41 protein-coding genes and 8 pseudogenes are annotated in these 56,872 nt (G+C 62.7%); 14 read left to right on the top strand and 35 right to left on the bottom strand.

All coding sequences use genetic code 11. From position 1 onward, the window contains the following. Positions 1-60: 60 nt before the first annotated feature. The 3 genes and pseudogenes from M1B34_RS20550 to M1B34_RS20540 all read right to left on the bottom strand — a co-directional run. Positions 61-2,274 (bottom strand): annotated as a pseudogene (locus M1B34_RS20550) (membrane-bound PQQ-dependent dehydrogenase, glucose/quinate/shikimate family); the annotation flags it as partial. A 176-nt stretch (positions 2,275-2,450) separates the two neighbouring features. Further along, a pseudogene (locus tag M1B34_RS20545) lies at positions 2,451-3,823 on the bottom strand (carbohydrate porin). A 213-nt stretch (positions 3,824-4,036) separates the two neighbouring features. Further along, the gene (locus tag M1B34_RS20540) at positions 4,037-5,239 is read right to left on the bottom strand and encodes a benzoate/H(+) symporter BenE family transporter (RefSeq protein WP_268261775.1); all 1,203 of its coding nucleotides are present in this window, start codon (positions 5,237-5,239) and stop codon (positions 4,037-4,039) included. A gap of 311 nt (positions 5,240-5,550) precedes the next feature. Here M1B34_RS20540 and M1B34_RS20535 point away from each other — a divergent pair, with 311 nt between their 5' ends. Beyond that, positions 5,551-6,939 carry an aminotransferase-like domain-containing protein gene (locus tag M1B34_RS20535; RefSeq protein ID WP_268266091.1) on the top strand — a complete coding sequence of 463 codons (1,389 nt, stop codon included), beginning with the start codon at positions 5,551-5,553 and terminating at the stop codon, positions 6,937-6,939. Between the two features lie 170 nt (positions 6,940-7,109). On the opposite strand, the pseudogene M1B34_RS20530 reads toward M1B34_RS20535, so the two are convergent. Further along, a pseudogene (locus tag M1B34_RS20530) lies at positions 7,110-9,148 on the bottom strand (TonB-dependent receptor). A gap of 296 nt (positions 9,149-9,444) precedes the next feature. On the opposite strand from M1B34_RS20530, the gene M1B34_RS20525 reads away from it, so the two are divergent. Next, positions 9,445-9,675, top strand: a complete 231-nt coding sequence (locus M1B34_RS20525; protein WP_268266090.1) for a VF530 family protein — start codon at positions 9,445-9,447, stop codon at positions 9,673-9,675. A 10-nt stretch (positions 9,676-9,685) separates the two neighbouring features. Continuing rightward, on the top strand, positions 9,686-10,351 hold the full coding sequence (locus M1B34_RS20520) for a Pr6Pr family membrane protein (RefSeq protein ID WP_268266089.1): 666 nt from the start codon (positions 9,686-9,688) through the stop codon (positions 10,349-10,351). Between the two features lie 51 nt (positions 10,352-10,402). Here the strand turns inward: M1B34_RS20520 and M1B34_RS20515 are convergent, their stop codons facing one another. The 3 genes and pseudogenes from M1B34_RS20515 to M1B34_RS20505 all read right to left on the bottom strand — a co-directional run bounded on the left by M1B34_RS20515 (position 10,403) and on the right by M1B34_RS20505 (position 15,040). Further along, entirely contained in the window at positions 10,403-11,188 is a 786-nt protein-coding gene (locus M1B34_RS20515) for a siderophore-interacting protein (protein ID WP_268266088.1), read from the bottom strand. After that, positions 11,185-11,769 (bottom strand): PadR family transcriptional regulator, encoded by a 585-nt coding sequence (locus tag M1B34_RS20510; RefSeq protein WP_123328717.1) that lies wholly within the window; start codon positions 11,767-11,769, stop codon positions 11,185-11,187. Before M1B34_RS20510 ends, M1B34_RS20515 begins: the two co-directional genes overlap by 4 nt. A gap of 164 nt (positions 11,770-11,933) precedes the next feature. Further along, positions 11,934-15,040 (bottom strand): annotated as a pseudogene (locus M1B34_RS20505) (transglycosylase domain-containing protein). Between the two features lie 457 nt (positions 15,041-15,497). On the opposite strand from M1B34_RS20505, the pseudogene M1B34_RS20500 reads away from it, so the two are divergent. Further along, positions 15,498-16,918, top strand: a pseudogene (locus tag M1B34_RS20500) (amino acid permease). Positions 16,919-17,022: 104 nt separating this feature from the next. On the opposite strand, the gene M1B34_RS20495 reads toward M1B34_RS20500, so the two are convergent. The 3 genes and pseudogenes from M1B34_RS20495 to M1B34_RS20485 form a co-directional block, all read right to left on the bottom strand. Continuing rightward, positions 17,023-17,319 carry a cupin domain-containing protein gene (locus tag M1B34_RS20495; protein ID WP_268266087.1) on the bottom strand — a complete coding sequence of 99 codons (297 nt, stop codon included), beginning with the start codon at positions 17,317-17,319 and terminating at the stop codon, positions 17,023-17,025. A gap of 65 nt (positions 17,320-17,384) precedes the next feature. Next, on the bottom strand, positions 17,385-17,669 hold the full coding sequence (locus tag M1B34_RS20490; protein ID WP_268266086.1) for a putative quinol monooxygenase: 285 nt from the start codon (positions 17,667-17,669) through the stop codon (positions 17,385-17,387). 55 nt (positions 17,670-17,724) lie between these two features. After that, positions 17,725-19,343: pseudogene (locus M1B34_RS20485) on the bottom strand (FMN-binding glutamate synthase family protein). A 314-nt stretch (positions 19,344-19,657) separates the two neighbouring features. Here M1B34_RS20485 and M1B34_RS20480 point away from each other — a divergent pair. The 3 genes and pseudogenes from M1B34_RS20480 (at position 19,658) to M1B34_RS20470 (ending at position 21,096) form a co-directional block, all read left to right on the top strand. Next, positions 19,658-19,929, top strand: a pseudogene (locus M1B34_RS20480) (type B 50S ribosomal protein L31). Positions 19,930-20,124: 195 nt separating this feature from the next. Continuing rightward, positions 20,125-20,561, top strand: a pseudogene (locus M1B34_RS20475) (NUDIX hydrolase). A 148-nt stretch (positions 20,562-20,709) separates the two neighbouring features. Then, positions 20,710-21,096, top strand: a complete 387-nt coding sequence (locus M1B34_RS20470) for a nuclear transport factor 2 family protein (protein ID WP_268266085.1) — start codon at positions 20,710-20,712, stop codon at positions 21,094-21,096. Positions 21,097-21,117: 21 nt separating this feature from the next. Here M1B34_RS20470 and metR read toward each other — a convergent pair whose 3' ends face one another. Then, a complete protein-coding gene (metR, locus tag M1B34_RS20465; RefSeq protein WP_123328819.1) occupies positions 21,118-22,035 on the bottom strand; it encodes a transcriptional regulator MetR in 918 nt (305 codons plus the stop codon). A 107-nt stretch (positions 22,036-22,142) separates the two neighbouring features. Here metR and metE point away from each other — a divergent pair, with 107 nt between their 5' ends. Then, positions 22,143-24,452: a 5-methyltetrahydropteroyltriglutamate--homocysteine S-methyltransferase gene (gene metE / locus M1B34_RS20460; RefSeq protein ID WP_268266084.1), complete on the top strand. Its 2,310-nt coding sequence runs from the start codon at positions 22,143-22,145 to the stop codon at positions 24,450-24,452. A gap of 152 nt (positions 24,453-24,604) precedes the next feature. Next, positions 24,605-25,639: an alpha/beta fold hydrolase gene (locus M1B34_RS20455; RefSeq protein WP_268266083.1), complete on the top strand. Its 1,035-nt coding sequence runs from the start codon at positions 24,605-24,607 to the stop codon at positions 25,637-25,639. A 34-nt stretch (positions 25,640-25,673) separates the two neighbouring features. Here the strand turns inward: M1B34_RS20455 and M1B34_RS20450 are convergent, their stop codons facing one another. The 6 genes from M1B34_RS20450 to M1B34_RS20425 are packed head-to-tail and all read right to left on the bottom strand — an operon-like array spanning position 25,674 to position 32,935. Then, positions 25,674-27,074, bottom strand: a complete 1,401-nt coding sequence (locus M1B34_RS20450) for a sigma-54-dependent transcriptional regulator (protein WP_268266082.1) — start codon at positions 27,072-27,074, stop codon at positions 25,674-25,676. Next, on the bottom strand, positions 27,064-28,836 hold the full coding sequence (locus tag M1B34_RS20445) for a sensor histidine kinase (protein WP_268266081.1): 1,773 nt from the start codon (positions 28,834-28,836) through the stop codon (positions 27,064-27,066). Before M1B34_RS20445 ends, M1B34_RS20450 begins: the two co-directional genes overlap by 11 nt. Continuing rightward, on the bottom strand, positions 28,833-29,960 hold the full coding sequence (locus tag M1B34_RS20440) for a GNAT family N-acetyltransferase (protein WP_268266080.1): 1,128 nt from the start codon (positions 29,958-29,960) through the stop codon (positions 28,833-28,835). The genes M1B34_RS20445 and M1B34_RS20440 overlap by 4 nt, the downstream gene beginning before the upstream one ends. 29 nt (positions 29,961-29,989) lie before the next feature. Next, positions 29,990-30,856, bottom strand: coding sequence for an alpha/beta hydrolase (locus M1B34_RS20435; protein WP_268266079.1), 867 nt, complete (start codon positions 30,854-30,856; stop codon positions 29,990-29,992). Further along, positions 30,853-32,247 (bottom strand): aspartate aminotransferase family protein, encoded by a 1,395-nt coding sequence (locus tag M1B34_RS20430; RefSeq protein ID WP_123328703.1) that lies wholly within the window; start codon positions 32,245-32,247, stop codon positions 30,853-30,855. Before M1B34_RS20430 ends, M1B34_RS20435 begins: the two co-directional genes overlap by 4 nt. Further along, positions 32,240-32,935 carry an MtnX-like HAD-IB family phosphatase gene (locus M1B34_RS20425; RefSeq protein WP_123328702.1) on the bottom strand — a complete coding sequence of 232 codons (696 nt, stop codon included), beginning with the start codon at positions 32,933-32,935 and terminating at the stop codon, positions 32,240-32,242. The genes M1B34_RS20430 and M1B34_RS20425 overlap by 8 nt, the downstream gene beginning before the upstream one ends. Positions 32,936-33,180: 245 nt before the next feature. Between M1B34_RS20425 and M1B34_RS20420 the strand changes: the two genes are divergently transcribed. Next, complete coding sequence (locus tag M1B34_RS20420; protein ID WP_268266078.1) at positions 33,181-33,951, top strand: MipA/OmpV family protein; 771 nt, start codon at positions 33,181-33,183, stop codon at positions 33,949-33,951. A gap of 18 nt (positions 33,952-33,969) precedes the next feature. Here M1B34_RS20420 and M1B34_RS20415 read toward each other — a convergent pair whose 3' ends face one another. The 12 genes from M1B34_RS20415 to M1B34_RS20360 form a co-directional block, all read right to left on the bottom strand. Then, positions 33,970-34,371, bottom strand: coding sequence for an EamA family transporter (locus M1B34_RS20415; RefSeq protein ID WP_268266077.1), 402 nt, complete (start codon positions 34,369-34,371; stop codon positions 33,970-33,972). 30 nt (positions 34,372-34,401) lie between these two features. Then, on the bottom strand, positions 34,402-34,776 hold the full coding sequence (locus M1B34_RS20410) for a DMT family transporter (RefSeq protein ID WP_268266076.1): 375 nt from the start codon (positions 34,774-34,776) through the stop codon (positions 34,402-34,404). Then, positions 34,773-35,693: an arginase family protein gene (locus tag M1B34_RS20405; protein WP_268266075.1), complete on the bottom strand. Its 921-nt coding sequence runs from the start codon at positions 35,691-35,693 to the stop codon at positions 34,773-34,775. Before M1B34_RS20405 ends, M1B34_RS20410 begins: the two co-directional genes overlap by 4 nt. Positions 35,694-35,907: 214 nt before the next feature. Beyond that, on the bottom strand, positions 35,908-36,237 hold the full coding sequence (locus M1B34_RS20400; RefSeq protein ID WP_185039104.1) for a GlpM family protein: 330 nt from the start codon (positions 36,235-36,237) through the stop codon (positions 35,908-35,910). Between the two features lie 26 nt (positions 36,238-36,263). Then, complete coding sequence (gene aauR, locus M1B34_RS20395; RefSeq protein ID WP_123328696.1) at positions 36,264-37,589, bottom strand: two-component response regulator AauR; 1,326 nt, start codon at positions 37,587-37,589, stop codon at positions 36,264-36,266. Beyond that, complete coding sequence (aauS, locus tag M1B34_RS20390; RefSeq protein WP_123328695.1) at positions 37,586-39,487, bottom strand: two-component sensor histidine kinase AauS; 1,902 nt, start codon at positions 39,485-39,487, stop codon at positions 37,586-37,588. The genes aauR and aauS overlap by 4 nt, the downstream gene beginning before the upstream one ends. 134 nt (positions 39,488-39,621) lie before the next feature. Further along, the gene (locus M1B34_RS20385) at positions 39,622-40,356 is read right to left on the bottom strand and encodes an amino acid ABC transporter ATP-binding protein (RefSeq protein ID WP_060753935.1); all 735 of its coding nucleotides are present in this window, start codon (positions 40,354-40,356) and stop codon (positions 39,622-39,624) included. Continuing rightward, positions 40,353-41,024 (bottom strand): amino acid ABC transporter permease, encoded by a 672-nt coding sequence (locus M1B34_RS20380; RefSeq protein WP_123328694.1) that lies wholly within the window; start codon positions 41,022-41,024, stop codon positions 40,353-40,355. The genes M1B34_RS20385 and M1B34_RS20380 overlap by 4 nt, the downstream gene beginning before the upstream one ends. Then, complete coding sequence (locus M1B34_RS20375; RefSeq protein WP_123328693.1) at positions 41,024-41,770, bottom strand: amino acid ABC transporter permease; 747 nt, start codon at positions 41,768-41,770, stop codon at positions 41,024-41,026. Before M1B34_RS20375 ends, M1B34_RS20380 begins: the two co-directional genes overlap by 1 nt. A gap of 192 nt (positions 41,771-41,962) precedes the next feature. Beyond that, the gene (locus M1B34_RS20370; RefSeq protein ID WP_123328692.1) at positions 41,963-42,877 is read right to left on the bottom strand and encodes a glutamate/aspartate ABC transporter substrate-binding protein; all 915 of its coding nucleotides are present in this window, start codon (positions 42,875-42,877) and stop codon (positions 41,963-41,965) included. Positions 42,878-43,145: 268 nt separating this feature from the next. Beyond that, entirely contained in the window at positions 43,146-43,562 is a 417-nt protein-coding gene (locus M1B34_RS20365) for a DUF4440 domain-containing protein (protein ID WP_268266074.1), read from the bottom strand. Next, on the bottom strand, positions 43,543-44,910 hold the full coding sequence (locus M1B34_RS20360; RefSeq protein WP_268266073.1) for an MFS transporter: 1,368 nt from the start codon (positions 44,908-44,910) through the stop codon (positions 43,543-43,545). The genes M1B34_RS20365 and M1B34_RS20360 overlap by 20 nt, the downstream gene beginning before the upstream one ends. A 105-nt stretch (positions 44,911-45,015) precedes the next feature. Here M1B34_RS20360 and M1B34_RS20355 point away from each other — a divergent pair, with 105 nt between their 5' ends. Beyond that, positions 45,016-45,903: a LysR family transcriptional regulator gene (locus M1B34_RS20355; RefSeq protein ID WP_268266092.1), complete on the top strand. Its 888-nt coding sequence runs from the start codon at positions 45,016-45,018 to the stop codon at positions 45,901-45,903. 96 nt (positions 45,904-45,999) lie between these two features. Here the strand turns inward: M1B34_RS20355 and glpD are convergent, their stop codons facing one another. The 4 genes from glpD to M1B34_RS20335 form a co-directional block, all read right to left on the bottom strand. Next, positions 46,000-47,535, bottom strand: coding sequence for a glycerol-3-phosphate dehydrogenase (glpD, locus tag M1B34_RS20350; protein WP_268266072.1), 1,536 nt, complete (start codon positions 47,533-47,535; stop codon positions 46,000-46,002). Positions 47,536-47,805: 270 nt separating this feature from the next. Continuing rightward, positions 47,806-48,561, bottom strand: coding sequence for a DeoR/GlpR family transcriptional regulator (locus M1B34_RS20345; protein WP_123328687.1), 756 nt, complete (start codon positions 48,559-48,561; stop codon positions 47,806-47,808). 84 nt (positions 48,562-48,645) lie between these two features. Next, complete coding sequence (gene glpK / locus M1B34_RS20340; RefSeq protein ID WP_268266071.1) at positions 48,646-50,151, bottom strand: glycerol kinase GlpK; 1,506 nt, start codon at positions 50,149-50,151, stop codon at positions 48,646-48,648. Positions 50,152-50,226: 75 nt separating this feature from the next. Beyond that, a complete protein-coding gene (locus tag M1B34_RS20335; protein WP_268266070.1) occupies positions 50,227-51,078 on the bottom strand; it encodes an MIP/aquaporin family protein in 852 nt (283 codons plus the stop codon). Between the two features lie 381 nt (positions 51,079-51,459). On the opposite strand from M1B34_RS20335, the gene ybaK reads away from it, so the two are divergent. Together ybaK and M1B34_RS20325 are read left to right on the top strand one after the other, a co-directional pair. Next, positions 51,460-51,930 (top strand): Cys-tRNA(Pro) deacylase, encoded by a 471-nt coding sequence (ybaK, locus tag M1B34_RS20330; RefSeq protein ID WP_268262605.1) that lies wholly within the window; start codon positions 51,460-51,462, stop codon positions 51,928-51,930. A gap of 102 nt (positions 51,931-52,032) precedes the next feature. Continuing rightward, a complete protein-coding gene (locus tag M1B34_RS20325; RefSeq protein WP_268266069.1) occupies positions 52,033-52,815 on the top strand; it encodes a PhzF family phenazine biosynthesis protein in 783 nt (260 codons plus the stop codon). Positions 52,816-52,853: 38 nt separating this feature from the next. Here the strand turns inward: M1B34_RS20325 and M1B34_RS20320 are convergent, their stop codons facing one another. Next, positions 52,854-53,963, bottom strand: coding sequence for an ABC transporter ATP-binding protein (locus M1B34_RS20320; protein ID WP_268266068.1), 1,110 nt, complete (start codon positions 53,961-53,963; stop codon positions 52,854-52,856). Beyond that, a complete protein-coding gene (argF, locus tag M1B34_RS20315) occupies positions 53,960-54,880 on the bottom strand; it encodes an ornithine carbamoyltransferase (protein ID WP_123328818.1) in 921 nt (306 codons plus the stop codon). The genes M1B34_RS20320 and argF overlap by 4 nt, the downstream gene beginning before the upstream one ends. Before the next feature lie 507 nt (positions 54,881-55,387). Here argF and M1B34_RS20310 point away from each other — a divergent pair. Beyond that, positions 55,388-56,872 (top strand): molybdopterin-dependent oxidoreductase (locus M1B34_RS20310; RefSeq protein ID WP_268266067.1); only part of this gene is annotated, 1,485 nt, incomplete at its 3' end.

The raw sequence follows: 56,872 nt of genomic DNA, 5'->3' as shown, positions 1-56,872 counted from the left end.
CACGTACTGCTGGCCATCCTTGCCGGTGTAGCTCATCGGCGTGGCTTGGCCGCCGGCTGGCAGGCGGGACTTCCACAGTTCCTTTGCCGTTCTTCACGTCATAGGCACGGATGTACTGGTCCAGGGTGCCGCTGAGGAAGCCGAGCCCCCGGCGGTGACCATGGAGCCGCCCATGCTCGGTACGCCGATAGGCAGGCCGATCGGCACTGGCGAGCTGTCGCGGCTGGTGCCGTTCTTGTGTTTCCACACCACCTTGGCGGTGGTCAGGTCGACACCGGCCACATAGCCCCAGGCCGGAGCCTGGCAGGGCACGCCGAACGGCGACATGAACGGGTGCATGATCACTGCGTAAGGTGCGCCGGCGTTAGGTTGCACGCCCGAGGTTTCGCTTTCGCGCTTGCTGTCGGCGGCCACTTCGGCACGCGGCACCAGCTTGGACACGAAGGCCATGTAGTTCGGGCTGGTGAACAGCAGTTGGCGGACCGGGTCCACCGAGACGCTGCCCCAGTTGAACACGCCGACGTTACCCGGATAGACCAGGCTGCCCTGGATCGATGGCGGGGTGTACTGGCCTTCGTAACGCAGTTCCTTGAACTGGATGCGGCACAGCATCTGGTCGAATGGCGTGGCGCCCCACATGCCTTTCTCTTCCAGCGGCGGTGGCAGCAGGTTCAGGTCGGAACGAGCCTGGGTCGGCGCGGTGTGGTCGCCTTCTACGGCGCCGGTAGGGGCCGGTACTTCCTGGATGGGTACGATCGGCTTGCCGTCGCGACGGTCCAGCACATACAGGCTGCCTTGCTTGGTCGGTTGGATCAGCGCTGGCTTGACGCCGTCCGCGGTCTTCATGTCCAGCAGGGTCGGTTGGCTGCCCACGTCCATGTCCCACAAGTCGTGGTGGGTGAACTGGTAGTTCCAGCGCAGCTTGCCGGTGTCGAGGTCCAGGGCCACGGTGCCGGCGCTGAACTTCTCGGCGCCCGGGCTGCGGTTGCCGCCCCATTGGTCCGGCATCTGGTTGCCCAGGGGCAGGTAGATCATGCCCAGCTTCTCGTCGACGCTGGCCAGGGACCACATGTTCGGCGAGTTGCGGGTGTAGGTGCGGCCTGCCTGCAGCGGGGTGGTTTCGTCGGGGTTGCCGGCGTCCCAGTTCCACACCAGGTGCCCGTCATGCACGTCGAACGCGCGGATCACGCCGGAAGGCTCGTTGGTCGACTCGTTGTCGGTCACGTGGCCGCCGATGATCACCAGGTTGCGAGTGATGGCGGTAGGCGAGGTGGAGTAGTAGCCGCCCGGGGTGAATGGGCCGATGCCGGCCTTGAGGTCCACGGCGCCTTTGTTGCCGAAGTCTTCACAGACCTTGCCGGTGTCGGCATTGATGGCGATCAGGCGCGCATCGGCGGTCGGCAGGAACAGGCGACGCGGGCAACTGGTGGCAATCGCCTTGCCAGCGTCCGACAGGGTGGCCGGGGTGCTGATGGCGTCGGCCTTGGTGAAGTTGGCTTCGTCGTAGTACGACACGCCACGGCAGGTCATGTGCGCCCAGCCACGGAAGTCATCACCGTTGGGGCCTTGGATCTGCGGGTCGAAGCGCCAGATTTCCTTGCCGGTGTCCGGGTCCAGTGCCAGCACCTTGCTGTGGGCGGTGCAGGCATAGAGCATGCCGTTGACCTTCAGCGGGGTGTTCTGGTTGGTGATCTCCACCGGGTCCTTGGCGGTCGGCATGTCGCCGGTGCGGATGCGCCAGGCTTCCTGCAACTGGCCAGCATTGGCCGGGGTAATCTGCTTCAGCGGCGAGTAACGGTCACCGAACTCGGTGCGGCCGTACGCCTGCCAGTCGCCTTCGGGCATGGCCGGTGCGGTGCTGGCCAGGTCACTGGTGTCGCGGCCCAGTTCGCCAGAGATTTCCCCCGGGTGGGTGAACTGGCTGCCGATGGCCGAGCCGCCGGCGAGGATCACGGCCACACTCAGTACCGCAGTGCCCAGGGGTGCCGGGCCGTTGCGCAGCAGCGGACGGCGGAACCAGGGCAGCAGCAGGACCACGCCCAGGACGAAGAACAGCGACAGGCGCGGCACCAGTTGCCACCAATCCAGGCCGACTTCCCACAGCGCCCAGACCGAGCTGGCGAACAGCACCACCCCGTACAGGCCCAGCGCGGCACTGCGCCCCGCCAGCAGCAATATGCCGGTGACGATCAGGCCGAGGCCGGCCAGCAGGTAGTACAGCGAGCCGCCGAGCATGCTCAGCTTGATCCCCCCGGCCAGCAAGGCCAGGCCCATTAGCAGCAGCAGGATGCCGAGCAGATTCGGCAGCAGGCGGCTAGGACTTGAAGCACCCTCAGTGCTCATAGTGTGGTTCTCCGTGACGTTAAGAGTGTTTCCGCGCTTGTTCACTGTAGATGACGTTCAGGCGCGGGCATGGTTCAGCAAAAAAGTGTTCGGCGCAGCGAGGTGGATCAGAACGAACTCTGGATCTTGATCCCGCCGATCAGTGCGTCATCGACCCGGTCGACACCGCCCGGATGGCGGATGTACTGCAGGTTGGGGCGCACGGTCAGCCAGTTGCTCAGGTGCACGCCGTAGTTCAGCTCGGCGCTGTATTCGGTGTCTTGCACAGGCAGGTAGGCCGGGTTGTCGTAGTCGAAGACCACGTTGGCCTGGTTCGTCGCCTCGGCGTTCTTGTGGTACGCCGGGTTGACGTGGACCCGGGCCACGGCAAAGCCGATATCGTCTTTTGTCCGGGCGTCGAACGGCCCCTTGTAGACCAGGCCGGCCTGGACGTAGTTGTCGATGGCGTTGGTCTTCTTGTCGTGCATCGTCACGTTGGCGAACACACTCAAGCCCCGGGAATGGTCGCTGGCCAGGCTGGTGACCTGCTGTTGCGCGCCCAGCCACAGGCCGTGCTTGCTCGAGCTGCTGCGGTAGGCGTCGCCGCTCAGGGCCGCTGGCTGGCCGTTGCCGTCTTTATAGACGTCGCTGGCCTTGGCGCTGCTGTAGTAATAGCCGGCGCGGTATTCGCCCGGCAGCCCGCCGAGCTTGGGCGTCCACACCAGTTCTACTGGCAGCAGGGTGCCTTGGGTGCCGCTGCCGCTGAGCTTGAAGCCGTTGCCGCGGTCCAGGTTGGACGGGTTCTGCTCGTAGGCGCCGACCTGGGCATAGAGCTCCGGGGTCAGGTGATATTTGACCCGCAGTGCCCATTGGCTGACCGGCCAGTTGTACCAGACGCTGCCGGCCCAGTTGCCCACCTGGGAGCCGCAGAACGCCAGGTTCTGGAAGTCGCAGGGGAAGCTGTTGAAGTCTTCGCCCTGGCCGAAGCGGCCGGCCTTGATGTCGAGCTTCTGGTCGAAGAATTTCTGCTGGTACCACATTTGCGTCAGGCGCCAGGTCTGGCCGCGGCCCCAGACTTCCTGGGCCGAGGTAAAGCCGCCGACCCGAGGGTCGTTGATGCGGTCGTTACTGATGTTGTTGCCGCTGCGTTCGGTGATGGTCAACTGGAACTCGGCGTCACTCCAGCCAAGGATCTTCTCCAGGTCCAGGTGACTGCCGAAGGCGAACTGATCGCTGTAGCGGGCAGCGCGGTCATGGTCGTAGCCACCGTGCAGGTTGGCGCCCACTTCGCCGACGTAGTCCATCTTGAAGTCGTAGCCCTGGCGAGCCAGGTCTGTGCGCGTGCCGTTCCAGTCGCCGAGCATCCAGGGCGAGTCGCTGTCGAAGGCGGGCGCGCGTGAGCGCAGCTGGCAAACCCCAGGGCGCTGAGCAGAGCCAGGGCTTTGTGACGGGCATTGGGGTGTGAGACAGCGCTGTCTTTAAAAGTAGGGACGTCAGGCATAAGGATGAAATGGCAGTCTTTTTCTAGGAATGGGCTGGCATCAGGCGGCATGCGGCGGGGCGAAGCACCACGGCAAACGGCTGATTTACAAGAGAAGGTGAAACGGTTCTGCTTTGGGACGGGAAGGATAAAGCGCCGTCTCGTGGAGAGAAAGCGCTTTTCTTGACATGAAGCATTTCGAATTTGGTAACAGTGGCGATGGCGCTACCTGATTCAGCGTGGGTTTTGCGCCGCGCCCAGCACGGACTTGTCCCGGGTGTAGGTGAGCACGCCGTGGGCCACCAGGCCGAAGATCAAGCCCCAGAACGCCGCCGCCAGGCCGAGGAAACTCATGCCGGAGGCGGTCACCAGAAAGGTGATCAGCGCCGCTTCCCGTTGTTTTTCGTCAGCCATGGCACCACTCAGGCCAGCGCTGATGGCGCCGAACAGGGCGAGGCCGGCCAAGGCGGCAATCAGCTCCTTGGGCAGGGCGGCGAACACCGACGCCAGGGTCGCGCCGAACACCCCCATGAGGAGGTAAAACAGCCCGCAGGCGATCCCGGCGATGTAGCGCTTGTCCTTGTCTTCATGGGCTTCGCGGCCGGTGCAGATGGCGGCGGTGATGGCCGCGAGGTTGATGCCGTGGGAGCCGAAGGGTGCCAGCAGCACTGACGTCAGGGCCGTCCAGGACACGATGGAGCGCGCCGGGGTGGTGTAGCCGGCGCTGCGCATCACCGCCATGCCCGGGACGTATTGCCCGGTGAGGGTCACCAGGGCCAGGGGCAGGCCGATGTTGATGATCGCGTGCCAGTTCCACTCGGGGGCCATGAAGATCGGTTGGGCCACTGCCAGGGTGATGGAGCCACCGTTGAATTCACCTAGGCCGGCGGCCACTGCACAGCCCACCAGCAGGACCGCGAGAATCGCGTAGCGCGGTGACAGGCGCTTGCCCAGCAAGTAGGCGGCAATCATGGCCAGCACCAGGGCCGGTTGCAGGGTCACCGAGGTAAAAAGCCCGGCGCCGAAGCGGAACAGAATGCCCGCCAGCATGGCGGCGGCAATGGCCTTGGGCAGGCGGCTCATCAGCTTGTCGAAAGCCCCGGAAAGCCCGACCACGGCAATGATCAACGAGGCGACCATGTAGGCGCCGATGGCCTGGGGCAGCGACACCGTTGGCAGCATCGACACCAGCAGCGCCGCACCGGGCGTGGACCAAGCGGTGATCACCGGCACCTTCAAGCGCCAACTGAGCAGCAGGCCGGTGAGGCCACTGCCGATGGAGATGGCCCAGATCCAAGACGACACCTGGTCGCTGGGCAAGTGGGCTTCGCGGGCGGCCTGGAACACGATGATCAGGGGGCCGGCGTAGGAAATGATCACGGCGATCAGGCCGGCGATCACGGCGGAGAGGGACAGGTCCTTTCTGAGACTGTGCATGGCATCTCGACTGGCGTGGAGTGGGGGTGGGATTGAATCGATTGAGTTGATGGTGGTTGAGTGTATTTCAACGAATTGAATCGATTCAATTGTTTCTCGACTTGGTTTTATCTCCGAAGCTCTTTATGAAGCATTAACTTGATGATTTATAAGTATTTATAAGGGGTATGAAAAAATCTATCGAGTCGCCTGCCGTTTTTTCATGTGTGTGTTAATCGACTCAATCCGTTGATTGAGTCGGTGCCAAAGGCGAGTGATGGCCTGTGATATGCTCCGGCCCACTTCAACGCAGCCGAGGGTCATCAGCCTCCATGTGGGTTCCCCAGTTAAGCGAGTTCAACCAGCCGGTCTACCTGTCCATCGCCGACGCCCTGGCGCGGGATATCGGCAGCGGATTGTTGAATGACGGTGATCGCCTGCCGACCCTGCGGGAGCTGGCGGTCACCCTGAACGTCACCCCCGGCACCATCAGCCGTGCCTACAGCGAAGCCCAGCGTCGTGGCCTGGTGCAGGGCGAGGTCGGGCGCGGCACTTATGTGCTGGCGCAACCGGCGCTGATGGTGCCTGAGGGGGCCAGCGCGCCGACCCTGTCCCTGGGGCAATCCGAAGCCCTGGACTTGTCGATCATCAAGCCCTACAGCGAAACCCTGGAGTACTGGTTGCGGGGTGCTTTGGTGGGCATGGCCCGTAGCAGCGACTTCGGTCGCGCCCTGGACTATGCCCCGGACGGCGGCCACCCGGCCCATCGCGAGGCCGGTGCCCAGTGGTTGCGGCACGCGTTGCCCGAAGCCCATTGGCAGCAAGTGGTGATCACCTCGGGTGCCCAGCACGGGCTGATGGTGGCCATCGGCGCTCTGAGCAATGCCGGGGACCTGGTGCTTTGCGAGTCGTTGAGTTACCCGGGCATTCTCTCCGTGGCCCATGGCCTGGAGCGGCGCCTGCGGGGCGTGGCGATGGATGAGGAGGGGATGATTCCCGAGGCCCTGCGCGAGCAGTGCCTGCGGGAAAAACCTGCGTTGCTGGTGTGCGTCGCCAGTTGCCAGAACCCCACCACGGCGATCATGTCGCCGGGGCGTCGCGCGCAAATCGCAGCGATTGCCGAAGAGTTCGACTTCCTGATCATCGACGACGACATCTACGGGTTTCTCGCCACCGATCCGTCGATCAAGCCGCTGTCCACCTATGCGCCGGAGCGTTCGGTGTACCTCACCAGCCTGTCCAAGGCGATCATGCCGGCGTTGCGCGTGGGCTATCTGTACAGCCCGCCGAAGTTGCTGTCGCGCCTGAGTTCGATGGTGCGCAGCAGCGTGTGGATGCCCTCGCCCCTGACGGCGCAGTTGGCGAGCAATGTGATTGTCGAGGGGTTGGACCGCAAGCTGGTGCAAACCCAGCGCACCGAGGCGGCGGCGCGCCAGGCCATCGCCCGCGAGGTGTTTGCCGGCCTGCAGGTGCAGACCCAGCCCCATAGTTATCACCTGTGGCTGACCTTACCGGAGCCCTGGACCGGCGATGAGTTCGCCACCCTGGCCCGGGCCAATGGCGTGCTGGTGATGAGTGGGACTCAGTTCCAGGCGGAGCGCGGCGTCAGTTCGCGCTGTGTGCGGGTGGTGCTGATGTCGCCCACCACCCAGGATGAGTTGCGCTTTGCCCTGACCCAACTGGCCAGCCTGATCGACGCCGACCCACGGCGCTACCGCTAACCCCGGAACGAACATCGCTCTCACGAACGCCCTTGCCCTGTAGGAGCCGGCTTGCCGGCGATAGGCCTTGGAGCGGACATCGTTCTCACGAACGCTATCGCTGGCAAGCCAGCTCCTACGAGGTGGCGTGATGGGTGGGGCGTGATGGGTGTAGGAGCGTTGGGCGGTGATTAGAAGGTGGTACGCAACCCGACTTCCACACCGCGCCCGGCGGCTGGGGCGATGTCCCGCAGGATCGAACTGGCGTAGCGCACGGTTTGGTTGGTCAGGTTCTCGCCCTTGACGAAGGCCAGCCACTGGCTGCCGCCGATGTCGAAGCGATACCCGGCGCTGGCCCCCAGAGTGGTGTAGCCGTCGGTGCCGCTTTCGTTGTCGGGCACCTGGCCCTGGCTGGCGGCGTGCTGCACGTCCAGGCGGGCTTGCCAGCGATCCTGTTCCCACAGCAACCCAGTGTTCAGGCGCAGCGGCGCAATGCGTGGCAAGGCTTCACCGTTGTCCAGGTTCTTGGCTCGGGTGTAGTCGCCAGACAGCTCCAGGGCGAACTTGCCGTAGGCGCTTTCCCCGAGGGTCCAGTGATCCTGGGCTTCGATCCCGGCGAAACGTGCGCGCACACCGGAGTAGGTGTATTCCGGAATACCGTTGGCATCTTCTTCACCGTCTTCGTCCAACGTCCGGCCGCTGCCCAACAGGCCGATGTAGTTGGAGAAGTGGCTGTAGAAGACCCCGACGCTGCCCTTGTGGGTGCCGTTGTCAAAACGCAGGGCCAGGTCGCTGGACACGGCTTTTTCCTTGGACAGCTTGGCGTCGCCCACTTCATAGGTGCCGGTGGCCACGTGGGCGCCATTGGCATACAGCTCGTAGAAGGTCGGCGCACGCTCGGTGTAGCCCAAAGTGGCGGCCAGGGACCAGATCGGCGTCAGGGTATAGACCGCGCCGGAGGACAGGCTGCCGGCGGTGAAGCTACTGGACTGGTCGGCCCGGGCGAAGCGTTCGTTGCCTTTGCTGTCCGGGTCTACGGTGGTGTGCTCCAGGCGGCCGCCGAGGCTGAGTTTGAGGCGCTCGGTGGCCTGCAGCTCTTCGAGGATAAACAGCGCGCCGCTGTTGGTATCGGTTTGCGGCACGAAGGCTTCTTCACCCAGGGCGGAGAACTCGTTGCGATTGACCTGGGCGCCCACTACGCCGTCGAGGGGGCCGAGGGGCTGGTGGCGGGCTTCGACCCGTGCTTCGTAGCCCTTGTTCTTGAAGGTGGTGCCGGTTTCGCCGCCTTCGATTTCCCTGTGCTGGTAATCGGTGTAGCCGGCGTTGAGCTTGATCGAGCTGAAGGGCCCTTGCAGGTTGCGCAGTTCGGAGGCGAAGGCGTAGTGGTCCTGCTGCATGCGAATACGCACCGCCTCTTCGGCCGGTGAGCCATAGTTGGAGTCGTAGTGGCTGTAGGAAAGGCCGGCATAGCCGTCATCCCAGGTGTAGGAACCGCCGACGCGCCACCGTCCTGGCGCCCGTCGCTGTTGCCCAGGCGACCTTTTTTACCATCGCCGTCTTCGCTCTCGGCAGCGTGGCGGCTACGGGCGTAGCCGGGGATTTTCAGGTCGTTGAACTGCCGGGAGTTGGCGTCCAAGTGCAAGGCGAAGGTGCCGTCACCGGCTTCCAGTTTACCGGCACTGCTGCGGGTCGTATCGGCACCGCCGTAGCGCAATTCGCCCGCCCCGTGGATGCCCTCGATGGCGGCGGTGGGAATGCGATTGTCGAAGCTGTTGACCACGCCACCGATGGCATTGCCGCCATATAACAGCGCCGCCGGGCCGCGCACGATTTCGATGCGCTCGACGTTGACCGGGTCCAGGGGCACGGCGTGGTCGTAGGACAGCGACGAAGCGTCCAGGGCGCCGACGCCGTTGCGCAGCAAGCGAATACGGTCGCCGTCCAGGCCGCGGATGATGGGCCGGCTGGCGCCGGGGCCGAAGTAGGACGAGGACACGCCGGGTTGTCTATTGAGGGTTTCACCGAGGCTGCCTTGTTGCTGCAGAGTCAGTTCATCGCCTTCGAGCACGGTGCTGGGCGCTGCCAATTGCTCGCTGCCCAGGGGGTTGGCGGTGATGACTTGGGGTTGCAGCTCCAGGGCCTGGGCCTGGGAAACCAGGAGCAAAGCGGCGGACAACGGGGTCAAGCGCCAGCGTAGAAAACGAGAAGGGCGGGAAGTGCTGAGGGACATCGGTCATTCCTTGGCAAGCGACGCGCAGGGCGCGGTGAGTCGAAAAACAGGCTGGACACGGGGGTGTCATGGACGGGGATGGGTTTTCGTTTGTTGTTACAATATAACATCTCTTTTGTGTCTCAAAGGAAGGAACTTTTACCCGGTCTTTTTCGCCACCGCTGATCGTTGAGGGATGGCCAGCGACTACAGTTGATTGAGCACGTGCCGATTCACTGTGGCTCAAGCCTTCCACCCGGCGATGCCCTCGGCTAAGGTGCGCGGCTTCCGTTTCTCTCTTCGCAAAAAGGCCTGGCATGACCGAACCCAAAACCGACCCGCTGCACGGCGTGACCCTGGAACAGATCCTCAACGCGCTGGTGGAGCACTACGAGTGGTCGGGCCTGGCGGAGCGCATCGATATCCGCTGTTTCAAGAGCGACCCGAGCATCAAGTCGAGCCTGACGTTCCTGCGCAAGACCCCGTGGGCCCGGGAAAAGGTCGAGAAGCTCTACATCAAACTGGCGCGCGGCAAACGCCCCGCCTAAGGACAGCCGAATGCGTGTCGCAGCGCTGCGAGCGATTCCTGGCAAGCACGGCCTGATCGCCGGGGCGGCGGTTCTGGGTTGGCTGGGACTGACGGTGCAGCTGTACCTGATCCTGCTGCTGCGTTGGAGCGCGGATGCCAGCCTGCTGGGTGGGTTGGTGAACTTCTTCAGCTTTTTTACCGTGCTCAGCAACACCTTGGTGGCGACGGTGCTGACCTGTGCGCTGAATCTGCGGATATCCCGTGGCCAGCAGTTCTTGCTGCAGCCGTGGGTCAGCAGCGGGATTGCCGCGAGCATTCTGCTGGTGGGCTTGGCCTACAGCCTGTTGCTGCGGCACTTGTGGCATCCCCAGGGCTGGCAGTGGCTGGCGGATGAGTTGCTGCACGACGTGATGCCGCTGCTGTTTCTGGTCTATTGGTGGTGCTGCGTACCCAAGGGAAAACTGCGGCTTCGGCACATCGGTGTGTGGATGCTTTACCCGATGCTGTACTTCGCCTATCTGCTGTTGCGGGGGCGTTTGCTGGGGTTGTATCCCTATCCCTTTATTGCCGTGGACAAGCTGGGTTATCCCCAGGTGTTGCTCAATGCCCTGGGAATATTGGCGGGGTTTGTCCTGGTGTCGCTGGTGCTGCTAGGCATAGACCGCTGGCTCGGCCATCGACGCCCAATCCCCTAGGCACCGGCTTGCCGGCGAGGGCCCTCAAAGCCCCCACCGAGCAACGCCGGATCAGTCTTCCTCGTTGTTGTCCAGGCGCCAGTAGCCGGCGGCCTTGACGAACTCTTCATTGAGCTTGTGCTCATCCAGCAGGACCCGGCGCAGTTGCCGCGACACTTTGCTCTCGGTGGCGATCCAGGCGTAAAGCCGGCCTTGCGGCACGTGCAACTCGCGCACGCAACTCATCAGGTCCTGCTGGCCGCCATTACGCTCGACCCAGATCACCTCAACCTCGGCGGCGCTGCGCAGTTCCTGGCGTTCCGCCGCGTCCTGCACTTCGATCACCGCCAGGACCTTGCGTCCGGCCGGCAGTTCTTCAAGGCGGCGGGCAATGGCCGGCAGGGCGGTTTCATCGCCGATCAACAGGTAGCTGTCGAAGATGTCCGGCACGATCATCGAGCCGCGGGGGCCGCCGATATGCAGATATTGGCCGGGCTTGGCCTGCTCGGCCCAGGTCGAGGCAGGGCCGTCGCCGTGGAGCACGAAGTCGATGTCCAGTTCGCCGATCTCCAGGTCATAGCGCCGTGGCGTGTAGTCACGCATGGCCGGCATCGGACCGCCGTCCTTGCCGGAGCCCAGGGCCAGGGTTTCCAGGGCGGCTTGTTGCTCGGCGTTCTGCGGGAACAGCAGCTTGATGTGGTCGTCGCTGCCCAGGCTGATAAACCCGGCCAGTTCCGCTCCGCCCAGGGTAATGCGGCGCATGCGCGGGGTCAGGTCGACCACGCGCAATACTTCCAGGCGGCGGCGTTTGATCTCATGGCTGACGCGGTGAATGGTGAGCGAGTTATCTACGGTCATTCAGCTTGCTCCTTCGCAGGTTGGCTGGCCGGCCCATCGACGATGGCTTTGGCCGTGTTGTTCAGCAGGTCGCGTACGCGGAGGATTTCCTCCGGGCTCCAGCGGCCATGGTGCAGTTGCAGGGCGTGGCGCAGGTTGTGCACCGCCTCGTGGATTTCGGCCGGGCGATCGTGCCCGCGCAGGGAGCGTTTGCTGACGTCGATGCGCGTACGCACGCCGTCCAGGGCAATCGCTTGGTCTTGCAGGGATAGACGGCCGGTTTCGGTGACGCTGTAGCGCTTTTTGCCGCCTTCGGCATCGCCGCTGATCATTTCGCTTTCTTCAAGGAAGGTCAGGGTCGGGTAGATGACCCCGGGGCTCGGGCTGTATGCGCCATCGAACATGCCTTCGATCTGGCGGATCAGGTCGTAGCCGTGGCACGGCTGTTCGGCAATCAGGGCCAGCAACAGCAGCTTCAGGTCGCCGGGTGCGAAAACCCGGGGCCCGCGTCCACCGCGTTCGCGACCGGGGCGTTTTTCAAAGCCGTCACGGCCGTCGCCATGTTCTCGATGACCGGGGTGGTGGGGGTGGTGCTCTCTCATTTTCTCTTTCTCTCGTCTGGTTTAGATACAACTTAAGATATATCTTATTAAAAAATCAAGCGCTGGCGGTCAGCGGTCTTGAGGGGCGACGAGAGACGGCGAAGCAGCCTGGCGCTCGATTGCGCCAGGTCATTGATTCATTGGGGATTAACGTCGGCAGCGGGTCAGCGTTGTGCCAGGCTGCCCAGGCATTGGGTGCTGCTGCCCGGTTGCAGGTAAGGGGTGAGGATGGGGGCCATGCCCTTGAGCACCTGCACCGGCAAGGCCGAGGTGAACTTGAAGGCCTGGGCCGAGGCGCCGGGTACGTAGGCGGTGAGGGTGCCGAAGTGATGCTCGCCGATGTAGAACACAAAGGTGGCGGTGCGGTTGATGGATTTCGAACTGAGGATGCGTCCGCCCGCGCCGATGGCTTCGATGCGGTTGTCGCCGGTGCCGGTCTTGCCACCCATGGCCAGGGCCGTGCCGTCGGGTAGCTTGAAGCTGCCGGAAACACGTTTCGCCGTGCCTGCATCCACCACCTGGGACAGGGCCGAACGCAGGGCGCTGGCCACTTCCACGGGCATCACCCGTTTGCCTTTGTCCGGGTCGTTGAGCAGCCGGGTTTCATAAGGGGTGTCGGCGGCGAAGTGCAGGCTGTCGATGCGCAAGGTGGGCAGGCGCACACCGTCGTTGAGGATGGTGCCCACCAGTTCCGCCAGGGCCGCCGGACGATCCCCGGAGCTACCGATGGCCGTGGCCAGGGATGGCACCAGATGGTCGAACGGGTAGCCGACTTTCTGCCAGCGCTGGTGAATGTCGAGGAACGCTTCGATCTCCAGCATGGTGCGGATGCGGCTGTCCCGGGCGCTCTTGTGCCGGCTTTTGAACAGCCAGCTGTAGACCTCCTGGCGCTCGAACTCACTGGCTTTGACCACCTCGCTGAAGGACGCCTCGGGGTGGTTCAGCAGGTAGCCCAGCAGCCACAGATCCAAGGGATGGACCTTGGCGATGTAGCCCTGGTCCGGCAGGTCGTAGGCGCCGGGGCCATAACTGGCGTATAGCTTGTCGAGGCGCTCGTCGGTGAGTTTTTCAGTGAGCTTGGCGCCTTTGAGGTGCGAGCGCACAAACCGCGTGAAGCTTTCCTGGCTGGCATCGGGCAGCAGGTAGCGATGCACCGCCGCCAGGCGAATCGGCGTCGGGTGCATGCTGTCGAGGAAGGTGTCCAGGCGCGCCTGGGTGTCTTTGTTACGGTACTTCTTCCAGAACCGCAGAAGGAACGACGTGCCTTCATGGTCGGCAAACTTGGCCAGGTATTCCTGGCGGCGCGGGTCGCCATCGTCCTTGAGCAGTTCGGCGCTGTTGTTGTCTCCCGAATAGGTGCTGTAGCGCACCAGGTCACGCATCAGGCGAATGAACGGCAGGTTGATGGACTCACGCAGGGCGTCGCGCAGGGTTGGGTTACGGCCGTTGTCTTCATTGCGGAAGTTGTGGAAGCGATGCAGCCCGCCGCCGGTGAAAAAAGCTTCGCCGGGGCTCGCGGAGTAGGTCCGATCCAACGCCGCATCGAGCATTTTCGACAGGTCGCGGTCGCTGTTCTGGCTCAGGTAATCCACGGCCCAACGGCTGAGCCGGTCCTGTTCGGCCACCTCGACTTTCTTCAGTTGTGCCGGCGTTTGTGCGGCATAACGCCCGTGCAATTCGGCAATGATCTGCAGGTAAGTGGTGAGCACCCGCAGCTTGGCGGTGGAGCCCAGTTCCAGCTTGCTGCCCTCGTTGATATCGAAGGGCTGGTCAGTGCTGTCGGTCTGCACCCGCACCCGTGAGCCGTCCGGCGTCAGTTCGAACAGGGTGAAGCTGTAGCGCACCTGGGTGGTGCTGGTGGGGGTCAACAGGCGTTCGCCCAGCAGCCCGATCTGCGCCGCAAAAGCCGGGTCGGCCAGTTGCTTGAGGTAGTCGGTGGCCTGGCGTTGCAGGTCGCTCTGCAGGGTGCTGGTGGCCGACAGGTCGAGGCGGTCCAGGTCGTACAGGGGCCGATTGAGCAGGGCAGCCAGGCGGCTGCGCGCCACGCTGATGCCCTTGTTGGTCTCGATCGGTTGCAGGGTGGGCTGTTGCTGCCAGTCGCGGTAGCTGACCTGGCTGGCCAGGGCGGCGGCGGTCAGCGGGCCGTCCAGCACCCCGTTCTGCGCCAGCAGGCGGATGTGGCTGTCGGTCAGCTCCGCCAGTTCTGCGCGGCCCTTGGACAGGTAATGGGAGGGCCGACGCTGGGCGATCATCAGCGACAGCACTTCACGCAGGGCCAGGCCCCGTTGCGCCAGGCTCTGGGGATCGCTGGCGGTGCTGGCCAACTGCTGATTGACCTGATTGAAATCGGCGCCGTACCAGACCCGCAACCCTTCAGCCATGCCGTGCACTTCGCCGTGCCCAGGCACCGCCGAGAGCGGCACGCTGTTGAGGTAGTCGCGGACGATCCGTTGCCGGGCCTCCAGGGTGTTCGGGCCATCCTGGTAGGCGCGGACGCTGGCAGAAATCATCTGGCGGATTTTTTCGCCGCCCGACACCGTCAGGCCATCGGGGGAGTGCCGGTATTTTTCCAGTTGCGTGGCCAGGGTGCTGCCGCCCGCGGTTTGCCCGGGCAGGTGCAGCAGCTTGGCCACTTGCGACCAGGCGCCTTGGCGAAGCGTGGCCAGTCCACTGCCGGGTTGGCCAGGGGTTGCTTGGGGTCCAGCAGGTCGCGGTTTTCGATGAACAGCAGGCTGTTCACCACCACGGGTGGAATGGCGGCAAAACTCGAATACAGCTGCTGCGGGTAGTTGAACTGATACAGCGGGGCGGCGCGGCAGTCGGTGATCGACAGGCCGGCCTGGATCTTTTCGGTGTAGGGCACGAAGAAACCCTGTTCGCTGTAGTCCATCAAGGCCGGGGAAAAATGCGCCTGGGCATCGACCAGGTAGCCGCGCTTGAGCAGGCGCGGCAGAAATTCGCCGAGGGCGCTGTAGCCCAGGCGCTTGTCGAAGGGGCCGGCACCGGGATAGCGCACCGCGTCGCTGGGGCCGGGTTGCACGCTGTAGCGCAAGTCATCGGCGAGGTGGCTGAAGGTTCGGGCCTGCAGGGTCGACTTGCGCATTTCCCGCATCGCGGCAAACCCCAGGGCAATCATGACCAGCAACAACAGCAGCCAGAACAAGCGCCAGCGGTAACGACGGGGGGCGGATTTTTTGGGTAAAGGCGCTTCTTCCACACTCTCGGTTGGCACTGCGGTTCTACGCGAGTTTGACTGCCATAAAGCGCCCATAGTCGATTGATCCATTTACGCAGATTGATCGGACTTGTCTGAAGCTTAGTCGCTGGTTGGAGGCGGTGAAAAAATTGTGCAAAGCCTCTGCGCGATCCGTTGGACGCGGCCGAAACCACCGGTTTTGAGCGGTAAATGCGGCCTAGGTAGGGGCATGACGCTGCACCATTGTCGTGCAATACTCCGCGCCCTCTCGGTGGGGCACTTGCCGCAACAGCCAGGCAATGGGCCTCCGTGGAAGGGGGCTTTGCCGAGAGTTCTCTCTGCATTGAGCTGTTTATAGAGTGAAAAGCCCTGTGGGGAGCTTTTTATACTGCACGCCCCGCTGATCTCGTAGGTGTTGCCCTACGGACGAGCCGGCCCATAAGGCCGACCCGGTTGAGCAGGCTTCGATTATCCGTCGCTGCCTCGAAGACTCGGTGGTTCATATCCAATAACAAAATGAGGTTGTATCCCTATGCCAGTTGGCAACCACTTGCCCCATGGCGAGACCGCTCAGGGCGGCCCGCTGCATCGTGAACTCGGGGAGCGGCATATCCGCCTGATGGCGCTGGGCGCCTGTATCGGCGTCGGCCTGTTCCTCGGTTCGGCCAAGGCCATCGAAATGGCCGGTCCGGCCATCATGCTGTCCTACATCATTGGCGGCCTGGCGATCCTGGTGATCATGCGCGCCCTCGGTGAAATGGCCGTGCATAACCCGGTGGCAGGTTCGTTCAGTCGTTATGCACAAGACTACCTGGGCCCGTTGGCGGGCTTTCTCACGGGCTGGAACTACTGGTTCCTGTGGCTGGTGACCTGTGTGGCGGAAATCACCGCAGTGGCTGTGTACATGGGCGTCTGGTTCCCCGAGGTGCCGCGCTGGATCTGGGCCCTGGCGGCCCTGGTGAGCATGGGCTCGATCAACTTGATCGCGGTCAAGGCGTTCGGTGAGTTCGAGTTCTGGTTCGCTCTGATCAAGATCGTCACCATCATCGCCATGGTGATCGGCGGCGTCGGCATCATTGCCTTCGGCTTCGGCAACGAGGGGGTGGCCCTGGGCATCTCCCATTTGTGGGCCCACGGCGGTTTCATGCCCAACGGCGTGACCGGCGTGCTGATGTCCCTGCAGATGGTGATGTTCGCCTACCTGGGCGTCGAGATGATCGGCCTCACCGCCGGCGAAGCGAAGAACCCGCGCAAGACCATTCCCAATGCCATCGGCTCGGTGTTCTGGCGCATCCTGCTGTTCTACGTCGGCGCCTTGTTTGTGATCCTGTCGATCTACCCGTGGAATGAAATCGGCACCCAGGGCAGTCCTTTCGTCATGACTTTCGAGCGCCTGGGGATCAAGACCGCCGCCGGCATCATCAACTTCGTGGTGATCACCGCCGCGCTGTCGTCCTGCAACGGCGGCATCTTCAGCACCGGGCGCATGCTCTACAGCCTGGCGCAGAACGCCAGGCCCCGGCCGGTTTTGCCAAGACCTCAAGCAACGGCGTGCCTCGTCGGGCTCTGTTGCTGTCGATCTTCGCCCTGCTGCTGGGCGTGTTGCTGAACTACCTGGTGCCCGAGAAAGTGTTTGTCTGGGTCACGGCGATCGCCACCTTCGGCGCGATCTGGACCTGGGCCATGATCCTTCTGGCCCAGCTCAAGTTCCGTCGCGGCCTGAGCCCGGCTGAACGGGCCGGCTTGCAGTACCGCATGTGGCTGTATCCGGTCAGTTCCTACCTGGCGCTGGCGTTCCTGGTGCTGGTGGTGGGGCTGATGGCCTACTTCCCGGACACTCGCGTAGCGCTGTACGTCGGCCCGGCGTTCCTGGCGCTGCTCACGCTGCTGTTCTACGTGTTCAATCTGCAGCCGAGCCAGGCCCAACAGGGCGCGGTACGTTCCGCTCGGTAAGCGTCGCGCTGGAACATCACTGCCCCCAAAAAGCCCCGGTCAAATGATCGGGGCTTTTTATTGGATCGCCGGCAAGCCGGCTGCTAAGGAGGGCCGATCAGGCCTCAGATATCGATGATCACCAGCGTGCCGTGGCTGCCGGCCCGCACGGCATGGGCCACACCGGCTTCGACCAGGTACATCTGGCCGAGGCCCACCGACACCTCCTCGCCGGCAACGGTCAGGTGCAGGCAACCGCTGGTGACCAGCAGCCCCTCGTTGTAGTCGTGGGTTTCCTCGAGGTACGCCTGGGCGTCCATGCGCAGCACCTTGATACGCGCCGGGCCCACCTGGCCCAGCAGCGACGAGCGCCAGGTGGTCGGCAACTGGCCGGACAGTGAATCGAATGACAGCAATGGCATGGGGGTTCTCCGAAAGGTCAGGACGGGGCTGCTTTCGGTGGTCCGGTCAGCACGTGGGGGCAGGGTCAGAATTCATTCATCAGCAACACCCGGCAGTCCTTGGACTGGTAAGCGTTGATCTGCGGCACCAGGCGGGTGAAGTGTTCGCTGCGGCAGTGGGCATCCAGGGCGGCCTGGTCGGGCCACAACTCGATGAAGACAAAGTGCCCGGGGTCTTTCTGGTCAATGAACAGATCGTAGGCAAGGCACAGCGGTTCCTGGCGGGTCTTCTCCACCAGCTCGGCGTACCACGGGCGCACGGTGTCGAGGTGTTCGGGTTGGATGAAATCTTCGGCGATGACTTTAAGCATGCTTCTTCCTTGAGCCAAGGCCCCGCACCATGCGGGGCGCTGGGGGTGGTGCTGATCAGGCAGCGGCTTCGCTGTTGGGTTCGAAACTGTCGGCCCGCGCCAATTGCCACATGCGCGAGTAGAACAGGCCATTGACCTCGCCGGTGAGCAATTCGCCGGGCTTGAGGAATACGTGCAGCTGGGAGAACAACTTGATTTCGGTGGCCGACATGCGCCGTACCAGTGCTTGGCTTCCAACTGCGAGGGGTGATCGAGGCCGGCGGCCGCCAGCATCTCGGCCAGGGCCTTGAGGGTGTTGCGGTGGAAGTTGAACACCCGCTGGGCCTTGTCCGGCACCACCAGCGCACGTTGGCGCAGGGCGTCCTGGGTGGCCACGCCGGTGGGGCATTTGTTGGTGTGGCAGGACTGGGACTGGATGCAGCCAATGGCAAACATGAACCCCCGGGCCGAGTTGGCCCAGTCGGCGCCGATGGCCAGCACGCTGGCGATGTCGAAGGCGCTGACGATCTTGCCGCTGGCGCCGAGTTTGATCTTGTCCCGCAGGTTCAGGCCCACCAGGGTGTTGTGCACGAACAGCAGGCCTTCGCGCATGGGCACGCCGATGTGGTCGGTGAACTCCACGGGCGCGGCGCCGGTGCCGCCCTCCTTGCCGTCCACCACGATAAAGTCCGGGAGGATGCCGGTTTCCAGCATGGCCTTGGCGATGCCCATGAATTCCCAGGGGTGGCCCAGGCAGAACTTGAAGCCCACCGGTTTGCCGCCCGACAGTTCACGCAACTGGGCGATGAACTGCATCAGTTCCAGGGGGGTGGAAAAGGCGCTGTGGCGGGATGGCGAGATGCAGTCCTCGCCCATCAGGATGCCTCGGGTGTCGGCGATTTCCTGGGTCACCTTGTGCTTGGGCAGGATGCCGCCGTGGCCCGGCTTGGCGCCCTGGCTCATCTTGATTTCGATCATCCGCACTTGCGGGTTCTGTGCCTGGACGGCGAAGCGCTCGGGGTCGAAGCGACCGTCGGCGGTGCGGCAGCCGAAGTAGCCGCTGCCCAGTTCCCAGGTCAGGTCGCCGCCATGTTCGCGGTGGTACGGGCTGATGCTGCCCTCGCCGGTGTCGTGGGCGAAGTTGCCCAGTTTGGCGCCCTGGTTGAGAGCGCGGATCGCGTTGGCACTCAACGAGCCGAAACTCATGGCCGAGATGTTGAACACCGACGCCGAGTAGGGCTGCGTGCACTGCGGGCCGCCGACCATCACGCGAAAGGCGCTGGGGTCACTCAGGGGCGCAGGGCGCATGGAGTGGCCGATAAATTCGAAGCCCGACTGATAGACGTCGATCAGGGTGCCGAAGGGTTTGTCGGCGCTTTCATTCTTGGCCCGCGAATAGACCAGGGAGCGCTGGGCCCGGGAGAAGGGCAGGGCGTCGCTATCGGACTCCAGCAGGTACTGACGGATTTCCGGGCGGATGCCTTCCACCAGGTAGCGGATATTGCCCAGGATCGGGTAGTTGCGGCGCACCGCGTGAGGGCTTTGCAGCAGGTCGAAAATCCCCAGCAGGCTGAGCAGGCCGGTGACAAGGGTGAGCGGCCAGAGCCAATCGTGGTCAAGAAAAGGCAGGCTGGCGAGGGTAAAGATCACACAGGCGGCAAAGAAGGCGTAGCGGCTCAGGAGTGACAGGCTCATACGGTTTCCTTGGGGTCGGACTCATCAGTTCGGGCAGACGCGGGTGCCCTGGAGGGCATCGATAACAGCCGTGCCCGGCGCAATCGCCCGGCTGGCTGTGAAGGCGTTTCTTATGGATTTCACGGTTGTCGCAGAGACCGGAGCTTACGAGCGATCTCCCGGCTTGGGCAACCGCTGCGAGGCAGATCGGGCTTTTCAGGGGGGGCTTTAGAGGTTTTGTCGAGGTCCTTATCGCAATGAATTCTCGTTTGGCTGATTTCGATATGTTATTGTATAACGCTTGCGTCGACCCCAACCTGCCTTTGGAGGCCCCCATGAAACCTGATATCCACCCCGCCTATCGCACCGTGCTGTTCCATGACACCGCCGCCGATGTGTTCTTCCTGATCGGCTCCACCGTGGACACTGATCGCACCCATCAGCACGTCGATGGCAACACCTATCCCTACGTCGCCCTGGACGTGTCCAGCGCCTCCCACCCGGTGTACACGGCCAGCAACGCAAGACCCAGTCCGAAGGTCGGATCGCCGGCTTCAACAAGCGTTTTGCCGGTTTCGGCTCCAGCGGCAAAAGCCCCTCGGCCTGATGGCCCGGCCTGGCAATCGCTCCCCTTGTGGAGCGATCGTCGACTGCATCACCCTTCCTGCTGTTTTCCTTTGAGCGTTGGTTGGCTGGCCTGAACCGCTGCTTGCCAGGGGTTGCCTGTTGGCGTTCCCCAGGGTGACGCTGGCGCCTCGCTCATGGGATGCTTACGGCCTTTTTGTTCAAGGCCCTGCTTCCCATGACCCTTTCCAACGCCGTGCCCTCCACTCATCTGATCCGTATCGCTGCCGCGCTGCTGTTGGGCCCGGACGGCCGCACCCTGTTGGTCCGCAAGCGTGGCACCCAGGCGTTCATGCAGCCGGGGGGCAAGATTGAACACGGCGAGCAACCGGTCAGTGCCCTGGCCCGGGAGTTGGAAGAGGAGTTGGGCCTGCGCATCGATCCGGCCCAGGCCCGTTACCTGGGGCAGTTTTGCGCACCGGCTGCCAATGAGCCGGGGCATGTGGTGGAAGCCGAGCTGTTTGAACTGCGCATTGACCAGGGCGTGACGCCGGCGGCGGAGATTGAAGAAGTGCGCTGGATCGATCGGCCGGTGACGGGGATTTGTGCCTGGCGCCATTGACACGGGATCTGATCCTGCCGTTTTATCGGGCGTCCCTCAGCCCCGTTGGCTGATCCAGCTCATCGCCAAGGAATGCCATGATCCCACTCCACGACGACCAGACTTTCGCCGCAGCGTTGTTCCATGGGTTTTGTCCTGGCAGGGTGGGCCGTGCGCCTGATGTTCGAACAACGTCGCAGCAACTGATCGAGGACTTGATCGATGGCTGATTCTCTCTCTCCCGAAGCGCTGGTCGAGGCGCAGTTGCACGCCTACAACCGCAAGGACATGCAGGCCTGGCTGGCGACTTATGCCAGCGACGCGCGGCAGTACGAGCACCCCGCCACCTTGCTGGCCCGTGGGCATGAAGAACTGCGAGCGCGGGCACAGGCGCGCTTCCTTGAACCGAACCTGCAGGCGGTGTTGATCACGCGTTCGGTGATGGGCAACGTGGTCATCGACCACCAGTTGATCAGCCGGACCTTTGCCGATGGCAGCGGCACCCTGGAAACCGTGGCCATCTATGAGGTGGAGGCGGGCAAGATCAAAAGCGCGTCGTTCATCACCGGGAAAAAGACCCTTGATCGCGATACCGACCCCGGGTCTTGAGGCCCGCCCCGCGGTGCAATATCAACGCACGGCGCTGACCCCATCCAGGGTGGAGAAAGAGGTGTCCTTGGCCGTCAGCAGGAAGTCGCGCATGTAGGGTGCATCCAGCATGTCGGCGCGAATCGCCGCATACAAGGTGGCGAACAGGCCCTTTTCCCCGAGGCGCTTGGCCTTCACATAACCCCGTGAACTGTATTCATGCAGCGCCCAGTGCGGCATGCCGCACACCCCACGGCCGCTGGCCACCAACTGCATCATCATCACCGTCAGTTCCGAGGTGCGTACCTGGGCCGGCTCGATGTCCGCCGGTTCCAGAAAGCGGGTGAAGATGTCCAGCCGATCCCGTTCCACCGGGTAGGTGATCAGGGTTTCGCTGAGCAGGTCTTCCGGAACGATGTAGGCCTTGCTCGCCAGCCGGTGCTGGTTGGCCACCGCGAGCATGGCTTCGTAGGTGAACAGTGGCACATAGGTGATGCCCGACAGCTCCAGCGGGTCGGACGTGACCACCAGGTCCAGGTCGCCACGGGCCAGGGCCGGCAGCGGGGCGAAGGAAAACCCCGAGGCCAGGTCCAACTCCACTTCCGGCCAGGCATCGCGGAACTGGTCGATGGTTGGCATCAGCCACTGGAAGCAGCTGTGGCATTCGATCGCCATGTGCAGGCGCCCTGCCGTACCCCCGGCCAGTCGGGCGATATCCCGTTCGGCACCGCGCAGCAGCGGCAGGGTGGCGTCGGCCAGTTGCAGCAGGCGCAGGCCGGCGCTGGTGAAACGCACCGGCTTGGTCTTGCGCACGAACAGCGGCATGCCCAGGCGTTCCTCCAGTTCCTTGAACTGGTGGGACAGGGCGGACTGGGTCAGGTGCAGGCGTTCGGCGGCTTCGACCAGGCTGTCGGCTTCGCGCAGGGCGTGCAGGGTCTTCAGGTGACGGATTTCGAGCACCAGGTTCTCCATGAGTAAATTTTGTGATCAACACGAAAAGGTTGAGTTTGTCTCATGTTGCCTTGGCTGTCGACAATAGCGCCATCTTTTACAGGGAGGAACACCTCATGGCCTTGGCCCACACACTTGGTTTCCCGCGCATCGGCGCTGACCGCGAATTGAAAAAAGCCCTCGAATCCCACTGGAAGGGCGACCTCGACCAAGCGGCGTTGCAACAGGTGGGCCGGGAACTGCGGGCCAAGCATTGGCAGTTGCAGAAGAGCGCCGGCATCGATCTGCTGCCGGTGGGCGACTTCGCCTGGTACGACCAAGTCCTGAGCCACTCCCTGGCCTTCGGTGTGATCCCCGAGCGTTTCGCCGGCAGCCTCGATGTCCAGGGCCAGCCGACCCTGGGCACCTTGTTCGCCATGGCGCGCGGCGCTTCGACTGCCTGCTGCGGCGAGCATGCCAAGGCCCAGCACGCCCAGGAGCTGACTAAGTGGTTCGACACCAACTACCACTACCTGGTCCCGGAGTTCAGCGCCGACCAAGTCTTCAGCCTCAGCTGGAACCAACTGTTCGACGAGGTCGACGAAGCCCACGCCCTGGGTCACCAGGTCAAGCCGGTGATCATCGGCCCGTTGACTTACCTGTGGCTGGGCAAGGCCAAGGGTAACGACTTCAACAAGCTCGACCTGCTGGAGCGCCTGCTGCCGCTGTACGGCGAGATTCTCAACCGCCTCAAGGCGCAAGGCGTGGAATGGGTACAGATCGATGAGCCGATCCTGACCCTGGACTTGCCCATCGAATGGAAAAGCGCCTTCGAACGGGCCTACCACATCCTTCAGTATTCGCCGCTGAAAAAGCTCGTCGCCACCTACTTCAGTGGCTTGGAAGACAACCTCGGGCTGGCCGTGGGCCTGCCGGTGGACGGTTTGCACATCGACGCCGTGCGTGCCCCGGAGCAACTGGGCCAGGTGCTGGACCGGCTGCCGACCTACAAGATTCTGTCGGTGGGCCTGGTCAACGGTCGCAACGTCTGGCGCTGCGAACTGGAGAGTGCCCTGGCGCAACTGCAAGTGGCCCACGAGCGCTTTGGCGACAACCTTTGGGTCAGCAGTTCCTGCTCCCTGCTGCACAGCCCGGTGGACCTGGCCCGGGAAGATCAATTGGATGCCGAGCTGAAAAGCTGGCTGGCCTTTGCCGTGCAAAAGTGCGGTGAAATCTCGGTGCTGCGCGATGCCTTGAACGACCCACAGGCACCGGCGGTGCAAGCAGCCCTGGCCGAAAGCCGCGCCGTGCAAGCCAGCCGTGCCGAGTCGCCACGGATTCACAAGGCCCCGGTGCAGGCCCGGGTCGAGGCCATCAGCGCGGCAGACAGCCAGCGGCAATCACCGTTTGCCCAGCGCATCGAGCAACAGCGGGCGCGGCTCAAGCTGCCGGCATTCCCCACCACCACCATCGGCTCCTTTCCGCAGACCGCGGGCATCCGCCTGGCGCGCCAGGCCTACAAGCAAGGCAAGTTGTCGGCCAATGACTACACCGATGCGATGCACAGCGAGATCCGCCATGCGGTGCAGGTTCAGGAGCGCCTGGGGCTGGATGTGCTGGTGCACGGCGAGGCCGAGCGCAATGACATGGTCGAGTACTTCGCCGAGCAGTTGGACGGTTACCTGTTCACCCGCTTTGGCTGGGTCCAGAGCTACGGTTCGCGCTGCGTGAAACCGGCGATCATCTACGGCGACCTGAGCCGCCCCAAGGCCATGACCGTGGACTGGATCGACTACGCCCAGGGCCTCACCAACAAGGTGATGAAGGGCATGCTGACGGGCCCGGTGACCATGCTGATGTGGTCCTTCCCGCGCGAAGATGTGTCGCGCAAGGTCCAGGCCCGGCAACTGGCACTGGCCCTGCGGGATGAAGTGCTGGACCTGGAGCGGGCCGGGATCAAGATCGTGCAGATCGACGAGGCAGCGTTTCGTGAAGGCCTGCCGCTGCGTCGCTCGCGATGGCAGGAGTACCTGGATTGGGCGGTGGAAGCGTTCCGCCTGAGCGCCTCCGGCGTGCGCGACGAAACCCAGATCCACACCCACATGTGCTACAGCGAATTCAACGACGTGATCGAGTCCATCGCGGCCATGGACGCCGACGTGATCACCATTGAAACCTCGCGCTCGGACATGGAGTTGCTGGAAGCGTTCGAGGCCTTCGACTACCCCAACGACATTGGCCCAGGTGTGTATGACATCCACTCGCCACGGGTGCCGGACACGGCTGAAATGGTCAAGTTGATGAGCAAGGCGGTCAAGCGCATCCCGGCCGAGCGCCTGTGGGTCAACCCCGACTGTGGCCTGAAGACCCGCGCCTGGCCCGAGACCGAAGCGGCCCTGGTGAACATGGTGGCCGCGGCCCGCCAACTGCGCAGCCAACTGGCCTGATGTTTACGGCCCTGTAGCCACCGGCTTGCCGGCGATGAAGCCCGATGACCGCTCAGCGGGCTTCATCAAACTGTCATGCAACTGTGGCAGCGCGCCGCAACGAAGTTCATCAGACTCGCGCTCTACTGGGGTTCTGCGTTTCGGTGTTTTTCATGCGGGTACGATTTTTTTCCATTGCCATCTTGCTGGCCGGGCTATTGCTCGGCCAGTTGTCTTTTGCTGCCTCGCGTTGTGACGTCAATGTGCCGACCCAGCACGTGGATCTGCAGCAGGTCAGCCTGGCTTACCAGAGCATCGGTCGTGATTCGGACCCCGCCCTGTTGTTGGTCATGGGCCTGGGCGGGCAACTGATCCACTGGCCCGACGAAGTGGTGGTCGCCCTCTGCCAGCAGGGTTTTCGGGTGATCCGTTACGACAATCGCGATGTCGGCCTGTCCACCTGGCGCCAGGCGCCGATCAACGCCAACCTGACCTTCGAAGTGCTGCGCTACAAGCTCGGCTTGCCGGTGGCCGCACCCTATAGCCTCACGGACATGGCCGACGATGCACTGGGCCTGATGGATGCCCTGCAGGTCGAGCAGTTCCATGTCCTGGGGGCAAGCATGGGCGGCATGATCGCCCAGCACCTGGCGGCCATGGCCCCGCAGCGGGTGGAAAGCCTGACGCTGATCATGACCAGCTCCGGTGCCGAAGGCCTGCCGGCGCCGAATGCGGCCCTGGTGCAATTACTGTCGCGGCGTGGCGCGCCCAACCGCGAAGTGGCCCTGGAGCAACAGGCGGATTTGCTCGCGGCCCTGGGCAGCCCCCAGATCACCGACGATCGCCAGGCGCTGCTGCATCAGGCGGCAGTGTCCTACGACCGAGCGTTCAATCCCGAAGGGGTGAAGCGCCAGATCATGGCGATCCTCGCCGAACCGAGCCGCGTCGCGCTGCTCAATCAACTGCGGGTGCCGACCCTGGTGGTCCACGGCACTGCCGACCCGTTGTTGCCGGTGATGCACGGGGTGCATTTGGCCGCCCATATCCAGGGCAGCCAATTGAAGTTGATTCCGGGCCTGGCCCATCGTTTCCAGGAAGCCTTCAAGGCGCCGTTGCTGGCGGCAGTGCTGCCTTACCTGCAAAGCCATCGCGAGGACCGTTCCCACTGGGCGCAGATCGACCCACCACAGCCTCCCCATCTGCTGTAGGCGCCGGCTTGCCGGCGATTGCGCCGACACCGAGTCAACGCACGATCTTGTCCACCTGAATCCCCAACTTTTTCAGGCGATACCAGAAGCTGCGTTCGGAGATGCCAATCAACTGCGCCGCCGCGGCTTGCACCCCCTGGCTCTGTTGCAGGGCTGCGAGGATGTAGGCTTTTTCCACCTCGGCCAGGGCCGCTTCCAGGTCGCTGGGCACGGCGTTCGAGGTGCCCAGCGCCGCGGTGCTGGCTTCGGCGCTCGTGACCGGGGTGGAGAACAGGTAACCCGGCAGGTCGCACTCTTCAATCTGCGTGCCCGAGGCCACGATGGTCGCGCGCTCCACACAGTTCTGCAGTTCGCGGATATTGCCCGGCCAGCGGTACTCGCTCATGACCCGCAAGGCTTCGGCGCTGAAACCGCTCAGGCGCTTGCCGGCGGTGGCGCCCAGGGTGTGGGCGAAGTGCCGGGCCAGGGGCGCGATGTCTTCCGTGCGCTCACGCAAGGCGGGCAGGGGAATGGGAAACACGTTCAGGCGGTAATACAGGTCTTCGCGAAAGGTTTTGTCGGCCACCGCTTGCAGCAGGTCCTTGTTGGTGGCGGCGATGACCCGTACATCCACCTTGCGCGCCCTTGGGTCGCCCACGGGCTCGACCACGCGCTCCTGCAAGGCGCGGAGAATTTTCGCCTGCAATGCCAGGGGCATATCCCCCACTTCATCGAGGAACAGGGTGCCCTTGTCCGCCTGCTGGAACCGCCCGACCCGGTCCGCCACGGCACCGGTGAAGGCCCCCTTGCGGTGGCCGAACATCTCGCTTTCCAGCAGGCCTTCGGGAATCGCCGCGCAATTGACCGCGACAAAGGGTTTGTCGGCGCGGTTGCCGTGCTGGTGGATGGCCCGGGCGACCATCTCCTTGCCGGTGCCGCTTTCCCCGGTCAAGAGGATGGTGGCATTGCTTTCGCGCACCGAGTCCACGGCCTGCAGCACCCGGCGAAAGGTCGGGCTGTCGCCTACCAGGCTGTCGATCTGCCGATGTTCGTCGAGCTCGGCGCGCATGCGCTGGTTGTCTTTGAGGATGTCGCGAAACTGCAGGGCCTTGCTGACGGTGATGTCCAGTTCGTCGATGTCGAAGGGTTTGGCAATGTAGTCGAAGGCGCCATTGCGCATGGACTGCACGGCGTTCTTCACCGTGCTGTAGGCGGTCATCACAATCACCGGCAGGCTCGGGTAGCGCTGCTTGATCTCGGCCAGCAACTGCGGCCCGTCCATGCCCGGCATGCGCCAGTCGCTGATCACCAGGTCGATCTCTTCCTGCTCCAGCACCTTGAGCGCGTGCAGGCCGTTGCTGGCCGTGAACACCTGCACGCCGTTCTGGCTCAGGGCCGAGGACAGCAGGTCGCAAAGTTTGGGTTCGTCATCGACCACCAGCAGGTTATGCGTCATCAGTGTCCTCGTCGTGCTCTTCACCGTTGGCCGGAATGTACAGGCTGAAGGTGGCGCCGGCATCTTTTTCGCTGCTGCATTCGACGTGGCCGTCGTGGCTTTCCATGATAGAGAAAACCTTGGCCAGGCCCAGGCCGGTGCCCGACGCCTTGGTGGTGACGAACGGGGTGAAGATACGCTCAAGCATGTCCGCCTCGATGCCCTGGCCGGTGTCGCTGACGCTGATCACGGTGTTGTTGCCTTGTTGGGCGATGCCCAGGGTCAGGCGTCCGCCTTCGGGCATGGCATCGATGGCATTGAGGATCAGGTTCAGACAGGCCTGCTTCAGTTGTCGGGCATCGGCGTGCAGAGTGGCGCCGGGGGCCTGGTCGTCGAGTTGGGCGTCGATGTTGTGGCTGGCCAGTTCCGGGGCACAGAAGCCCAGCAGTTCTTCCACCAAGGGCCGCGCCGCCTGGGTCGCGCGGATCGGTGCGCTGGGTTTGGCGAAATCCAGAAAGTCGGTGATCAGGTCATTGATGCGGCTGACTTCGCTGATCACGTATTCCAGGTGGCGCTTGTCGTTCTCGGGCAGGTCGACGCGCCGGTGCAGCAGTTGGGTGGCGGTCTTGATGATGCCCAAGGGGTTGCGGATTTCATGGGCCAGGCCCATGGCCACTTCCCCCAGGGCGTGCAGGCGGTCACGGCGGCGCAACTGGGCTTCCAGGTGCTGCAGTTCGCCGAGGCGCTCGCTCATGTGGTTGAAGGTGCTGCTCAGTTCCGCCAGCTCGTCGCCGCCGCTCACCGGCACCCGTTGCCGATAGTCGCCGGCGGTCACTGCCTGGACGCCCATGGACAGGCCGCGCAAGGGCCGGGTCAGGCGTTGCGAAACCAGCCAGCCGACACTCAGGGACGCCGCTGAACTGAGGAGGAAAATCAGGATGAACAGGTTGCTCTGGTTGACCAGCCCCACCAGGCTGCTGTGGCGCAGCAGGCCGCTGAAAATCACCCCGACCAGGTCACCGTTGTCATTCAGGATCGGCCGATAGAGCCCGCTGTAGCGGCTGGTGAATTGCTCCATGGGCTGGTGAGTGGTGCGCAGGATCTGCTCGATTTTTTCCGGCACCTGCTGCGGGTGGTCCTCGAAGCGCTGGGTGGCGAAGATTTCCGAAAAGTTGTCGGCCTTGGCCAGGTACAGGCGCAGGTCCAGGGAGTGCACGTCGGCCACGCTGGTGAGGAAGCTGGCATCCAGGTAGGTGGTAATCAGCAGTTGGTAGTCGACACCCTCCAGGGTGGTTTCAAAGGTCGAAACCACCGCGCCGGTGGGTACGCCGGCGACCTGCAAGGTCTGCAGCAGCGCGTGGGAGTCGGTGCTGATCTGCCCGACGATGTTGTCGGGGGCGGTGCTGAACACCACCTTGTGGTCGCTTTTGCGGATCAGCGCCACCACGTCGATGCCCAGGGCGTCGGCGATGTCGGCGGTGAGCTTGTCGTGCCGGGCGCTGTTGCGGTCGCCGGGCGGGCGGGCATAGCGCAGGAACAGCTGGGCGACGCGGCTGTTGTCATGAATGATTTCGCTGATTTCATCCTCGACGATCTTGGTCGATTCCTGCAGCCAGATGCGCACGTTACTGTCGAAAATCTCCGACAGGGTGGCGGCCGCCAGCTCGGCCGCGATCATCGTGGGGATCACGCTGACCAGCCAGAACGCGAGGACCAGCTTGCGCTGCAGGCTCCAGCGGGAAATGGCGAAGGGGCGGGTGGCACGGCGGTCTTTTCGGGTCATGAACGTTCGCTTATTGCAGCAGCCAGGGCGGGGTCGGACCGATCCGGTCGGACCCACCGTTTAACAAGCTTGAGCAGGGTGTTGAGCAGCGGATTGCGGTGGCGAAAAAACAGCTGGTTGGCGCTGAACGAACAACCCAGCCGCAGCTTACTGGCATAACCGGCCTGGCCGCACTCATAGCGCCCGATCTTGTGTGCAATACAGTAGTCGACATTGGCCAGCCAGCTGCGCACGTAGAGGTTGTGGTCGCGGCTGATGTCGAGATCGTGGGCGAAGAATTTATCGATCAGCCGGTGGCGGTCAAGCAGAACCAGGTTGAACGCCACCAATTGCTCGTCGACCCAGTACAGCACGCAGGCTGCGCGCTCCTGGAGCTGTTCGAGCACGCCGGTGAAGTAGTCCGCCGGCAGGCGTTCGAACTGCAGGTCGCTGCGGGCCAGGGTGGCTTCGTAGAGGCGCATGATTTCGGGCAGCACATCGTCGATGGTGCGCCGCCATTCGATGCGTGGCCCCGGTGCGCGAAGTGTGCGTCGCAGGTCCTTGCGGGTGGATTTGCCCAGGGTGCCCAGGTAGGCGTCGATGGAGGCAAAGGGCACCGGCAGCAGGGCGCTGGGCAGGCTCGGCATGACGTTCAGGCCGGCAGCCCGGCAACTGGCGGCCCAGCCTTCGTCGTGACCGGGGGCGTCCTTGACCGCCAACAGGCCGATGCCCATTTGCTCGGCATCCTGGCGGGCCAGGTGCAGCAACTGTTCCAGCAGGGCCGGACGGCGCTGCGCTGCAACGTGGCTGGCGATGCCGGCGTGGCAATGCTCGGCCACCGGCGAACCCAAGGCGTACAGGCGCAGTTGCAATGCCCCCGGCCACCACTGTTGCAGGCGTTCGGTGAGGCGTTTACCAGGACCCTGGATCGTGGTGTCGAGGCTGTAGCGGGTGCTGAAGGCCGGTGCCACGGCCACCAGGGTCGGGCCTTCGTACAGCGCCAGGTAACGCCACTGGAAGCCCTCGATCGCGGATCGCTCCACGGCCAGGTAGTAGTCCCAATCCTCCAGCTCCCCGGGAAAACAGTCGTTCCAGGCGCCGCGCTCGATGGCCTGGATAGTGGAATAGGCATGGGCGGTAATCACATCGGGTCCTTAAGCTGGGCCAACGGTCGCTAGGCCAACTGTCGATAGTCGTCGCGGTGGGCGGCAGAGAGGGTCCGCTGCTGGATGAAGTCGGCGCTCAACTCCACCACCCGGCGGTATTGCAGGTCCACGGTGATCATGTGGTAGCAGTTGTCGAGGAGGATCTTGACCACCGGGCCGCCGAGCCTGCGCTCCACGTAGTCGGCGTTCCAGCGGCTGGTGATGTCGTCCTCGCGGGAGTGCAGGACCAGCGCCGGGGTGGTGATCGACGGCATGCGTTTTTTCACCACCGCGTTCATCCGATGCAGCTCGCGCACCGTCACGCCTTCCATGGTCAGCAGCCCAGCGTTGCTGCTTTCGCCCGCCTTCATCTGCTTCTCGACAATGGCCCGCAGGCGCTCGTTCTTGATGCCGTAGGGCGGCTTTTCCTCGAAGCGGCAGATGTGCACGCCAAAGGGAATCTTCATCAGCAACGGAGTGAGGAAGGCCAGCTTGTGGATGCTCCAGCCGTCGTACTTGAGGGTGGTGGAATACATCAGCAAGCCGCTGATCCGCCCCGGGTGCTCGGACGCCAGGTACATGGACATCACCGCGCCCATGGACAGGCCGCCGACGAACACTTGCTCGTGACGCTGCTGCATGCCGACGAAGGTCTTGCGCACGCCTTCGTACCAGTCCCGCCAGCCGGTGGCCTGCAGGTCGCTGTTGTCCCCGCAATGCCCGGGCAGGGTCGGTACGTACACGGTGCACGTACCGTCCTTGGCCAGGCCCTGGGCCACCCGACGCAGTTCCGTCGGGGTGCCGGTCAGGCCGTGGATCAACAAGACCCCGACCGGCCCCGTGCCGAGAACGAAGCCGGCGTCGCCTTCGCCCAGATCGATCCCAGCCCTGCTCATCGTTGCATGGCCCGGTGCAGCAGGCGGTCGAGCAGTGCGATGCCCAGGTCGATTTCCGCGTAGCTGATTTCCAGCGACGGGGCCAGGGTGATGACGTTCTTGTAGTAGCCGCCCACATCGAGGATCAGGCCCAGGCGCTGGCCGTTGATTTCGATGTCGCCCTTCATGCCTTCCTCGACCATAAAGTCCAGGGTCGCCTTGTCCGGGGTGAAACCGTCGGTGGTGCAAATCTCGCAGCGCAGGGCCAGGCCCAGGCCGTCCACGTCGCCGATGATCGGGTAGCGCTTCTGCAGGTCTTGCAGGCCGGCCAGGAAGTACTTGCCCTTTTCCATGACCATCGCGCCGTAGTCGATCTCGCTGGTCATCTTGAACATCTCCAGGCCCACCGCAGTGCCCAGGGGGTTGGAGGCGAAGGTGGAGTGGGTCGAACCCGGCGGGAACACCTTGGGGTTGATCAGCTCTTCACGGGCCCAGATGCCGCCCAGGGGGTTGAGGCCGTTGGTCAGGGCCTTGCCGAACACGATCACGTCGGGTTTGACGTCGAAGTGCTCGATCGACCACAGCTTGCCCGTGCGGTAGAAGCCCATCTGGATTTCGTCCACCACCATCAGGATGCCGTGCTGGTCCAGCACGTGCTTGAGCTCGCTGTAGAAGTTCATCGGCGGGATCACGTAGCCGCCGGTGCCCTGGATCGGCTCGACGTAGAAGGCGGCGTATTCGCTCTGGCCGACTTTCGGGTCCCAGACGCCGTTGTATTCCGTCTCGAACAACCGGGCGAACTGCTGCACGCAGTGGCTGCCGTACTCTTCCTTGGTCATGCCTTTGGGCCCGCGGAAGTGGTAGGGGAACGGGATGAACTGCGCACGCTCGCCGAAGTGGCCGTAGCGGCGACGGTAGCGGTAGCTGGAGGTGATCGACGACGCGCCCAGAGTGCGGCCGTGGTAGCCGCCCTCGAAGGCGAACATCAGGCTCTTGCCGTTGGTGGCGTTACGCACCACTTTCAACGAGTCCTCGATGGACTGGGAGCCGCCGACGTTGAAGTGCACGCGACCGTCGAGGCCGAACTTTTTCTTGGCGTCCACGGCGATCATTTCCGAGAGCTCGATCTTGCCTTTGTGCAGGTACTGGCTGGCGATTTGCGGCAGGGTGTCGATCTGTTGCTTCAGGGCGTTGTTCAGGCGTGGGTTGGCGTAGCCGAAGTTGACCGCCGAGTACCACATCTGCAGGTCGAGGTAGGCCTGGTCGCTGGTGTCCCAGACGTAGGAGCCCTCGCAGCGGCTGAAAATGCGTGGGGGTTCGATGTAATGCACGGTGTCGCCGTAGGAGCAGTACTTGGCTTCTTTTTCCAGAAGGACCTGGTCTTCGGCGGTGGCGATGCGGATATCAGACATGGTGGAAGCGTTCCTGAGTTTCAAGGGAGAAGTGGGTGGCGTTGGCCGCGCTGTTCGGCAGTCTTGCCAGCAGCGCCGGCAGTTCGGCGAAGGTGTCGAACCGTGCATGGGGAATCGCGTTGCGTTCGCAGTAGTCGGCCAGGCGGTCCTTGGCGAAGACGAAGTCGGCGGTGGCGGCCACGCACATGTCCGATTGGCCGTCGCCGATCACCAGCACGCGCTTGCCCTTGGGCGTGGACTTGCATTTGCAATTGCCGGACGCGGCGCGACAGGCATCGCTGGCGTAGGGGAAATCGATGCGCCAGCTGTTGTGGTCGACCTGGCGCAAGCGGTTGGCGAGGATCGGCAACAGGGTCACGTAGTGCCGCGCAAGGATCCGCGCGATGCCTTGCTCGATGCCGTCGCTGACCACCTCGAGGGAGGCGCCGAGGCCGAGCACGTGGTCGACGAAGTCCGGGAAGTCGGGGTCGATGTCGACGCTGTCGAAGTAGCCCAGCAGCTCGGCCGGGGAGGCCTTGACCAGGGCCAGTTGGCGGCTGAGGCATTCCCGGGAGCCGATGTGACCGTCCAGCCATTGCTGCTCGATGCTTTCCCAGCTGGGGTCGGCAAAGCGTTGGAGGACGTTATCGATCACGTCGGTGCGGGAGATGGTCCCGTCGAAGTCACATACGATATGCCAGTGCATCATCTGCAGTTACCTGTTGGTGCCGTTACCTGTTGGAGAGGAGCGCTGTGGGCGCTTGCCCAACCGCTAGAGCAGGGACTGTGCCAAGTGCTCGCGGCCCAGCGGGGCTGGGCTTTGGAGGGGCGGGCAGGGGATTTTTGCGAGGCCGGGCTACAAATTTTGTAGCTCGCTACAAACAACATCAGTGCTTGCGTGCAGGGGGCGCTCTGGTGATTGATGCGCGCATGTCCAGACAAGGAAACGCCCCCATGCCTCGGTTCTCCCTCCCCGTATTCCTTGTCGGCCTGCTGGCCTTGAGCGTTGCCGGTGCGGCTTGTGCCGAGGACGGCCTCAACGGCCAAGTGGGGCTGGGCCTGGGCTATCAACCCCACGACCCCAGCGGCAGCCGCTATGACAGCGTGCCGCTGCCCTATGTGGACCTGGACTGGGGCGACGTCAGCCTCAACAGCGACGACGGCCTGACGTGGGAAGGGCTCAAGGGCAACGGGTTCAGCGCCGGGCCCTACATCAACTACTTGCCGGGCCGTAACGCCAACGGTGATCTGCGCGGGCTGCGGGACGTGCCGAACATGGCCGATGTCGGCGGTTTCATGGAGTACGCGCCGGACGATTACTGGCGGGTGTTCGCCTCCCTGGGCCATGCCGTGGCCGGTGGCGACCAGCAGGGCGGGGTGCTGGGGCGCATTGGCGGTGAGATCGGTTATCCGTTGGGCGCAGGCATCATCGGCAGCAACAACCTCACCGCGCATTTCGCCGACGGCCGCCAGACCCAGACGTTTTTCGGCGTCAGCCGCGAAGAGGCCCGGGCTTCGGGGATCGGCCAGTACAACGCCAGTGGTGGCCTGCAGAACCTGACCCTGACCCAGAACCTGCAAATCCCCCTGGGTGGCAACTGGTCGCTGATGACCAGCGCCAGCTGGATCCACCTCACGGGGTCTGCGGCGGACAGCAGCATTGTTCGCGACCGGGGCGAGGTCAATCAGGGCCAGGTGCAGACCGCCATCAGCTTCAAGTTCTGAACCTGGCCCTGTCGAGCTTCAGCTTTCCTCGCCCTCTGCCAGCAAGGCGATCCCGCCGATAATCACCAGCACGCCGACCCAGTGCAGCGGGCTGATCTGCTCGCCCAGGCCCAGCCAGGAACCGAGCAACACCACCACAAACACCAGGGAGCTCAAGGGGAACGCCAGGGACAGGCTGCTGCGCCGGAGAATCAGCATCCACACAAAAAACGCGCAGATGTAGCAAGCGATGGCCAGCCACACGCCAGGGTTGAGTGCCACGGCAGCCAGCCATTGCAGATTGAAATCCATCTGCCCCAGTTGATCGCCGCCGACTTTGGTGGCGATCTGGCCGGCGCTTTCAAAACCGATCAGCAGGGCCCAGAGCACCAGGGTGCCGAGGCGCCCGTGGAGCCAGCCGTATTGGGTATGGGAATGCATGAAACCTTCCTTTCAAGGGTGGATCGAGGTTCAGTGGCCAGCGAGGCACACCAGCATCACGCCGAAGGTAATGACCAGGGTACCGAGCCAGCGGCGGCGGCTGACGGTCTCGCCCAGGATCACCTTGCCCGCCAGCACCACGCCGCAATAGGCCAGGGCTGCCGCTGGAAACAACAGGCTCAGCGGCGCCCGAGACAGGGCTTCGAGCCAGACGAAAAACTCGATGCTGTAAGCGCCGATTCCCGCCCACAACAGCGGCGCATTGAACACTTGGCCCCAGAAAGCATTGAGGCGGAAGCCGCCCTCCAGCTCCGGCAGGCGGTCCAGGCCCAGCTTGAAACAGAGTTGGCCGAGCACATCCAGAAGGATGGAAAAGGCCACCAGCAAGACCACGGTCAGGCTCACGGGAACAGCTCCTCGAACAGGCTCATCAGGGCTTCGTTGGTCTGTGAGTTGCGATCCAGGTCGGCCGGGCTCCAGCGTCCGGCGGGAGGTTGGTCGGAGCGGGCCTCCCAGCGCTTCAAGGCATTGCTGAAGGCCGGCGCGGCGAACTCGCCACAGACATCGATGCCGAGGATGCGCTTGCTCGCTGCCAGGCTGCGCAGGGCCAGCAGCAGGTGGCTCAGGCGCATGCCGCCCTGGTCCCAGTTGGTGGCGGCGTCCTGGCTGGCCAGCACGTCCTTGTCGATGGTGATCCACACCGCGTCGGTGGGCAGGCTGTGGATCATCCGGGCGAGAAACGCCGGCCAGTCCTGCTGCGCCAGGTTGTGCCAATACAGGTGGTTTTCCTGTTGCCGATGCCCGGCGCCGTCGCCGATTCGGCCCCAGACCTTGGACGGCGCGTGTTGCCAGGGGAAGAGTTGCAACCGGCCGTGCTTGAGGGCCGCAAGGTTGCCGCCGCGCAATTGCGGGTTGTCCAGGTCTTCGCTGCACGGGCCGAGGGTGACGATGCGCTGGATCTGCGGCAGCTTCAGGGCTCGGTTGACCCACGAACCGCAATGCCGCCGCGGCGCCAAACGTACCCAGTCGGGGTGATTGTCGAAGTGGATCAGGCTGATCGGCTCTTTGAGGTCAGCGAGAAAGGCCGGGGTCAGGTGGTGGTAGTCACCGGAGCCGACAAAGAAGATTTCCGGCCGTGGCCCTTGGTGTTCCGGGCGCCGGGCCAGGCGTTCGCTGAAGCGGCGGTAGGTCCGTTCGCTGGACCAGAGCCGCAGTTTGGGACCCAGGTCCAGCAGGTCCAGGCACCGGGCCTGGCCGTTGGCCAAGCGTCGGCTGACGGCGTCCTGGGCGGTGAGGCTGTGGTCGAGATCGAGAATGTTCAACGTGTGATTTACCCCTGGCAGCGCCCTCCAGAAAACTGCGCAATCAAGCTAAGACGCAGGCTGGCCGGGCTTTTTGGGGTAAATGCAAGGCCCGGGCCAGGAGCCAAGGGCAGCACCTGGTAGGCGCCAGCTTGCTGGCGCAAGGCACGGCGTTCCTGAAGCAACGCATCGCCGGCAAGCCAGCACCTACAGGGCGTGCGGTGGGGGCGTCGGCTCAGGCGTGGACGCGGACCCAGACGCTGACGAGGACGCTGGCGGCCATCAGCCAGGCCACGGCGGCCACGGCCAGGGAGGCTTCCAGGCGCAGGCGGTCGACCATCACGTAGAGGGTGGCCAGGTAGACGAAGTAGGGAATGATCGACCACATGCCGAAGACGATGGTGGTCTTCAGGTCATCGACTGAACGGCCCTTGCCGACGATGTAGTGGGCGATCAGGGCGAAGGTCGGGAACAGCGGCACCAGGCCGGCGATGTAGTAATTCCGGGTCTTGGCCAGGGCCGCCAGAATCAGTACCACCGCCGCGCCCAGGGCGGCCTTTAACAATAGATCCATGAATGACTCGCCTTGGGTTAGTGGCTCAGGCCGTACTTCTTGACCTTGTCGAACAGCGTGGTCTTGGCCATGCCCAGTTCCTGGCTGGCCTGGGTCAGGTTGCCGCCGCTGCGTTGCAAGGCATCGTTCAACAGGTTGCGTTCGAAGGCCTCCACCGCCTCGGCAAAGCCCAGCCCTTGCGCTGCCTGGCTGCCGGATTTCTTGAACGCCGGCAGGCCCAGGGCGAAGCGTTCGGCGACGTTGCGCAACTCACGCACGTTGCCCGGCCAGTCGTGGCTCATGAGGGTCGACACGGTCTGGTTGTCCAGCTCGGGCGGCGTGCGATCGAAGCGCAGGGACGACTGCTGGAGGAAGTGTTCGAACAGTTGCAGGATGTCCTCGCGGCGCTCGCGCAACGGCGGCAGCTCCAGAGTCACCACATTGAGGCGGTAGTACAGGTCGCTGCGGAACTGGTTGGCCCGGCCCAGTTCGTCGAGGTCGAACTTGGTGGCGGCAATCACCCGGCAGTCCACGGCCACGCTCTGGTTCGAGCCCAGGCGTTCCAGGGTGCGCTCCTGCAACACCCGCAGCAGCTTGATCTGCAGGTTGATGGGCATGCTTTCCACTTCATCGAGGAACAGCGTGCCTTCGTGGGCATGCTCGATCTTGCCGATCCGTCGCTTGCCGGCGCCGGTGAAGGCGTTGGCTTCATGGCCGAAAATTTCGCTTTCGAACAGGTTCTCCGGCAGGCCGCCGCAGTTCAGCGCCACAAACTGATGGCTGTGGCGACGGCTGAAGTCGTGCAAGCAGCGGGCGACCAGTTCCTTACCGGTACCGGTCTCGCCTTCGATCAGCACGTTGGCCGAGGTGTCGGCGACGTTGGCGATCAGCTCCCGGAGGTTCTGCATGGCCGGCGAGCGGCCGATGATCCGACCTTCCAGGGAATCGCGCTCGGCCAGTTGGCGGCGCAACGAGGTCACTTCCCGAGCCAGGCCCCGTTGTTCCAGGGCGCGGCGGGCGACGTCCACCAGGCGCTCGGGGGAAAAGGGTTTTTCCATGAAGTCGTAGGCGCCTTTCTGCATCGCGCCCACGGCCATGGAAATGTCGCCGTGGCCGGTAATCAGCACCACCGGCAGACTGCGATCCCGCGCCTTGAGGCGGGTCAGCAGTTCCAGGCCGTCGATGCCCGGCAGGCGGATGTCGCTGACCACGATGCCGGGGAAGTTGTCGCCGACCTGGGCCAGCGCTTCTTCGGCGCTGCCCACGCCGATGCAGGGGATGTCCTCCAAGGCCAGGGCCTGTTGGCAACCCAGCAGCACATGGGGGTCGTCTTCGACGATCAGCACAGTAAGCTCGTTGTTCATATCGGCTCGGCTCGAGTGGGGCTTACCAGGGGCAAGCTGAGGACAAAGGCGGTGCCGCCGCTTGCCGGGTGTTCCACCCCCAGGTTGCCGCCGGCAGCGGCGGCCAGGCTGGCGGACAGGGTCAGGCCCAGCCCCAGGCCCTGTTCCCCGGGTTTGGTGGTGAAGAACGGTTCGAACAGGTGCTTGCGCGCCTCGGGGTCGATGCCATGACCGTTGTCACGGACCCGCAGGCGGTATTTACCGTCCAGCATCTCGCCCTCCAGCCACAACTCGGGCTGGGGCTGGGCTTGCATGGCATCCAGGGCGTTGCCCAGCAGGTTGACGAGGATCTGCTCCAGGCGGGTCTGGTCGATCTGCAGCGGCTGGTCGCTGAAGTCGCGATGCAGTTGCAGGGGCAGGGGTTCCAGGCGGCCGTTGAGCAGTTGCAAGGCGGCGTCCACCGCCTTGCCCAGGCTGGCTTCGCCCTGATCGTCACCCCGTCGGGCGAAGGAGCGCAGGCTGGCGGTGATGCGGCCCATGCGGTCGATCAGTTCGTTGATGGTCTTGAGGTTGGCGCTGGCGGTGTCCAGGGCGCCCCGTTCGAGGAAGCGCACGGTGTTGCCTGACAAGGTACGCAAGGCCGCCAGGGGCTGGTTCAGTTCATGGGCGATGCTGGTGGACATCTGACCGATGGCCGCCAGCTTGCCGGCCTGGACCAGTTCGTCCTGGGCCCGACGGAGGGTTTCTTCGGCCTGGCGACGTTCGCGGATCTGCCCCTTGAGCCGTTCGTTGCTGGCCCGCAGGTCGGCGGTGCGCTCGGTGATCCGCCGCTCCAGCAGGCTGTTGGCTTCTTGCAGGGCTTCCCGGGCGGCGAGGCGGGTGGCCAGGACCTTGCGCCGTTCATTCCAGGCAATCAGCAGGAACGCCACCAGGGCAAAGGCCACCGCCACCAGGATGCCCTGGTTGGCCGCCTCGCGACGCAGGTCCTGCAGCGGCGTGAGCAGGGTGAAGTTCCACGGTGTGTCGCTCAGGGGCCGGGTCTGGGACAGGTAGCTGACTTCCTGTTCATCGGACACCAGCTCGCTGTTGGCAGGAAAGGTCAGCTTCTCCACGCCTTCGGCCAGGCGTTCGCGGGCCAGGGGTTGCAGTTCGTTGAGGGGGAACCAGTAGTACTGCAGGCTGCGGGCCAGGCGCTCCTTGGTTTCATCGCTCAGGGGGCGCACGGACTTGAGGCGCCGCGCCGGGTCGCTGGACAGGATGATGATGCCGTTTTCGTCGCTGACGAAGGCTTCCAGGCGCGCCCGCTGCCAACGTTCTTCCAGGGCTTCGAGGCGGACCTTGACCACGGCCACGCCAATGATCTTGCCTTGCTCTTCCAAGCCATGGGCCAGGTAGTAGCCGGGTTCGCCATTGGTGCTGCCGATGCCGTAGAAACGCCCAGCCTGGCCGCGCACGGCGTTTTGGAAATAGGCCCGGAAGGACAGGTCTTCACCGAGGTAGCTGTCGACGTCGCGCCAGTTGCTGGTGGCCAGTACGCGGCCGGTGGTGTCCATGACGTAGATGGCCCGGCTGCGGCTGCGCCGGTTCAGGCCTTCAAGGTAATCGTTGACCGTTTGCCGGTGCTCCGGGGTCGGGTCGTCCAGCAGTCTGGAAACACTGGATTCCAGTTCCAGAAGGCTGGGCAGGTAGGTGTATTTGCTGATCTCGCTTTCCACTGCGCGTGCGTGGAGTTCCAGCTGGCGTTCGCCATTTTCGCTGAGGGTGCGGATGCCGTAGTGCTCACTGATCAGGAAGCCGGCATAACCCAGGCCGATCATCAACAGAATGACCAGGGGCGGCAGGAACAGGTGGCGGATCAGACGGGGTTTCACGGCGAGTGATGGCGGCGCGGCGCGATAGAGATTGGGGTCGCATTTCATCACAGATGCCTTGGGTCAACCACTGCGCGATGCCTGTAGAAGCCGGCTGGCCGGCGATGGACGCGTTGCTGGCGATAGGGGAGCCCGCTCGGCGGCCCCATCGCTGGCAAGCCAGCTCCTACAAGAGCACAGGTTTAGTGCTGCAGGATCTTCTCGAGGAAGTGCTGGGCACGTTCGGAGCGGGCACTGATGTCGCCGAAGAATTCCTCTTTCGGGCAGTCTTCGATGATCTTGCCGGCGTCCATAAAGATCACGCGGTCGGCCACTTTACGGGCGAAGCCCATTTCGTGGGTCACGCACATCATGGTCATGCCTTCCTGGGCCAGTTGCACCATGACATCCAGTACTTCGTTGACCATCTCCGGGTCGAGCGCCGAGGTCGGTTCGTCGAACAGCATGACGATCGGGTCCATGGCCAGGGCGCGGGCAATCGCCACACGCTGTTGCTGGCCACCGGACAGTTGCCCCGGGTGCTTGTGGGCGTGGGCGGAAAGGCCGACACGGTCCAGCAGTTGCAGGCCCTTCTTGGTGGCTTCTTCCTTGCTGCGACCCAGGACCTTGATCTGCGCGATGGTCAGGTTTTCGGTGATGGTCAGGTGCGGGAACAGTTCGAAATGCTGGAACACCATGCCCACGCGCGAACGCAGTTTCGGCAGGTTGGTCTTCGGGTCGGCGATCGATGTGCCATCGACCACGATGTCGCCTTTCTGGAACGGCTCCAGGGCGTTGACGCATTTGATCAGGGTGGACTTGCCCGAGCCGGACGGCCCGCACACCACGATCACTTCACCCTTTTTGACCTCGGTGCTGCAATCAGTCAGCACCTGGAAGTCCCCATACCACTTGTTGATGTTTTTGATAGAGATCATACGGCGAACCTTTTTTGCAGACGCTTGACCAGCAGCGAGGCGGCAAAGCTGATTGTGAAATACACCAGACCGGCAACGATCAGGAATTCATTGGAGCGGCCGATGATGTCGCCGCTGGAGCGCGAGGCGTTGAGGAAATCCACCAGGCCCACGGTGTAGACCAGCGAAGTGTCCTGGAACAGGATGATGCTCTGCTGCAGCAGCAGCGGGGTCATCTTGCGGAAGGCCTGGGGCAGGATGATCAGGCGCATGGTCTGGCCGTAGGACATGCCCATGGCTTGTGCAGCCGCCATCTGGCCCTTGGGGATCGACTGCACGCCGGCCCGCACGATCTCACAGAAGTACGCCGCCTCGAACATCATGAAGGCCACGACACAGGAGGTGAACGCACCGATCGGGGTGTCTTCGCCGGTGATCCAGCGCAGTACGAACGGCACCGCCAGGTAGAACCAGGTGATCACCAGCAGCAGCGGGATCGAACGGAAGTAGTTCACATAGGCGCCGGCCACGCGGGACAGCAGTTTGCTGGACGACAGGCGCATCAGGGCCAGGATGGTACCCAGCACGATGCCGCCGACCACGCCCATGACCATCAGCTTCAAGGTCATGACCATGCCGTTCCACAAGCCAGGAATGGCGGGGATGATGCCGCTGAAATCGAATTCCATTATTTGCCCCCCACGGAGATCAGGCCGGGTACGGCAACTTTCTTCTCTACCACACGCATCAGGAGCATCAGGCTCATGTTCAGGGTGAAGTAGATCAGTGTGGCCAGGGTGAAGGCTTCAAACAGGTTGGCCGAGAACTCGGCGGTCTGTTTGGTTTGGGCCAGCAGTTCCATCAAGCCGATCAAGGACGCCACGGAGGAGTTCTTGAACACGTTGAGGAATTCCGAGGTAAGCGGCGGAATGATGATCCGGTAGGCCTGGGGCAGCAGCACATTCCAGTAGATCTGCGGCAGCTTGAAGCCCATGGCGCGGGCCGCGGATTCCTGGCCCCGAGGCAGTGCCTGGATGCCGGTACGCACTTGTTCGCAAACCCGGGCGGCGGTGAACAGGCCCAGACACACGACAACGCTCAGGTAGGCCGAGGTGGTCGGGTTGAGGTCCTGCTTGTACCACTCCTGCAGGTTCTCCGGCAGCAGGTCCGGTACCAGGAAGTACCAGATGAACAGCTGAACCAGCAGCGGCACGTTACGGAAAATTTCCACGTACACCGTCGCGATGCCCGATACCAGGCGGTTCGGTACGGTACGCATGACACCGAGCACCGAGCCCAGAATCAGCGCGACGATCCAGGCCACCACGGCAATGCCGATGGTCCAGCCCAAACCGGAAATGAACCAGTCGAGATAAGTCTCGCTGCCCACGCCGGTGGACTTGAAGAACACGCCCCAGTCCCAGTTGTAATTCATTAGGGTCTCCCCTCTGATCGATCGATGTACAAGCACCCGCCTGGGGACGTCCGTTCCCACCTGACCTCGACGGTCAGGCACACGCGATCGGCTCGACAACCACCGGTTCGAGTGTTTCCAAAAAATGCCAGCAGGTAGTGACAGACTCCTGAAGGACCGGTTGGCCCTTCAGGAAACAAGGTTAGTCAGGAATCAGGACTTTTTATCGTCAGCCGCTTTGTCGGTCGGATTGGCGATCAAGGCCTTGAGCTCGTCGCTCATCGGGAACATCAGGTTCAGGCCTTTTGGTGGGATCGGCGCCTGGAACCACTTGTCGTAGATCTTGTTGATTTCGCCCGACTTGTAGGTGGCAACGATGGCGTCGTCCACGGCTTTCTTGAACGGTGCGTCGCCCTTGCGGACCATGCAGCCATAGATTTCGTAGGACTGTGCAGTACCGGTCACGGCCCAGTCGCCCGGCTTCTTGGCCTTGGCCATTTCACCGGCCAGCAGTGCGTCGTCCATCATGAAGGCTACGGCGCGGCCGCTTTCCAGCATGTTGAAGGATTCACCGTGGTCCTTGGCGGAGATCACGTTCATGCCCATCTGCTTGTCGGCGTTCATTGCCTTGAGGATGCGCTCGGACGTGGTGCCGGCGGTGGTCACGACGTTCTTGCCTTTCAGGTCAGCGAAATCCTTGTAGGCCGAGTCCTTTTTGGACAGCAGGCGGGTACCGATTTCGAAGATGCCGACGGAGAAGTCAACTTGCTGCTGACGCTCGACGTTGTTGGTGGTGGAGCCGCACTCGACGTCCACGGTGCCGTTCTGCACCAGCGGGATACGGGTTTGCGAGGTGACCAGGTTGTACTTGACCTTGAGGTCCGGCATGTCGAGGTCTTTCTTGATGGCCTCGACGATTTTCAGCTGGATGTCGTGGGAGTAGCCGACCGGGACGCCGGAAGCGTCAGCGATGTAGGAAAACGGAATGGAAGCGTCGCGATGTCCGAGGGTGATGGTGCCGGACTCTTTGATTTTCTTCAGTGTGCCGGTGAGTTCGGCGGCGAAAACTGGAGTGCTAATCAGAGCGGCAGCGATAGCTGCGCCCAACAGATGGGGAACGATGCGCATCAATATTTCCTCGACATTTGTTTTTTTTATGAAGCCAATTCGACGGCTCTTTTATACAGCGAATGCCTTGACGGCTTCTGATGGGGTGGCTCATCAAACATTCGTCGAAGAGTGTAGAGCATGAGTCGTGCCAGACTACTCATTAATAACTAAATCATTGATTAATAAGGATATTAAATTTTTTTTAAGGTGTTTTTCACCGTGGTTGATCCGGTTAACCGAACTGATCATGAGGCGGTGTTCGGAAAACCGAATGACCTGTTGCAGGTTATTTCCGATTTTTCTGGTTGAGCGGGGTTTCATGCAGGTACTGCCATTGCACGCTCCCGGCGTGAATCCGAAGGATGGCCACCGAAACCCGGGTATTTTCCTGCTCAGGCGTGCACTGGACTTCGGTGTAGCTGATGGCCACCGTTTCGCCTTGCTGCCAGACCGGGCGCAAGTCGCTGATGATGATCTCGAGCCTCGGCCGACCGCCGACCGCGCCTTTGAACAGTTGCTCCAGGTGCTGGCGGTCGAGGGTCGCGGCTGAGGTGGTGACCATGCTGAAATGTTCGCCAAAGGCGCTCATCAGTGGCGCAATACTGGTTTCGCCGGTGCCATCTGCATCGGTAAACACGCGGTGAATCAGTTGGTGCACGTGGTGAATGCTGTGTTGCGCTTGTTCAATCAGGTTGTGGTTCATGGTGTGCCTTGGCAGGGTTCAATTGGCTCATTTGAAACAGCGGCAGCAGGCCGATCAGCGCGGCAATGGCGAAGCTCGCGTGATACGCCGCAGTGGGCTGCAACGGCTTGAGCAGCAGGTTGAAGATCATCAGGCACAGTGCCGCACCGAGGCTGAACGACATCTGCCGGTTGATGTTCCAGATCACACTGGCTTTGTGCGTGTCGCGGCTGCTGAAGTCCATCAGCGATGTGGTCTGCGCAGTGTTGGCGCCGATGCCGCCACCGATGCCCATCAAGATGTAGGCACCGACGATCAGCCAGAGGTCGTCCGGGCGATTCACCCCCACCAACGTGGCAATGCCGGCGCTGTGCAACAGCATGCCGAAAGTGAACAGGCGTCTGGCGCCGACACGGTTGTAGACACGGCCGCAAGCCAGCATGGCTATGAAGGCTCCGCTGGCGTAGACGAGCATAAACATCCCGGTCAGCCTGGCACTGAAATGCAGGGTGTTTTGCAGGAAGAAAATGCTCAGCAGATTGACCCCGGTGAACACCCCGGGAATCGCGTAATAGATGAAGAGTGAGGTGCTGAGTCTTTTGCTCTTGAGCAGGCTCAGTTCGATGATCGCGTGGCTTGATTGGCGATAGTGCTGCAGGTACAGGGCAATCAATATCACGCCCGCCACAATGCACGCGATGGCCGCCAGCGCCGGATAGTCGCCGCCATACAGCGACATGCCCATCAGCAAACTGGCGAGTGCCGCACTGACCAGCAGCAGGCCTTTGAAGTCCGGGCGCGGCAGGTGAGTGGGTCTGGCCTCTTTTATCCAGCACCACGCCAGCCCGGCGGCGATCAGTGAAAACGGGATAGTGCTGAAGAACACCCAGCGCCATGAGGTGCTGTCGACGATGATCCCGCCAACGGTCGGTGAAATCGCCGGGGCAATCAGCGCGACCGCCATTACCAGCGTGGAGATTTTCGCCCGTTGCTCGCCCTGGAACAGATTGAAGGTCAGTGCCTGCCCGACCGGGATCAACAAACCGCCACTGAGGCCTTGCACGAAACGCCAGGCCACCAGTTCAGGGAAGCTGTTCGCGACCCCGCACATCCATGCCGATCCGCTGAAGACCAGCATCGAAAGCGTGAGCATTTCCCGGCTGCCAAAGCGTCCGGAGAGCCAGGTGCTGATTGGAATGATCAGTGTCAGCCCCAGAACATAGGCATTGGCGACCCAGGCCACTGATGAGCTGCTGATGTGCAAGGCCGCCGACAGACTGGGCAGCGCGACCGCTGACATGAAGATATTGATGCAGTCGATAAAAAAACCGATCAGGAAGACAGATGCGACTTTGTAGCGATAACTCATGTTGTTTCCCCTTTGTCGTCGAGCATAGGGGCGATAGACTCCGGACGTCGATGCAATGGGGCTGAACACAATGTTTGAAAGGATTGAACAGTGAGTCATGGCGCCATGCACACGCACTTAAATCGGGTGCAGACCTTTCTCGCTATCGTTGACCTGGGGTCTTTCACCAAGGCTGCGAGTTACCTGAACATCAGCAGGGCCATGGCCAGCCTCCACGTCAAGGCGCTGGAGGAAGCGCTGTCAGTCACGCTGCTGATCCGCAATAGCCGGGCGGTTTCGCTGACAGAAACCGGGCAGAGTTTCTATACCGAGTTCAAAGCCATCGTCGCGGGTATCGACAGTGCTTTTGATAACGTACTGAAGGGCAGTCATCGGGTTTTCGGGAAGTTGCGGATCAGTTCGACCAGTGAGTATGGCGAGAAATATATTCTGCCGTTGATTCCCTTGTTCGCCGAGCAATACCCGGAAGTCAGTTTGAGTTACAACTTCAACTCATCGCTGAATGATCTGCTGGCGGAAAAACTTGATCTGGTGATCCGTCTGGGAAAATTGACGGATTCTGCTTTCAAGTGCCGCAAGCTAGCGGATTACGAGATTGTGTTGGTGGCGAGTGCACCGTTTCTCGCTCGCCATCCTGTGAATGAACCGCAGGATTTGATTAGCCTGCCGTGGATCGCCAACAGCAATTTGCAGGCGCCGACGCAGTGGCTTTTGCGCGATCGGTCAGGACGCGATATCGAGGTCAGTGGCATCAGCCATTTCGACTCGAATTCATCCACGGCGATTCGTTCGATGACGCTCTCCTCATTGGGTGTTTCGGTGTTGCCGGCGTGGCTGGTTGAAGAGGACATCGCCAGTGGACGTCTGGTGCGTTTGTTGCCGGATTACTCGCTGCCAGCGCAGTCGATCCATGTGGTGTTTCCTGACACTGCACATTTGCCGCACAAGTCGCGGGTGTTTATTGATTTTCTGCTGTTGCATTTGGCGTGCTGACGTCGACCCTCGCCCCAGCCCTCTACTAGAGACTGACCCAAGAAAAAAGCCCCTGAATCTCACAATTCAGGGGCTTTCATTCAAGCGCTGATCAGATCACGCCGCTTCAATCTTGCGATTCTGCTCAACCTTACCCAGATAAGCCGCCAACTTTTCTTGCTCGGTCGGAGTAGTGAACAACCCCAGCTTGCTGCGGCGCCACAGAATGTCTTGCGCAGTGGTCGCCCATTCTTCGCTGCACAGGTAATCGACTTCGCGGGTGTAAAGCCCACCGCCGATGTGTTCGCCTAGATCGTTCAGCGATTCCACGCCTTCGAGCATGCGCCAGGTGCGGCTGCCATAGGTGCTGGCCCAGCGCTGGGCGATTTCACTGGGGATCCATTCGAACTTCTGTCGCAGCGCCTCGGCCAGGGCCTGGGGCGTGCTCATGTTTTCACCGCCGGGCAGGGTGGCCTGGGCGGTCCAGCTTGGCTTGGCGTGCTTGAAGTACGGCGCCAGTTGCGCCAAGGCCGATTCCGCCAGCTTGCGGTAGGTGGTCAGCTTACCGCCGAACACCGAGAGCAGTGGCGCTTCGTCGGCGTTGCCCGAGAGGGCCAGGGTGTAGTCCCGGGTCACGGCGGACGGGTTGTCGGACTCGTCGTTGCACAGGGGGCGAACGCCGGAATAGGTGTGCACGATGTCGTCGCGGCTCAGCTGCTTTTTGAAGTGCGCGTTGACCACCTTGAGGATGTAGTCGGTCTCGCCGTCGGTGATGCTCACCTTCGCCGGGTCGCCGGTGTATTCGCGGTCGGTGGTGCCGATCAGGGTGAAGCGGTTCAGGTACGGAATAGTGAACACGATGCGCTGGTCTTCGTTTTGCAGAATGTGCGCGTGTTCACCTTCATAGAGTTTGGGCACGATCAGGTGGCTGCCCTGGATCAGGCGGATGCCGTAGGGCGAATCCAGCTTCAGGTCATCCTTGATGAACTTGGCGACCCAGGGGCCGGCGGCGTTGACCAGGGCCTTGGCGCGGATCGACAGCAGGCTGCCATCGCTGCGCTCCAGGTGCAGGTGCCACAGGCCTTTAATGCGGCGGGCGCTGACGCAACGGGTCTGGGTGTGGACATGGGCGCCGTTTTCCCGCGCGGCCATGGCGTTGAGCACCACCAGGCGTGCGTCGTCGACCCAGCAATCGGAGTATTCGAAGCCTTTGCTGATCTCGGCCTTGAGCGGGCTGTCGGCGCCGAACTTCAGGCTTTTGGAACCGGCCAGTTTTTCCCGCTTGCCCAGGTGGTCATACAGGAACAGCCCTGCACGAATCATCCAGGCCGGGCGCAGATGGGGGCGATGAGGCAGGACGAAACGCATGGGCTTGACGATATGCGGGGCCTTGGCCAGCAGTACTTCCCGTTCGGCCAAGGCTTCGCGCACCAGGCGGAATTCGTAATGTTCGAGGTAGCGCAGGCCACCGTGGATCAGCTTGCTGCTGGCCGAAGAGGTGTGGCTGGCCAAGTCGTCCTTTTCGCAAAGGAACACCGACAAACCGCGACCGGCTGCGTCTGCTGCAATGCCGACGCCATTGATCCCGCCGCCGATAACGGCAACATCATAGACTTCGGCAAGCGGTGGGGCAGGCAAGGTAGAAGGGTTCATCGGCTGGCCTCGCAATTTCTTTGTCTTGGAATTCGAACATTAATGTTCATTTCCGAAAATGGTAGCTGATAAACGCAGGCACAGCCACCCGACTTCGATTGAAAAAACTGATCGAAGGGCGGGCAAATGAAAATTTGTGAACAAAAGGCGGTGGGGCCGGCTTGCCGGCGATAGCGATCTTGCGGACGCCATCGCCGGCAAGCCGGGCTCCTGCAGCAATGGCATTCCCATGTAGGCGCTGGCGTGCCAGCGATGGCGGCGGTGCTGGCGTTAAACCACTTCCAGGCGAACCTTGTGCTGATTGAGTAATTGCACCAACGCCGGTACGGGCTGCTGGTCCGTCACTAGGCAGTCCACCAAGCTGATCGGTCCCAGGCGGATCATGGCGTTGCGCCCGAATTTGCTGGAGTCCGCCGCCAGGATCACTTGCCGGGCATTGGCGATGATCGCCTGGGAGACGCGTACTTCCTGGTAGTCGAAGTCCAGCAGGCTGCCGTCTTCATCGATGCCGCTGATGCCCACCAGGGCGAAGTCGACCTTGAACTGGTTGATGAAGTCGACGCTGGCCTGGCCCACCACACCGCCGTCGCGGCGCACTGTGCCGCCGGTGAGCAGCACATCGAAATCATCCTTGGCACTGAGCATCGACGCCACGTGCAGGTTGTTGGTGATGATCTTCAGGTGGTTGTGATTGAGCAGCGCCCGGGCGATGGATTCGGTGGTGGTGCCGATGTTGATGAACAGCGAGGCGTGATCGGGGATTTGTGCGGCGATGGCTTCGCCGATGCGTTGCTTCTCATCGCGCATCTGATCGGCGCGCATCGCGTAGGCGGTGTTTTCCACGCTGGAGTCATAAGCAGCGCCGCCATGGTAGCGGCGCAGCAGGTTGGCTTCCGCCAGCTGGTTGATATCGCGGCGGATGGTTTGCGGGGTCACGACGAATAACTGAGCCATTTCCTCGATGCTGACATAGCCGCGTTCGCGGACCAGATCGAGGATTTGTTGCTGGCGGGGAGGCAGATTCATGGGGCTTCCTTTGGGCTGCCGTGCAAAATTTGCCCATGATGCCGCAGGAAGCTGCTCCCGACCAGTTACACGCCAGCCCTTGGCTTACTTGGCGTCGTCGTGGGGTTCCCAGTCGCGGGTGCGGCTGACGGCTTTTTTCCAGCCGGCGTAGAGGGTTTCCTTCTCGGCTTCGGCCAGTTGGGGTTCGAACTCGCGCTCGATCACCGCTTTGCCGCGCAACTCTTCCAGGCTGCCCCAGAAGCCGCAGGCCAGGCCCGCCAGATAGGCTGCGCCCAGGGCCGTGGTTTCGCGCATTTGCGGGCGCTCGACCTGGGTCCCGAGGATGTCGGCCTGGAATTGCATGAGGAAGTTGTTGGCCACTGCGCCGCCGTCCACGCGCAGGGCTTTGAGGCGTTCGCCGGAGTCCTGTTGCATGGCGTCGAGCACGTCGCGGGTCTGGTAGGCAATGGATTCCAGGGCGGCGCGGATGATGTGGTCCACGCGCACGCCACGGGTCAGGCCGAACAGCGCGCCACGGGCGTAGGGGTCCCAGTAGGGGGCGCCGAGGCCGGTAAAGGCCGGTACCAGGTACACACCGTTGCTGTCCTTGACCTTGCCGGCAAAGTACTCGGTGTCATGGGCATCGTTGATGATCTTCAGTTCGTCGCGCAGCCACTGCACGGTCGAGCCGCCGTTGAAGACCGCGCCTTCCAGGGCATACGCCACTTCGCCGCGAGGGCCGCAGGCGATGGTGGTGAGCATGCCGTGCTTGGATTTCACCGCTTTGTCGCCGGTGTTCATCAGCAGGAAGCAGCCGGTGCCGTAGGTGTTTTTCGCCTGGCCCGGTTCCACGCACATCTGGCCGAACAGCGCCGCTTGCTGGTCGCCAGCGATACCGCCGATGGCGATGCCGCTCTTGGTACGGCCGTAGATTTCCGAAGAGGATTTCACTTCCGGGAGCATTTCCCGTGGGATATCCAGCACCTCCAGCATCCTCGCGTCCCACTCCAGGGTGTGGATGTTGAAGAGCATGGTGCGCGAGGCGTTGGTGTAGTCGGTGACGTGGGTCTTGCCGCCGGTAAATTTCCAGATCAGCCAGCTGTCGACGGTGCCGAACAGCAGTTCGCCGTTGCGCGCGCGTTCACGGCTACCCTCGACGTTGTCGAGGATCCACTTCAGCTTGGTGCCGGAGAAGTAGGGGTCGGTGACCAGGCCAGTGGTGTCGCGGATGTAGTCTTCCAGGCCGTCGCGCTTGAGCTGCTGGCAGATCTCGGTGCTGCGGCGGCACTGCCAGACGATGGCGTTGTAGATCGGGCGGCCGGTGTTCTTGTCCCAGACCACGGTGGTTTCGCGCTGGTTGGTGATGCCGATGGCGGCCACCTGGTCGTGATGCAGGCCGGCTTGCGCCAGGGCCTCGACCATCACCGCGCTTTGGGTGGCGAAGATTTCCATCGGGTCATGTTCGACCCAGCCGGCTTGTGGGTAATGCTGGGCGAATTCGCGCTGGGCGGTGCAGACCACGTTGGCGTCGCGGTCGAAAATGATCGCCCGGGAGCTGGTCGTACCCTGATCGAGGGCAATGATGTAGTTCTTGTTCTGGATGTCGGTCATGTCGATTGCCTTGGACGAAATAAGGGAGTGATGTGGGGCGCAAGGTCGAAGTGGGCAGGACCTCGCGCCGCGGTTTCAAGAAGTTCTTACTTTGCCGTCAGTGGCCGCTTCTGCATCCTTTGTAGCAGGGAGGGCGCTGGGCAGATGACGGGCAATCAGCCCGCGATACGCTGCCGCACCCAAACAGGCACCGAGGATCGGAGCAAAAATCGGTACCAGGAAATATGGAATGTCACGGCCGCCGGTGAAGGCGATTTCACCCCAGCCGGTGAAGAACGCCATCAGTTTAGGACCGAAGTCACGAGCCGGGTTCATCGCAAAGCCGGTCAGCGGGCCCATGGCACTGCCGATTACGGCAATCAGCAGGCCGATCAGCAGCGGGGCCATCGGGCCACGGGGCAGGCCGTTGTTGTCGTCGGTCAGGGACATGATCACACCCATCAGGATCGCGGTAATGACCACTTCCACCAGGAACGCCTGGGCCGTGGACAGGGACGGATGCGGGTAGGTGGAGAACACTGAGGCCAATTCCAGGCTGGCTTGGGAGCCTCGGATCATTTGATGGCTTTGTTCGAAATCGAAGAACAGGTTGCTGTAGAGGGTATACACCAAGAACGCCGCGCAGAAGGCGCCGGCGATTTGCGCCAGGATGTAGAAGGGCAGTTTGCGCTTTTCAAAGTCGGCAAACAGGCACAGGGCGATGCTCACGGCAGGGTTCAAGTGCGCGCCGGACACGCCGGCAGTGAGGTAGATCGCCATGCTCACGCCGATCCCCCAGATGATGCTGATTTCCCACAGGCCGAAGCTGGCACCCGCGACTTTGAGCGCGGCAACGCAACCGGTGCCGAAGAAGATCAATAAGGCGGTGCCCAGAAACTCGGCCATGCACTGGCCCGATAGCGACGGTTGTTGTAGAGCAGTTGTCATTGAAACCTCGGTTTTTGTTGTTGTCTGGCGCTCTGGCTCAGGAGGCTGAGCTCGATATTGACCTCGGCCAGAATCCCCATCCTGGCGTCGGCGTGTTGCCGCGTGCTGCGGTGAACACCCTACGATATTCACAAACGAAAAAATATAGACAAGAAACACTGCTGTCAAAGGTCGAAAGTGAACCGTCAGTCATTTTGTAGCAATCAACCCGGTGAATGATCGCGCCCGCCGCTAAAGGGGCGATCGCGGGTGGCAGGAGGCCATGCCCCTGGCAGCCTCCAGCCCCCTGGCTAACAAGGCTTGAGTTAGAGCGTTTTGCCTTGGGATCACCTAAAATCGCGGTCCGGTATTTTTCTTCTTTATCCCTCGCTTGGAGCTGTCATGACCCCTGCACTGGATCTGCTGAAAAAAGTTCGCGCCGAACATCGCGTGCACAGTTACGAACATGACCCCAAAGCGGCGTCCTATGGTCTTGAGGCGGCGGAAAAGCTCAACCTCGATCCGGCCCAGGTGTTCAAGACCTTGCTCGCCAGCAGTGAAAAGGGCGAATTGCTGGTGGCCGTGGTGCCCGTGGTTGGCAGCCTGGACCTCAAGGCCCTGGCCCATGCTGCCGGGGTCAAGAAAGCCGAAATGGCCGATCCGGCTGCTGCGCAACGTGCCACCGGCTATTTGTTGGGGGGCATCAGCCCGCTGGGCCAGAAGAAGCGCCTGCGGACTTTTATCGACAACAGCGCCCAGCCGTTTGCCAGCATCTTTGTCAGCGCCGGGCGCCGGGGCCTGGAAGTGGAGTTGGCGGCGTCGGTGCTGGCGGAGCACACCCAGGCGACCTTCGCCGACATCGGGCGCGCCTGACGTCTCTCCCTTGCTGTATGGAAAAAAATCCGCTGCTCTGTGTCTGTCCTGTTTGGGCGCTCGGCCTTCATGCTGGCCGCCGTATGTTCAAGGAGAAACCCTATGCAGCTTGAGTTTCATCAAATCGATGCGTTCAGCGATCAGCCCTTCGGTGGCAACCCGGCGATGGTCTATCGCCTGGAGGCCTGGCTCAGCGATGAGTTGATGCAAAAGATCGCCGCTGAGCACAACCTGTCGGAAACCACTTTTGTCGTGCGTGAAGCCGAGGGCTGGCGGATCCGCTGGTTCACCCCGACCACTGAAGTCGCCCTGTGCGGCCACGCTACCTTGGCCAGCGCCTATGTGCTGTTCGAAGTGTACGGCGAGTCGGCGCAGCGCATTGAGTTCAACAGCCAGTCAGGCCCCTTGAGCGTCAGTCGTGAAGACGGGCTCCTGTGGCTGGACTTCCCGCGGAGGACGCCGCGGGCGGTTGACGGGATTGAGGGCGTGGCCAAGGCCTTGGGTGTGGCAGTGGTCGAGCTGCTGGCGGCCAATGAGCTGTTGGTGGTGCTGGAGTCCGAGCAGGCGGTGCTGGATTGCCGGCCAGACATGGCGGCACTGGCGGCGCTGCCGTGGCCCGGGGTCATTGTCACGGCCCAGGGGCAGCAGCACGATTTCGTTTCCCGTTACTTCGCGCCGGCCATCGGTCTCAATGAGGACCCGGTCACCGGCTCGACCCACTGCTGCCTGATCCCTTACTGGGCCCAACGGTTGGACAAACTGAGCCTGACCGCCTATCAGCGTTCTGCGCGAGGCGGGGCATTGTTTTGTCGGTTACAGGGGGAGCGGGTGAGGATCGGCGGGCATGCCACGCGGGTGGCCAGCGGCACGTTATTGCTGGGATAAGGTTGCCGCGGAGCCGGTAGGCCAGCTCCGCTTCAGCCTCAGTGGGCGCTGCTGTAGCGGCGCACCCCTGATTCGCTTTTAGGGATTTGCGCGGCCGTGCTGCCGGAAGCCTGAAACAGCACCAGGTGTTCGGCGGCGACGCGAATGCCCACATCGCTGCCGACGCCATGGTCGGCGTGGCTTGGGAAGATCGACTCCAGCTGGCTGCCGGTGGGCAGTTGCAGGCGATACAGGGTCGAGGCGCCGAGGAAGGTCTTGCCGACAATCCGTGCCTTGAGCGCGCTGTCCGGCGCATAGACGATGTCGTCCGGGCGCAGCAGTACATCCACCGCGCCGCCCTGGGGCCAGGTGTAGGCACGGTTGCCACGCAGCTCACCCAGTTCGGTCTGCACCGACTCCGGGCTGCTCAACTGGCCGCGAATAAAGTAACCCTGGCCGATAAAGCTGGCGACAAAGGGTGTCAGTGGTTCGTGATAGAGGTTGTAGGGCGTGTCCCACTGCTCCAGGCGGCCTTCCTTGAATACCCCGACGTGATCGCTGACAGCAAAGGCTTCTTCCTGGTCGTGAGTCACCAAAATTGCGCTGGTGCCACGGGCCTTGAGGATGTCCCGCACTTCATGGCTGAGCTTGCGTCGCAGCTCGCCATCGAGGTTGGAGAAGGGTTCGTCGAGCAGCAGCAACTGCGGCTCAGGGGCCAGGGCCCGGGCCAGGGCGACCCGTTGTTGCTGGCCGCCGGAGAGTTCGTGGGGGAAGCGCTTGCCGAGGTTCTTCAGGTTCACCAGTTCCAGCAGTTCCTCGACCACGCGGTCCTTCTGTGGATGCTTGCGGATACCGAAGGCGATGTTGTCCGCCACACTCAAGTGGGGAAACAGCGCGTAGTCCTGGAACACCATGCCGATGCGCCGTTTCTCCGGTGCCAGGGTGAAACCGGCGCTGGAGATGGTCTCGCCCGCTAGCTGGATTTCACCTTCGTGCACCGGCTCAAAGCCGGCGATGGCGCGCAGGGTGGTGGTTTTGCCGCAGCCCGAGGACCCCAGCAGGCAACCGATGTCCCCGGCATTGAGGTGCAGGTTAAGGTTCTGTACGACCCGTTGGTCCTGATAGCCGCATGCCAGATTGCGCAGGTTCAGCAGTAATGGCTGGCTCATGCGTGGTGGTACGCCGGCTCGACCAGAAATTCGAGCAGGGCCTTTTGTGCGTGCAGGCGGTTTTCGGCCTGGTCCCACGCCACTGAACGCGGGTCGTCCAGCAGGTCGAGGCTGATTTCCTCGCCGCGGTGGGCCGGCAGGCAGTGCATGAACAGCACGTCCTCGGCTGCCAGGTCGAGCAGGGCGCGGGTCACCTGGAACGGTGCGAACAGAGCCAGGCGCTTGGCGGTTTCTTCTTCCTGGCCCATGGAGGTCCAGACATCGGTGCTGACCAGGTGGGCGCCGGTCACGGCATCCTTTGGATCGCGGACGATGGTCACGCGATCGCCAGCCTGGGCGACGAATTCGGGGTTGGGTTCATAGCCTTCCGGGCAGGCGATGCGCAGTTGGAAGTCGAACTGGATCGCTGCTTCTATATAACTGTTGCACATGTTGTTGCCGTCGCCGATCCAGGCCACGGTCTTGCCCTGGATCGAGCCGCGATGTTCCTGGAAGGTTTGCATGTCGGCCAGCAACTGGCAGGGGTGCAGGTCATCGGACAGGCCGTTGATCACCGGTACGCGGGAGTTGGCCGCAAACTCGGTCAGGGTGCTGTGGGCGAAGGTGCGGATCATCACAGCGTCGAGCATGCGCGACATGACGATGGCGCAGTCGCTGATGGGTTCGCCGCGACCCAGTTGGGTGTCCCGCGGGGAAAGGAAGATGGCCTGGCCGCCGAGCTGGATCATGCCGGCTTCGAAGGACAGCCGGGTACGGGTCGACGACTTCTCGAAAATCATGCCGAGCACGCGGTTTTTCAATGGCTCGAAGAGTACGCCGCGGTTACGCAGGTCCTTCAGCTCGATGCCTCGACGAATCACACTGACCAGCTCTTCGGGCGTGCAATCCATCAGGGAGAGAAAGTGCCTTGCGCTCATCATTAACTACCTTTTGCAACAGACCGCAGATACTCAAAGCCTTGTTTATAAGGAAAACGGGCGAGACCTGCGGCGAAAGCCGCACGGGGCGACGAAATAGGGGAAGGCGCGATATTGACATTAAATGTCGCGTCTTACCAATAGGGCTACGGCGTTTAGGGGAACTCAGAGAGGCTAGGGCGCGAGTGCGCTAGCGCTATGACAGCCGGTTTCCTGACAGCAGCCCGGCATTTGTACACTGCCCCCAAGGGCCTTGGCAATCGACTAGGGCGCGCGCAATGGGGGTGTGGTCGGTTTTTGAACGGTGGGCCAAGGCCCAGCCAGCAGGGATCGTTCGCGGCGGCAGCTTGAAACATTTTCTCACGCAACACGCCATGGGCCGCTATCGGCAAGCCTGATGCTCTGCGATTCACAGGACGAACGTCTCTGGTGTCGTGGCGGGCCCGGGATCATAGTTTTCTTCTCGCGGCCGGGCGCTGGCCGCCCTTCCTAGAATAGAGACTGGCCATGACCAAGACTCTCCACCACCGTGCCTGCCATCTGTGCGAAGCCATCTGCGGCCTGAACATCGAAACCACTGAAACTGCGGGGCAACTGCAGATCACCTCGATCAAGGGCGACCCGCAAGACAGCTTCAGTCGCGGCCACATCTGCCCCAAGGCGGTGGCCTTGCAAGACATTCAGAATGACCCGGATCGCCTGCGCCAACCCATGCTCAGGGTCGGCAGCGAGTGGCAGCCGATCGCTTGGGAAGACGCCTTCAGCCAAGTGGCCGAGGGCCTGGCGCAGATTCAGGAGCGCCATGGCAACAATGCGGTGGCCACCTACCAGGGCAACCCCAGCGTGCACAACTACGGGCTGATGACCCACAGCAATTACTTTCTGGGCCTGTTGCAGACCCGTAACCGTTTCTCTGCGACGTCGGTGGATCAACTGCCCCAGCACTTGAGCAGCTACCTGATGTACGGCCATGGTTTGTTGCTGCCGATTCCCGACATCGACCACACCGACTTCATGTTGATCCTCGGCGGCAATCCATTGGCGTCCAACGGCAGCATCATGACCGTACCGGACGTGGAGAAGCGCCTGAAAGCCATCCAGGCCCGAGGCGGAAAAGTGGTGGTGGTCGACCCGCGCCGCAGTGAAACGGCTGCGATTGCCGACCAGCATCTGTTTGTCCGGCCCGGTGGCGATGTGGCGTTGCTGTTTGGCCTTTTGCACACGATCTTCGAGGAAGGACCGACCCGCGACAGCCACCTTGAAGTCGATGGCCTGGCCGAGGTGCGTCAGGCGATTTCCACGTTCAGTCCGGAAGCCATGAGCCCCCTGTGCTCCATTCCCGCCGAGCAGATTCGCCAGTTGGCGCGGGATTTCGCCGGGGCGGACAAGGCCGTGTGCTACGGGCGCATGGGCGTGTCGACCCAGGCCTTTGGCACCTTGTGTCACTGGTTGGTGCAATTGCTCAACCTGGTGACCGGCAACCTCGATCGAGTCGGCGGGGCCCTGTGCACCGAGCCGGCGGTGGACCTGGTGGCAGCGACTTCGGGCGGGCACTTTAACGTTTGGCAAAGCCGGGTTTCCGGGCGCCCCGAGTATGGCGGCGAGTTGCCGGTGGCGGCGTTGGCGGAGGAAATGCTCACCGAAGGGGAGGGCCAAGTGCGCGCCCTGATTACCGTGGCGGGCAATCCGGTGCTGTCCACCCCCAATGGTCGGCAGTTGGAGCAGGCCCTGGACGGTCTCGAGTTCATGGTCAGCCTCGACCTGTACATCAACGAGACCACTCGTTACGCGGACTTGATCCTGCCTTCGACGTCGGCCCTGGAGAACGATCACTACGACACCACCTTCAACATGTTCGCGGTGCGTAATGTCAGCCGTTTCAATCGGGCGATCCTGCCCAAGCCCGAAGGCGCGTTGCACGACTGGGAGATTTTCGTTGGCCTGGCCAAGGCCTTTGCCGCCCGTACCGGTAAAACCCTCAAGCCCACCGTG

Origin of the sequence: Pseudomonas morbosilactucae, assembly GCF_023241715.1 — a bacterium.
Lineage (GTDB): Bacteria > Pseudomonadota > Gammaproteobacteria > Pseudomonadales > Pseudomonadaceae > Aquipseudomonas > Aquipseudomonas morbosilactucae.
Note: the sequence above shows the minus strand (reverse complement) of the source record. Positions and strands in the feature narration are given on the sequence as shown.

What these genes read in the sequence shown, in the direction of transcription:
- ybaK (WP_268262605.1), top strand. Translation starts at nt 51,460, where the DNA reads ATGACCCCTGCACTGGATCTGCTGAAAAAAGTTCGCGCCGAACATCGC.
- aauR (WP_123328696.1), bottom strand. Translation starts at nt 37,589, where the DNA reads ATGAACAACGAGCTTACTGTGCTGATCGTCGAAGACGACCCCCATGTG.
- M1B34_RS20445 (WP_268266081.1), bottom strand. Translation starts at nt 28,836, where the DNA reads ATGACCCGAAAAGACCGCCGTGCCACCCGCCCCTTCGCCATTTCCCGC.
- M1B34_RS20325 (WP_268266069.1), top strand. Translation starts at nt 52,033, where the DNA reads ATGCAGCTTGAGTTTCATCAAATCGATGCGTTCAGCGATCAGCCCTTC.
- M1B34_RS20385 (WP_060753935.1), bottom strand. Translation starts at nt 40,356, where the DNA reads ATGATCTCTATCAAAAACATCAACAAGTGGTATGGGGACTTCCAGGTG.
- M1B34_RS20355 (WP_268266092.1), top strand. Translation starts at nt 45,016, where the DNA reads ATGCACACGCACTTAAATCGGGTGCAGACCTTTCTCGCTATCGTTGAC.
- M1B34_RS20345 (WP_123328687.1), bottom strand. Translation starts at nt 48,561, where the DNA reads ATGAATCTGCCTCCCCGCCAGCAACAAATCCTCGATCTGGTCCGCGAA.
- M1B34_RS20455 (WP_268266083.1), top strand. Translation starts at nt 24,605, where the DNA reads ATGCGGGTACGATTTTTTTCCATTGCCATCTTGCTGGCCGGGCTATTG.
- M1B34_RS20320 (WP_268266068.1), bottom strand. Translation starts at nt 53,963, where the DNA reads ATGAGCCAGCCATTACTGCTGAACCTGCGCAATCTGGCATGCGGCTAT.
- M1B34_RS20525 (WP_268266090.1), top strand. Translation starts at nt 9,445, where the DNA reads ATGACCGAACCCAAAACCGACCCGCTGCACGGCGTGACCCTGGAACAG.
- glpD (WP_268266072.1), bottom strand. Translation starts at nt 47,535, where the DNA reads ATGAACCCTTCTACCTTGCCTGCCCCACCGCTTGCCGAAGTCTATGAT.
- M1B34_RS20365 (WP_268266074.1), bottom strand. Translation starts at nt 43,562, where the DNA reads ATGAACCACAACCTGATTGAACAAGCGCAACACAGCATTCACCACGTG.
- M1B34_RS20450 (WP_268266082.1), bottom strand. Translation starts at nt 27,074, where the DNA reads ATGACGCATAACCTGCTGGTGGTCGATGACGAACCCAAACTTTGCGAC.
- M1B34_RS20425 (WP_123328702.1), bottom strand. Translation starts at nt 32,935, where the DNA reads ATGATGCACTGGCATATCGTATGTGACTTCGACGGGACCATCTCCCGC.
- M1B34_RS20335 (WP_268266070.1), bottom strand. Translation starts at nt 51,078, where the DNA reads ATGACAACTGCTCTACAACAACCGTCGCTATCGGGCCAGTGCATGGCC.
- aauS (WP_123328695.1), bottom strand. Translation starts at nt 39,487, where the DNA reads ATGAAATGCGACCCCAATCTCTATCGCGCCGCGCCGCCATCACTCGCC.
- M1B34_RS20420 (WP_268266078.1), top strand. Translation starts at nt 33,181, where the DNA reads ATGCCTCGGTTCTCCCTCCCCGTATTCCTTGTCGGCCTGCTGGCCTTG.
- M1B34_RS20415 (WP_268266077.1), bottom strand. Translation starts at nt 34,371, where the DNA reads ATGCATTCCCATACCCAATACGGCTGGCTCCACGGGCGCCTCGGCACC.
- glpK (WP_268266071.1), bottom strand. Translation starts at nt 50,151, where the DNA reads ATGACCGACATCCAGAACAAGAACTACATCATTGCCCTCGATCAGGGT.
- M1B34_RS20435 (WP_268266079.1), bottom strand. Translation starts at nt 30,856, where the DNA reads ATGAGCAGGGCTGGGATCGATCTGGGCGAAGGCGACGCCGGCTTCGTT.
- M1B34_RS20375 (WP_123328693.1), bottom strand. Translation starts at nt 41,770, where the DNA reads ATGAATTACAACTGGGACTGGGGCGTGTTCTTCAAGTCCACCGGCGTG.
- M1B34_RS20470 (WP_268266085.1), top strand. Translation starts at nt 20,710, where the DNA reads ATGGCTGATTCTCTCTCTCCCGAAGCGCTGGTCGAGGCGCAGTTGCAC.
- M1B34_RS20515 (WP_268266088.1), bottom strand. Translation starts at nt 11,188, where the DNA reads ATGACCGTAGATAACTCGCTCACCATTCACCGCGTCAGCCATGAGATC.
- M1B34_RS20360 (WP_268266073.1), bottom strand. Translation starts at nt 44,910, where the DNA reads ATGAGTTATCGCTACAAAGTCGCATCTGTCTTCCTGATCGGTTTTTTT.
- M1B34_RS20430 (WP_123328703.1), bottom strand. Translation starts at nt 32,247, where the DNA reads ATGTCTGATATCCGCATCGCCACCGCCGAAGACCAGGTCCTTCTGGAA.
- M1B34_RS20510 (WP_123328717.1), bottom strand. Translation starts at nt 11,769, where the DNA reads ATGAGAGAGCACCACCCCCACCACCCCGGTCATCGAGAACATGGCGAC.
- M1B34_RS20520 (WP_268266089.1), top strand. Translation starts at nt 9,686, where the DNA reads ATGCGTGTCGCAGCGCTGCGAGCGATTCCTGGCAAGCACGGCCTGATC.
- M1B34_RS20490 (WP_268266086.1), bottom strand. Translation starts at nt 17,669, where the DNA reads ATGCTTAAAGTCATCGCCGAAGATTTCATCCAACCCGAACACCTCGAC.
- metE (WP_268266084.1), top strand. Translation starts at nt 22,143, where the DNA reads ATGGCCTTGGCCCACACACTTGGTTTCCCGCGCATCGGCGCTGACCGC.
- M1B34_RS20370 (WP_123328692.1), bottom strand. Translation starts at nt 42,877, where the DNA reads ATGCGCATCGTTCCCCATCTGTTGGGCGCAGCTATCGCTGCCGCTCTG.
- M1B34_RS20495 (WP_268266087.1), bottom strand. Translation starts at nt 17,319, where the DNA reads ATGCCATTGCTGTCATTCGATTCACTGTCCGGCCAGTTGCCGACCACC.
- argF (WP_123328818.1), bottom strand. Translation starts at nt 54,880, where the DNA reads ATGAGCGCAAGGCACTTTCTCTCCCTGATGGATTGCACGCCCGAAGAG.
- M1B34_RS20540 (WP_268261775.1), bottom strand. Translation starts at nt 5,239, where the DNA reads ATGCACAGTCTCAGAAAGGACCTGTCCCTCTCCGCCGTGATCGCCGGC.
- M1B34_RS20380 (WP_123328694.1), bottom strand. Translation starts at nt 41,024, where the DNA reads ATGGAATTCGATTTCAGCGGCATCATCCCCGCCATTCCTGGCTTGTGG.
- M1B34_RS20535 (WP_268266091.1), top strand. Translation starts at nt 5,551, where the DNA reads ATGTGGGTTCCCCAGTTAAGCGAGTTCAACCAGCCGGTCTACCTGTCC.